Annotated in this window: 53 protein-coding genes (2 of these 53 only partly in view); 40 read left to right on the top strand and 13 right to left on the bottom strand. The window is 67.0% G+C overall.

Going from position 1 to position 56,904, the window contains the following annotated elements; translation table 11 throughout:
• The 5 genes from smc to def all read left to right on the top strand — a co-directional run.
• Positions 1–2,555: the 3' portion of a chromosome segregation protein SMC gene (gene smc, locus ACSQ9A_RS14745; protein ID WP_436304160.1), read on the top strand. The gene continues 961 nt to the left of window position 1, outside the view; the window shows 2,555 of its 3,516 coding nt (coding positions 962–3,516); the start codon falls outside the window, past its left edge; its stop codon occupies positions 2,553–2,555.
• Positions 2,556–2,568: 13 nt separating this feature from the next.
• Positions 2,569–3,669 (top strand): cell division protein ZipA C-terminal FtsZ-binding domain-containing protein, encoded by a 1,101-nt coding sequence (locus ACSQ9A_RS14740; RefSeq protein ID WP_093108756.1) that lies wholly within the window; start codon positions 2,569–2,571, stop codon positions 3,667–3,669.
• 118 nt (positions 3,670–3,787) lie between these two features.
• Positions 3,788–5,866 (top strand): NAD-dependent DNA ligase LigA, encoded by a 2,079-nt coding sequence (gene ligA, locus ACSQ9A_RS14735; RefSeq protein ID WP_436304159.1) that lies wholly within the window; start codon positions 3,788–3,790, stop codon positions 5,864–5,866.
• 101 nt (positions 5,867–5,967) lie between these two features.
• A complete protein-coding gene (locus ACSQ9A_RS14730; protein WP_436304158.1) occupies positions 5,968–6,399 on the top strand; it encodes a hypothetical protein in 432 nt (143 codons plus the stop codon).
• A 34-nt stretch (positions 6,400–6,433) separates the two neighbouring features.
• Positions 6,434–6,973 (top strand): peptide deformylase, encoded by a 540-nt coding sequence (gene def, locus ACSQ9A_RS14725; RefSeq protein ID WP_436304157.1) that lies wholly within the window; start codon positions 6,434–6,436, stop codon positions 6,971–6,973.
• Between the two features lie 8 nt (positions 6,974–6,981).
• On the opposite strand, the gene ACSQ9A_RS14720 is transcribed toward def, so the two are convergent.
• From ACSQ9A_RS14720 to map, 3 genes are all read right to left on the bottom strand, one after another.
• Entirely contained in the window at positions 6,982–7,386 is a 405-nt protein-coding gene (locus ACSQ9A_RS14720; RefSeq protein WP_436304156.1) for a DoxX family protein, read from the bottom strand.
• Positions 7,387–7,476: 90 nt separating this feature from the next.
• Positions 7,477–10,065: a [protein-PII] uridylyltransferase gene (locus ACSQ9A_RS14715; RefSeq protein WP_436304155.1), complete on the bottom strand. Its 2,589-nt coding sequence runs from the start codon at positions 10,063–10,065 to the stop codon at positions 7,477–7,479.
• Between the two features lie 26 nt (positions 10,066–10,091).
• Entirely contained in the window at positions 10,092–10,916 is an 825-nt protein-coding gene (gene map / locus ACSQ9A_RS14710; protein ID WP_093108751.1) for a type I methionyl aminopeptidase, read from the bottom strand.
• Positions 10,917–11,034: 118 nt separating this feature from the next.
• Between map and purL the strand changes: the two genes are divergently transcribed.
• Positions 11,035–15,060 carry a phosphoribosylformylglycinamidine synthase gene (purL, locus tag ACSQ9A_RS14705; protein WP_436306299.1) on the top strand — a complete coding sequence of 1,342 codons (4,026 nt, stop codon included), beginning with the start codon at positions 11,035–11,037 and terminating at the stop codon, positions 15,058–15,060.
• Positions 15,061–15,125: 65 nt separating this feature from the next.
• Here the strand turns inward: purL and ACSQ9A_RS14700 are convergent, their stop codons facing one another.
• From ACSQ9A_RS14700 to ACSQ9A_RS14675, 6 genes are all read right to left on the bottom strand, one after another.
• Positions 15,126–15,908: a peptidylprolyl isomerase gene (locus ACSQ9A_RS14700; protein WP_093108749.1), complete on the bottom strand. Its 783-nt coding sequence runs from the start codon at positions 15,906–15,908 to the stop codon at positions 15,126–15,128.
• Between the two features lie 47 nt (positions 15,909–15,955).
• Complete coding sequence (locus ACSQ9A_RS14695) at positions 15,956–16,219, bottom strand: BolA family protein (protein WP_093108748.1); 264 nt, start codon at positions 16,217–16,219, stop codon at positions 15,956–15,958.
• On the bottom strand, positions 16,216–16,755 hold the full coding sequence (locus ACSQ9A_RS14690; RefSeq protein WP_093108747.1) for a septation protein A: 540 nt from the start codon (positions 16,753–16,755) through the stop codon (positions 16,216–16,218). The genes ACSQ9A_RS14695 and ACSQ9A_RS14690 overlap by 4 nt, the downstream gene beginning before the upstream one ends.
• 15 nt (positions 16,756–16,770) lie before the next feature.
• Positions 16,771–17,187, bottom strand: coding sequence for a peptide-methionine (R)-S-oxide reductase MsrB (gene msrB, locus ACSQ9A_RS14685; protein WP_436304154.1), 417 nt, complete (start codon positions 17,185–17,187; stop codon positions 16,771–16,773).
• On the bottom strand, positions 17,184–18,665 hold the full coding sequence (locus ACSQ9A_RS14680; protein ID WP_436304153.1) for a protein adenylyltransferase SelO: 1,482 nt from the start codon (positions 18,663–18,665) through the stop codon (positions 17,184–17,186). The genes msrB and ACSQ9A_RS14680 overlap by 4 nt, the downstream gene beginning before the upstream one ends.
• A gap of 165 nt (positions 18,666–18,830) precedes the next feature.
• Positions 18,831–19,541 (bottom strand): TetR/AcrR family transcriptional regulator, encoded by a 711-nt coding sequence (locus ACSQ9A_RS14675; RefSeq protein WP_093108744.1) that lies wholly within the window; start codon positions 19,539–19,541, stop codon positions 18,831–18,833.
• 92 nt (positions 19,542–19,633) lie between these two features.
• Between ACSQ9A_RS14675 and ACSQ9A_RS14670 the strand changes: the two genes are divergently transcribed.
• The 18 genes from ACSQ9A_RS14670 (at position 19,634) to ACSQ9A_RS14585 (ending at position 39,901) form a co-directional block, all read left to right on the top strand.
• Positions 19,634–21,277 (top strand): 3-(methylthio)propionyl-CoA ligase, encoded by a 1,644-nt coding sequence (locus ACSQ9A_RS14670; RefSeq protein ID WP_436304152.1) that lies wholly within the window; start codon positions 19,634–19,636, stop codon positions 21,275–21,277.
• A 165-nt stretch (positions 21,278–21,442) separates the two neighbouring features.
• A complete protein-coding gene (locus ACSQ9A_RS14665; protein WP_436304151.1) occupies positions 21,443–22,681 on the top strand; it encodes a branched-chain amino acid ABC transporter substrate-binding protein in 1,239 nt (412 codons plus the stop codon).
• Between the two features lie 98 nt (positions 22,682–22,779).
• Complete coding sequence (locus tag ACSQ9A_RS14660) at positions 22,780–23,727, top strand: branched-chain amino acid ABC transporter permease (RefSeq protein ID WP_093108741.1); 948 nt, start codon at positions 22,780–22,782, stop codon at positions 23,725–23,727.
• Between the two features lie 4 nt (positions 23,728–23,731).
• Entirely contained in the window at positions 23,732–25,093 is a 1,362-nt protein-coding gene (locus ACSQ9A_RS14655; RefSeq protein WP_093108740.1) for a branched-chain amino acid ABC transporter permease, read from the top strand.
• A complete protein-coding gene (locus ACSQ9A_RS14650; protein ID WP_093108739.1) occupies positions 25,090–25,860 on the top strand; it encodes an ABC transporter ATP-binding protein in 771 nt (256 codons plus the stop codon). The genes ACSQ9A_RS14655 and ACSQ9A_RS14650 overlap by 4 nt, the downstream gene beginning before the upstream one ends.
• Before the next feature lie 4 nt (positions 25,861–25,864).
• The gene (locus ACSQ9A_RS14645; RefSeq protein WP_093108738.1) at positions 25,865–26,560 is read left to right on the top strand and encodes an ABC transporter ATP-binding protein; all 696 of its coding nucleotides are present in this window, start codon (positions 25,865–25,867) and stop codon (positions 26,558–26,560) included.
• 145 nt (positions 26,561–26,705) lie between these two features.
• Positions 26,706–28,808 (top strand): 3-hydroxyacyl-CoA dehydrogenase NAD-binding domain-containing protein, encoded by a 2,103-nt coding sequence (locus ACSQ9A_RS14640; protein WP_436304150.1) that lies wholly within the window; start codon positions 26,706–26,708, stop codon positions 28,806–28,808.
• Between the two features lie 20 nt (positions 28,809–28,828).
• On the top strand, positions 28,829–30,301 hold the full coding sequence (locus ACSQ9A_RS14635; RefSeq protein WP_436304149.1) for a M20 family peptidase: 1,473 nt from the start codon (positions 28,829–28,831) through the stop codon (positions 30,299–30,301).
• Between the two features lie 31 nt (positions 30,302–30,332).
• Positions 30,333–31,508: an acetyl-CoA C-acyltransferase gene (locus ACSQ9A_RS14630; protein WP_093108735.1), complete on the top strand. Its 1,176-nt coding sequence runs from the start codon at positions 30,333–30,335 to the stop codon at positions 31,506–31,508.
• 85 nt (positions 31,509–31,593) lie between these two features.
• Complete coding sequence (locus ACSQ9A_RS14625; protein ID WP_436304148.1) at positions 31,594–33,426, top strand: acyl-CoA dehydrogenase; 1,833 nt, start codon at positions 31,594–31,596, stop codon at positions 33,424–33,426.
• Positions 33,426–33,620, top strand: coding sequence for a hypothetical protein (locus ACSQ9A_RS14620; protein ID WP_436304147.1), 195 nt, complete (start codon positions 33,426–33,428; stop codon positions 33,618–33,620). The genes ACSQ9A_RS14625 and ACSQ9A_RS14620 overlap by 1 nt, the downstream gene beginning before the upstream one ends.
• 78 nt (positions 33,621–33,698) lie before the next feature.
• Positions 33,699–33,983 (top strand): Dabb family protein, encoded by a 285-nt coding sequence (locus ACSQ9A_RS14615; RefSeq protein ID WP_436304146.1) that lies wholly within the window; start codon positions 33,699–33,701, stop codon positions 33,981–33,983.
• Positions 33,984–33,999: 16 nt separating this feature from the next.
• A complete protein-coding gene (locus ACSQ9A_RS14610; RefSeq protein WP_436290291.1) occupies positions 34,000–34,794 on the top strand; it encodes an SDR family oxidoreductase in 795 nt (264 codons plus the stop codon).
• Between the two features lies 1 nt (position 34,795).
• Positions 34,796–35,245 carry a PaaI family thioesterase gene (locus ACSQ9A_RS14605; protein ID WP_093108730.1) on the top strand — a complete coding sequence of 150 codons (450 nt, stop codon included), beginning with the start codon at positions 34,796–34,798 and terminating at the stop codon, positions 35,243–35,245.
• A gap of 9 nt (positions 35,246–35,254) precedes the next feature.
• Complete coding sequence (locus tag ACSQ9A_RS14600) at positions 35,255–36,271, top strand: NADP-dependent oxidoreductase (RefSeq protein ID WP_436304145.1); 1,017 nt, start codon at positions 35,255–35,257, stop codon at positions 36,269–36,271.
• A 22-nt stretch (positions 36,272–36,293) separates the two neighbouring features.
• Positions 36,294–37,946: an isovaleryl-CoA dehydrogenase gene (locus ACSQ9A_RS14595; RefSeq protein WP_093108728.1), complete on the top strand. Its 1,653-nt coding sequence runs from the start codon at positions 36,294–36,296 to the stop codon at positions 37,944–37,946.
• Between the two features lie 22 nt (positions 37,947–37,968).
• Complete coding sequence (locus ACSQ9A_RS14590; RefSeq protein WP_436304144.1) at positions 37,969–38,907, top strand: glutathione S-transferase family protein; 939 nt, start codon at positions 37,969–37,971, stop codon at positions 38,905–38,907.
• Between the two features lie 88 nt (positions 38,908–38,995).
• On the top strand, positions 38,996–39,901 hold the full coding sequence (locus tag ACSQ9A_RS14585; RefSeq protein WP_436304143.1) for an SDR family oxidoreductase: 906 nt from the start codon (positions 38,996–38,998) through the stop codon (positions 39,899–39,901).
• A 10-nt stretch (positions 39,902–39,911) separates the two neighbouring features.
• Here the strand turns inward: ACSQ9A_RS14585 and ACSQ9A_RS14580 are convergent, their stop codons facing one another.
• A complete protein-coding gene (locus tag ACSQ9A_RS14580; RefSeq protein WP_436304142.1) occupies positions 39,912–40,295 on the bottom strand; it encodes a DUF427 domain-containing protein in 384 nt (127 codons plus the stop codon).
• A 329-nt stretch (positions 40,296–40,624) separates the two neighbouring features.
• Between ACSQ9A_RS14580 and ACSQ9A_RS14575 the strand changes: the two genes are divergently transcribed.
• On the top strand, positions 40,625–40,984 hold the full coding sequence (locus tag ACSQ9A_RS14575) for a DUF1428 domain-containing protein (protein WP_093108724.1): 360 nt from the start codon (positions 40,625–40,627) through the stop codon (positions 40,982–40,984).
• On the opposite strand, the gene ACSQ9A_RS14570 is transcribed toward ACSQ9A_RS14575, so the two are convergent.
• The gene (locus ACSQ9A_RS14570) at positions 40,962–41,906 is read right to left on the bottom strand and encodes a LysR substrate-binding domain-containing protein (protein ID WP_436304141.1); all 945 of its coding nucleotides are present in this window, start codon (positions 41,904–41,906) and stop codon (positions 40,962–40,964) included. The two genes, ACSQ9A_RS14575 and ACSQ9A_RS14570, sit on opposite strands and share 23 nt — an antisense overlap.
• Before the next feature lie 90 nt (positions 41,907–41,996).
• Between ACSQ9A_RS14570 and ACSQ9A_RS14565 the strand changes: the two genes are divergently transcribed.
• Positions 41,997–42,695: an FMN-dependent NADH-azoreductase gene (locus ACSQ9A_RS14565; RefSeq protein ID WP_436304140.1), complete on the top strand. Its 699-nt coding sequence runs from the start codon at positions 41,997–41,999 to the stop codon at positions 42,693–42,695.
• Complete coding sequence (locus tag ACSQ9A_RS14560; protein WP_436304139.1) at positions 42,692–43,099, top strand: RidA family protein; 408 nt, start codon at positions 42,692–42,694, stop codon at positions 43,097–43,099. Before ACSQ9A_RS14565 ends, ACSQ9A_RS14560 begins: the two co-directional genes overlap by 4 nt.
• 15 nt (positions 43,100–43,114) lie before the next feature.
• Here ACSQ9A_RS14560 and sctR read toward each other — a convergent pair whose 3' ends face one another.
• Positions 43,115–43,774 (bottom strand): type III secretion system export apparatus subunit SctR, encoded by a 660-nt coding sequence (gene sctR / locus ACSQ9A_RS14555; protein ID WP_436304138.1) that lies wholly within the window; start codon positions 43,772–43,774, stop codon positions 43,115–43,117.
• A 10-nt stretch (positions 43,775–43,784) separates the two neighbouring features.
• The gene (gene sctQ / locus ACSQ9A_RS14550) at positions 43,785–44,894 is read right to left on the bottom strand and encodes a type III secretion system cytoplasmic ring protein SctQ (RefSeq protein ID WP_436304137.1); all 1,110 of its coding nucleotides are present in this window, start codon (positions 44,892–44,894) and stop codon (positions 43,785–43,787) included.
• Between the two features lie 299 nt (positions 44,895–45,193).
• Between sctQ and sctV the strand changes: the two genes are divergently transcribed.
• The 13 genes from sctV to ACSQ9A_RS14485 form a co-directional block, all read left to right on the top strand.
• Positions 45,194–47,266 (top strand): type III secretion system export apparatus subunit SctV, encoded by a 2,073-nt coding sequence (gene sctV / locus ACSQ9A_RS14545; RefSeq protein ID WP_436304136.1) that lies wholly within the window; start codon positions 45,194–45,196, stop codon positions 47,264–47,266.
• 45 nt (positions 47,267–47,311) lie between these two features.
• Positions 47,312–47,578: a type III secretion system export apparatus subunit SctS gene (gene sctS / locus ACSQ9A_RS14540; protein ID WP_436304135.1), complete on the top strand. Its 267-nt coding sequence runs from the start codon at positions 47,312–47,314 to the stop codon at positions 47,576–47,578.
• Positions 47,575–49,359 (top strand): type III secretion system outer membrane ring subunit SctC, encoded by a 1,785-nt coding sequence (gene sctC, locus ACSQ9A_RS14535; RefSeq protein WP_436304134.1) that lies wholly within the window; start codon positions 47,575–47,577, stop codon positions 49,357–49,359. Before sctS ends, sctC begins: the two co-directional genes overlap by 4 nt.
• Before the next feature lie 2 nt (positions 49,360–49,361).
• Positions 49,362–50,534, top strand: coding sequence for an FHA domain-containing protein (locus ACSQ9A_RS14530; RefSeq protein ID WP_436304133.1), 1,173 nt, complete (start codon positions 49,362–49,364; stop codon positions 50,532–50,534).
• A 150-nt stretch (positions 50,535–50,684) separates the two neighbouring features.
• On the top strand, positions 50,685–50,888 hold the full coding sequence (locus ACSQ9A_RS14525; RefSeq protein ID WP_436304132.1) for a hypothetical protein: 204 nt from the start codon (positions 50,685–50,687) through the stop codon (positions 50,886–50,888).
• Positions 50,889–50,955: 67 nt separating this feature from the next.
• Positions 50,956–51,372 carry a hypothetical protein gene (locus ACSQ9A_RS14520; RefSeq protein WP_436304131.1) on the top strand — a complete coding sequence of 139 codons (417 nt, stop codon included), beginning with the start codon at positions 50,956–50,958 and terminating at the stop codon, positions 51,370–51,372.
• Entirely contained in the window at positions 51,369–52,145 is a 777-nt protein-coding gene (gene sctJ / locus ACSQ9A_RS14515) for a type III secretion system inner membrane ring lipoprotein SctJ (protein ID WP_436304130.1), read from the top strand. Before ACSQ9A_RS14520 ends, sctJ begins: the two co-directional genes overlap by 4 nt.
• Before the next feature lie 10 nt (positions 52,146–52,155).
• The gene (locus ACSQ9A_RS14510; protein ID WP_436304129.1) at positions 52,156–52,866 is read left to right on the top strand and encodes a type III secretion system protein; all 711 of its coding nucleotides are present in this window, start codon (positions 52,156–52,158) and stop codon (positions 52,864–52,866) included.
• Complete coding sequence (gene sctL, locus ACSQ9A_RS14505) at positions 52,848–53,486, top strand: type III secretion system stator protein SctL (protein ID WP_436304128.1); 639 nt, start codon at positions 52,848–52,850, stop codon at positions 53,484–53,486. Before ACSQ9A_RS14510 ends, sctL begins: the two co-directional genes overlap by 19 nt.
• On the top strand, positions 53,486–54,859 hold the full coding sequence (locus ACSQ9A_RS14500) for a FliI/YscN family ATPase (RefSeq protein WP_436304127.1): 1,374 nt from the start codon (positions 53,486–53,488) through the stop codon (positions 54,857–54,859). Before sctL ends, ACSQ9A_RS14500 begins: the two co-directional genes overlap by 1 nt.
• Positions 54,856–55,341 carry a serine kinase gene (locus ACSQ9A_RS14495; protein WP_436304126.1) on the top strand — a complete coding sequence of 162 codons (486 nt, stop codon included), beginning with the start codon at positions 54,856–54,858 and terminating at the stop codon, positions 55,339–55,341. The genes ACSQ9A_RS14500 and ACSQ9A_RS14495 overlap by 4 nt, the downstream gene beginning before the upstream one ends.
• A gap of 16 nt (positions 55,342–55,357) precedes the next feature.
• Entirely contained in the window at positions 55,358–56,137 is a 780-nt protein-coding gene (sctT, locus tag ACSQ9A_RS14490) for a type III secretion system export apparatus subunit SctT (RefSeq protein WP_436304125.1), read from the top strand.
• 5 nt (positions 56,138–56,142) lie between these two features.
• Positions 56,143–56,904: the 5' portion of an EscU/YscU/HrcU family type III secretion system export apparatus switch protein gene (locus tag ACSQ9A_RS14485; protein ID WP_436304124.1), read on the top strand. It continues 273 nt past the right edge of the window; only the first 762 of its 1,035 coding nucleotides appear in the window; its start codon is at positions 56,143–56,145; its stop codon lies off the right edge, out of view.

Here is a 56,904-nt window from a genome sequence, read left to right as displayed (position 1 = left end):
TGGTCCAGTTGAGCGAGCAGATCGCGCAGTGGAACACGCGCCGCGAAGATGCCGAGGCAGAAATCGAAACCCTGGCCGGGCAGGGCGTGAACGCCGAGGAACAGGCCGAACTGCTGGCGGCGCAGCTCGAGGAACACGACGCACGCATGCCCGGCCTCGAAGAGGCGCAGCAGCGCGCACAGGGTGAAGCCAACGCCCAGCGCGCCAGCGTCGCGCAGGTGCAGCAGCAGATTCAGGTGCTGGCCGCCGACCAGCGCAACATCGAAGAACAAAGCCGCCAGCTCACGCAGCGCGCCGAACGCCTGCGCAGCGACCAGAACGCGCTCGCGGCGCCCGACGAAGCGCGGCTGCACGACCTGCAGGAGCAACTGGCGGCCGCGCAGGAGGCGTCCAGCGAAGCCGACGCGCGCCTGCACGAGCTGCAGGAATCCGTTCCGCAGCTCGACGACGACCGCCGCACCCGCCAGCAGGCCGTCAATACCGAAGGCGCGCGCCATGCCGAACTCTCCGCGCGCCTCGAAGCGCTCAAGGCGCTGCAGGAAAAGGTCAAGACCGACGGCAAGCTCGCACCCTGGCTCGCGAAGCACGGCCTCGAAGGCTTGCAAGGCCTGTGGAGCCGCATCCACATCGAGCAAGGCTGGGAGAACGCGCTCGAAGCGGCGCTGCGTGAGCGTCTCGGCGCGCTCGAAGTCAGCCGGCTCGACATGGTCCGCGCCTTCGGCAGCGATGCGCCGCCGGCCAAGTTGGCCTTCTACAGCCCGCCGGCTGCCGGTGCGCCGCAGGGCCAGAGCGCGCTGCCGCGTCTGTCGGATCTGCTGCGCCTGAGCGATGCGGGCCAGCAGGCCTTGCTGACCGACTGGCTGCATGGCTGCCTGACGGCGCAAACGCTCGAAGAGGCCTTGGCGCAGCGCGACAAGCTGCAGCCCGGTGAGGCGATCTACGTCAGGAGCGGCCACGCGGTCACCGCGCACAGCGTGAGCTTCTATGCCCAGGACTCCGAGCAGGCCGGCCTGCTGGCCCGCCAGCAGGAGATGGAGAACCTCGATCGCCAGCTGCGCGCCCAGACCCTGATCGCCGAAGAGGCGCGCACCGCGCTGGCGCGTGCCGAAGCGGCTTACGGCGATGCGGCTTCGCGGCTCGTCACGGCGCGCCGCGAAGCGGCCGAAACGCAGTCGCGCGCGCACGAGCTCCAGGTCGAAACGCTGCGGCTCTCGCAGCTGGCCGAGCAGACGCGCGCACGCAGCGAGCAGCTTTCCAACGATCTCGGCGAAGTCGAGGCCCAGCTCGAAGACCTGCAGGAAAAGCGCGTGAACGCGGAGGCGCGCTTCGAAGAGCTCGACATGCAGCTGGCCGACAGCCAGGAGCGCCACGCGCAGCTCGACGAGCGCGTGATCGAGGCCGGTCGCGCGCTCACCGCGAGCCGCGAGCAGCACCGCAGCCTGGAGCGCCAGGCGCAGGAAGCGACCTTCGCCCAGCGCACTCTCGAAGCGCGCCGCGCCGAACTCAATCGCGCGATCGAAACCGCGACGCAGCAGACCGTCTCGCTGGCGCAGGAAGACGAGCGCGCGCGCGCCGAATTGGGTCGCTTGTCCGACGCGGCCGCGCAGGCGGGCCTGCAGGACGCGCTGGCGCTCAAGCTCGAACGCGAAACCGCGCTCGGCGCCGCGCGCAGCCAGTACGACGACCTCACCCTCAAACTGCGCGCGAGCGACGAGCGCCGCCTGCAGCTCGAACGCGAGCTCGACCCGCTGCGCCAGCGCATCACCGAGTTCCAGCTGAAGGAGCAGGCCGCGCGGCTCGGCTTCGAGCAGTACCAGCAGCTGCTGACCGATGCTGAGGCCGACCTCGAAGCGATCGCGCTGTCGATCGAAACCGACAAGGTGCGGCTCACCGGCCTGCAAGGCGAAATCGATCGCCTCAACCGCGAGGTGGCTTCGCTCGGCGCAGTCAACCTCGCCGCGCTCGACGAACTCGCGGTGGCCAGCGAACGCAAGACTTTTCTCGACGCGCAGTCGGCCGACCTGAACGAGGCGATCGGCACGCTGGAGGACGCGATCCGCAAGATCGACGCCGAAACGCGCGAACTGCTCGGCGGCACCTTCAAGATCGTCAACGAGCACTTCAGTCGCATGTTCCCGGAGCTCTTCGGCGGCGGCAATGCCAAGCTCATGATGACCGGCGACGAGATCCTCGATTCCGGCGTGCAGGTGATGGCGCAGCCGCCCGGCAAGAAGAACCAGACCATCCACCTGCTCTCGGGCGGCGAGAAGGCGCTCACCGCCATCGCACTGGTGTTCGCGATCTTCCAGCTCAACCCGGCCCCCTTCTGCCTTTTGGACGAAGTGGACGCGCCGCTGGACGACGCCAACACCGAACGCTATGCCAAACTCGTGACCGCCATGAGCCGCGAAACCCAGTTCCTCTTCATCAGCCACAACAAGATCGCGATGGAGATGGCCGAACAACTGATCGGCGTGACCATGCAGGAGCAGGGTGTTTCGCGCATCGTGGCGGTCGACATGGAATCCGCCGTGTCGATGGTCGAAGCAGCCTAGACGTACAGCGTCGATGAGCAGCCTCACCGTCGCCCTTGCGATCCTCGGCGGCCTCGTACTGGCGGCCGTGGTCGGCTACAACACATGGATGTCGCGCCGCAATGCGCCGCGGCAGCCCGATGCGCCGCAGGACAGCGCGCCGCCCGAGACCGCGCCTGCGCCGGTCACGCGCGACGAAGAGCCCGTCCTGCACATCGATCCGCACCAGAAGCTGGGCAGCGAACGCCACGAGCCGCTGTTCGACCCCGACCTGCCGGCGCCCAGTGCGTTGCCGGTGCCGACGGCCGAACGCCGCGGCGGCCTCGATCCGCTGATCGACGTGATCGCGCCGATCTCCCTCGACGGCCTGGCCTCTGGCGACGCGGCGATCGCCGGCATGCCGGCCACGCGGCGCGCCGGCAGCAAGCCGGTCGCGATCGAAGGCCTCAACGAGCACACCGGCGAATGGGAGCCCGCGGCACCCGGCCAGCGCTACGGCGCTTTTCAGGCCGGCGTGCAGCTGGCCAACCGCACCGGTGCGCTCAACGAGATCGAGTACTCCGAATTCGTCGTCAAGGCGCAGGCCTTCGCCGATGCGGTGAACGGCGCGCCCGAGTTTCCGGAGATGCTGGACGAGGTGGCGCGCGCCCGCGAGCTCGACCAGTTCGCGAGTTCGCACGACGCGCAGCTGAGCTTCGTGCTGCGCGCGCTGCACGCGGCCTGGAGCCCGGGCTATGTGCAGCAGAACGCGGCGCGGCTGGGCTTCGTGGCGGGCATCATTCCGGGCCGGATGGTGCTGCCCGCGGGCGAAGTGGGGTTGCCGCCGATCCTCGGCCTGTCCTTCGACACCCAGGCCGCGCTGGCCGACGATCCGGCGCAGTCGGCCATCCGCGAACTCACGCTGAGCCTCGACGTGCCGCAAGTCGACCGCGCCGAGCGGCCCTTCGAACGCATGCGCGAAACCGCCGCCACGCTGGCGCGCGAGATGGACGGCATCGTGACCGACAGCGACGGCCAGCCCTTGCGCGAAGACACCATGGACGTGATCGGCGCCGATCTCCAGCAGCTCTACGACACGCTCGATTCACGCGATCTCTCGGCCGGCTCGCCCCTGGCGCGCCGTTTATTCTCGTGAAGTTGACTATTCTTTCTTCCGCCAGGAATACCGCGGAACCGGCTTTGCCGGGCCGCTGGTATTGCCCCAGGCGAGGGGGTGGGCGGCCACACGAAGTGGGCAAGCCTGGGGGTGAGCTGTGACCACGCGCGAAGACGCGGCTCGCGAAGCCGCTGCACTGGGCGAGCAGCTGCGCCGCCACGCCCACCTCTACTACGTGCTCGACGTGCCCGAGTTGCCGGACGCCGAGTACGACAAGCTGTTCCAGCGCCTGCAGGCACTGGAAGCCGAGCATCCCGAGCTGCGCACGCCCGATTCGCCGACGCAGCGCGTCGGCGGCAAGGTGCTCGAGGGCTTCGCCAAGGTCCGCCACAAGGTGCCGATGCTGTCGATCCGCACCGAGACCGACATCACGCCGGGCGGCGCCAGCGCCTTCGATGCGCGCGTGCGCAAGGAGCTCGGCCTGGCCGAGGACGGGCCGCAGGTCGAGTACGTCTGCGAACTCAAGTTCGACGGGCTGGCCGTCAACCTGCGCTACGAGCAAGGCGTGCTGGTGCAGGCGGCGACGCGCGGTGACGGCGAGATCGGCGAGGACGTCACGCAGAGCATCCGCACGGTGCAGCAGATTCCGCTGCGCCTGCACGGCGATGCCCCGCCGGTGGTGGAGGTGCGCGGCGAGGTCTACATGCGGCGCGATGATTTCGAGGCGCTCAACGAGCGCCAGCGCGAGAAGATCGCCGCCGGCCAGAAGAACGAGAAGGTGTTCGTGAACCCGCGCAATGCCGCGGCCGGCGCCGTGCGCCAGCTGGATCCGGCGATCGCGGCAAGCCGGCCGCTGAGCTTTTTTGCCTATGGTCTCGGCGAGGTCTCTTCGCCCGAGCAGGGCGGGCCCGACTGCGCGACGCAGTTCGACTGGCTGCAGCAGTTCCACGCCTGGGGTTTTCCCATCGGCGCGCAGACGCAGCGCGCCCGCGGCGCCATCGAGCTGATCGCCTTCCACGAGACCATCGCCCGCCAGCGTGACGCGCTGCCCTACGACATCGACGGCGTGGTCTACAAGGTCGACAGCCTCGAGCTGCAGCGGCGGCTCGGCTTCGTCTCGCGCGAGCCGCGCTGGGCCGTCGCGCACAAGTACCCGGCGCAGGAGCAATTGACCGAGGTGCTCGGCATCGAGGTGCAGGTCGGCCGCACCGGCAAGCTCACGCCGGTGGCCAAGCTGGCGCCTGTGTTCGTGGGCGGTGTCACCGTGACGAATGCGACCTTGCACAACGAGGACGAGGCGCGGCGCAAGGACGTGCGGGTGGGCGACACCGTCATCGTGCGGCGCGCCGGCGATGTGATCCCCGAGGTGGTCGGCGTGCTGCCCGAGAGCGCGGCCCGGCCGGCGGAACAGCGCGGGCCCGTGTTCACCATGCCTCGCAAGTGCCCGGTCTGCGGCTCCGACGCGCTGCGCGAGGAGGGCGAGGTCGACTACCGCTGCACCGGCGGCCTCTTCTGCGCTGCGCAGCGCAAGGAGGCGATCCTGCATTTCGCGGCGCGGCGCGCGCTCGACATCGAGGGCCTGGGCGACAAGCTGGTCGAGCAGCTGGTGGACGCCAACCTGATCCGCACGCTGCCCGATCTCTACAAGCTCGGCTTCACCACGCTGGCCGGCCTGGATCGCATGGCCGACAAGTCGGCGAAGAACCTCGTCGATGCGCTGGAGGCGTCGAAGAAGACCACGCTGCCGCGCTTCCTGTTCGGCCTCGGCATCCGGCACATCGGCGAAAGCACGGCCAAGGACCTGGCCAAGCACTTCGGCAAGCTGGATGCGATCATGGACGCGACCGAGGAACAGCTGCTGGAAGTCAACGACGTGGGGCCCGTGGTCGCGAAAAGCCTGCGCACCTTCTTCGACCAGGCGCACAACCGCGAAGTGGTCGAACAGCTGCGCGCCTGCGGCCTGAGCTGGGAAGAGGGCGAGCCGGCCGCGCGCGCGCCCAAGCCTCTCGCGGGCAAGACCTTCGTGATCACTGGCACGCTTCCTACGCTCAGCCGCGACGAAGCGAAGGACAAACTGGAGACGGCCGGCGCCAAGGTGGCCGGGTCCGTCAGCAAGAAGACCGATTACCTCGTCGCCGGCGCGGAGGCCGGCAGCAAGCTCGACAAGGCGCTCGAGCTGGGCGTGGCCGTGATCGACGAGGCGCGAATGCTCGAAATTCTGGAGAATGGCCTGTGACCGGGCCGGGTGCTTTACCGGGCGTTACGCGACTTCATACAAGCGCAGTCAACAAGGCCTACAACCGAACGTTGAACAAGGGTGCCGACCAGGAGTCCATCATGAACAGAATTCGTCTACTCGGAACTTGCCTCGCCCTCGGCGGGGTGGCCCTGCTCGGCGGCTGCGTCGCCTACCCGGCGGGCTCCTACGGGTATTCCGAACCCTACTACGTGGATCCGGGCCCGGCCGTCGTTCAGCCGAACGTGTACATCGACGGCAGCTACTATTCGCGGCCTCGCTATCCCTACTACTATGGCCGTCCCGGCTACTACGACTACGGACCGCGCCACGGCTATGCGCATCCGGTCCCGGTCCCGGTTCCCCGTCCAGGGGTCGGCCCGCGGCCTGGCGCAGGTGCGCGGCCTGATGCGGGTGCGCGGCCCGGCGGCGGCGTGGCCGGCAACATCGTCCCGGTTCCGCCCGGCCGCTCGCCGCGCGAGATCAATCAGATGCTGACCTCGCCGGATTCCCGCAACCAGACGCCGCCCTGAGCTCATTCGCGGCCGCGGTGGCGATAATTGCCTCATGACGGTACGCGAGATTCTCAAGATGGGTGACCCGAGGCTGCTGCGCATCGCGCAGCCGGTTGCCGCATTCGACACCGACGAACTGCACCTGCTGGTGCGCGACATGTTCGAGACCATGCACGCCGTCAACGGCGCCGGCCTCGCGGCGCCGCAGATCGGCGTCGATCAGCAGTTGGTGATCTTCGGCACCGACACCATCAATCCGCGCTACCCGGACGCGCCGATCGTGCCGCGCACGGTGCTCGTCAACCCCGTCATCACGCCGGTCGGCGACGAGGAAGAGGAGGGCTGGGAAGGCTGCCTGTCGGTGCCGGGCCTGCGCGGCGTGGTACCGCGTTTCGCCACCATCCGCTACACCGGCTTCGACCCCTACGGCGATCCCGTCGATCGCACGGTGAGCGGCTTCCACGCCCGCGTGGTGCAGCACGAGGTGGATCACCTGCTGGGCAAGCTCTATCCGATGCGGGTGCGCGATTTCTCGCGCTTCGGCTACACCGAGGTCCTGTTTCCAGGCCTCGATGCGGCCGAGGACGATTGACGTCCGGGTTAGTTGTACTTGCCGCCTGTGCCGCCGATGCTGAAACGGCCGGCGCCCAGGAAGGCGACTGCCAGCGCGCCGAACAGGTACATGCCCTGCAGTTCGAGCGCCCAGCCGCCTTGCTTGTTGAGCAAGCTGAGCTCCTTCATGTGCACCAGCCAGATCGCCACCAGCATGTTGATGACAACGATCCATGCCGCGGGACGCGTGTACAGGCCGATGATCAGCAGCACCGGCGCAACGATCTCGCCGATGTAGATCAGATACGCCAGTGCGCCCGGCAAACCGTGCGAGGCCAGCGTGTTGGACAGGAAGCCTACTCCGCCGTTGATCTTGGCGATGCCGTGGAGCAGGATCAGGATGCCAAGTGCCAGGCGCAGAACGAGTTTGCCGGTGTCGTCGGAACGGATCATGTCGAAGCCTTTCTGTTGTTAAAAAAACAGGGCGATTGTGGTGGATAAATTCGTCCCGGCGCCGCTCGGCGGCGGGTTTGCGCGGCCCGCTCAGGCTGCGAGCGCTTCGAGCAACTCGGTTTCGATCGCGAGTTGCGCCCGCTGTCCCTGCAGTTCCGAGCCGCTGATCAGGAAGGTGTCTTCCACGCGCTCGCCCAAGGTCGTGACCTTGGCCAGCTGCAAGTTCAGGTGATGGCGTGCCAGCACGCGCGCCACCGAATACAAGAGGCCCGCGCGATCGCTGGCCGAGATGCTGAGCAGCCAGCGCTGCGCCTTGTCGTCGGGCAGCAGGCTGATGCGCGGCTTGATCGGGAAGCTGCGCACCCGGCGCGATACGCGGCCCTTGCTCGGCGGGGGCAAGGGGCCGGCCTCGTCGAGCGTCTTGGCCAGGCCGGTCTCCACCATGTTGATCAGGTCGCGATAGTGCTCGGGGATGAAGGTGGTGACAACCTGGAAGGTGTCGAGCCCGTAGCCGTTGGTGGCGGTGTGCACCTTGGCGTCGAGGATGCTGAAGGAAGACTGGTCGAAGTAGCCGCAGATGCGCGCGAACAGGTCCGGCTGGTCGGGGGTGTAGACCACCACCTGCAATCCCTCGCCCACCGGCGAGAGCCGCGCGCGAACGACGGCCGGCGTTTGCGGGTCGACCGGCACGTCCTTGTGCGGCACATGGCGCGACAACTGCATGGTGTGCCAGGCGATCTCGGATGCGTCGTGCCGCATGAAGTAGCCGACGTCGAGCGTCTCCCACAGCGCCTTGTGCGCCTCGAAAGGCTGCGCATGCAGCGCGAGCTGCACCAGCGCCTCGCGCTTGCGCGCCTCGACCTCGGCGCCGGGGTCGGGCATGCGGCCGCCCAGCGCGCGCAGCGTCGAGCGGTAGAGGTCCTCGAGCAGCTTGCCTTTCCAGGCGTTCCACACGCGCGGCGAGGTGCCGCGGATGTCGGCGATGGTGAGCAGGTAGAGGGCGGTCAGGTAGCGTTCGTTGCCGACGCGCTTGGCGAAGTCGCCGATCACCTTCGGATCGCTCAGGTCCTGCTTCTGCGCGACCTGGCTCATCACCAGGTGCTCGGCCACCAGGAATTCGATCAGCTTGGTGTCCTCGCGCGCGATCTCGTGCTGGCGGCAGAAGCGGCGCACGTCGCGCGCGCCCAGCTCCGAATGGTCGCCGCCGCGGCCCTTGGCGATGTCGTGGAACAGGGCCGCGACATACAGGATCCAGGGCTTGTCCCAGCCGGCCGCAAGCTGCGAGCAGAACGGGTATTCGTGCGCATGCTCGACGATGAAGAAGCGCCGCACGTTGCGCAGCACCATCAGGATGTGCTGGTCGACCGTGTAGACGTGGAACAGGTCGTGCTGCATCTGCCCGACGATGCTGCGGAACACGCGCAGGTAGCGCCCCAGCACCGAGGTCTGGTTCATGAGCCTGAACGCGTGCGTGATGCCGCGCGGCTCCAGCAGCATGCGCATGAAGGTCACGTGGTTCACGCGGTCGTTGCGGAACTTGCTGTCCATCACGTGGCGCGCGTTGTAGAGCGCGCGCAGCGTGCGGGCCGAAAGGCCGTTGACGCCGATGGTCTTCTGGTAGAGCAGGAAGGTCTCGAGGATCGCGTGCGGGTCCTTGAGGTACAGGTCGTCGCTCGCCACCTCGATCAGCCCGGCCCGCTCGAAGAAGCGCTCGTTGATCCGCGTCGCCTCTTCGGCCTGCGGCTGCAGCCGCTCGGCGATGTTGAGCAGGAGGATCTGGTTGAGCTGCGTGACCGCCTTGGCCGCCCAGTAGTAGCGGCGCATCAGCGCCTCGCTGGACTTGCGCTGCGACTCGCCGACGTAGCCGAAGGTGGCGGCGACGGCGGTCTGCAGGTCGAACACCAGCCGGTCCTCGCGCCGGTTGGCGGTCACGTGCAGGCGCGCGCGGATCAGGCTCAGGAGCGCCTCGTTGCGCTTGATCTGCTGCACCTCGAAGGCCGTGGCCAGGCCGTTCTTCGCCAAGTCGTCCCAGCGCTTGCCGAAGCCGGCGGCCTTGGTCATCCAGAGGATGGTCTGCAGATCCCGCAGGCCGCCGGGCGATTCCTTGCAATTGGGCTCGAGCGCGTAGGGCGTGTTGTCGAACTTCTGGTGCCGATGCCGCATCTCCTGCGACTTGGCGGCGAAGAAGGCCTGCGGGTCGATGGCGGCGACGAAGCGCTTCCGGAAGCCCGCATACAGCTTCTTGTCGCCGGCGATGAGGCGGGATTCGAGCAGCGAGGTCTGGACCGTGACATCCTTCGCGGCCTCGGCCAGGCACTCGTCGACCGTGCGCACGCTGGAGCCGATCTCGAGCCCGGTGTCCCAGCACTGGCCGATGAAGGCCTCGATCCGCGCCGGCTCGATGGCCATCGCGTGGTCCTGCGGCAGCAGCAGCAGCACGTCGACGTCGGAATAGGGGAACAGCTCGCCCCGGCCGAAGCCGCCGACCGCGACCAGCGCGAACTGGCTGCCGAAGCCGGCATCGGCCCACAGCGCATTGAGCGCCTCGTCGGCCAGGGCGGCCAACTGACGCAGCACGGTGTGGACGCTGCGCGTGGGCGCGCGCGCGCAGCGCAGCTGGTCGAACAGCGCCAGCTTGTGCGTGCGGTAGGCGTCGCGCAACGATGGAATGTCCACCATGGCAGCCCTCAGAGGCCGGGCCGGCGTCAAGCCGCGGCGTTGACGAAAGCAGGAGGCGGCGGGCTGCCGGCCGAGAGCGTGAGCACCTCGTAACCGGTCTCGGTGACCAGCACGGTGTGCTCCCACTGTGCCGACAGCGAGTGGTCGCGCGTGACGATGGTCCAGCCGTCGTACTGGCCGCCGCGGGCGTCTTCCTTGATGTCGCGCTTGCCGGCGTTGATCATCGGTTCGATGGTGAAGGTCATGCCGGGCTTGAGCTCGTCCAGCGTGCCGGGCTTGCCGTAGTGCAGCACCTGCGGCTCTTCATGGAAGCCACGGCCGATGCCGTGGCCGCAGAACTCGCGCACCACCGAGAAACCGTTGCTTTCGGCGAAGCGCTGGATCGCCCAGCCGATGTCGCCCAGGTGCACGCCAGGCTTCACCTTGACGATGCCGTGCCACATCGCGTCGTAGGTGAAGGCGCACAGCCGCTTGGCTGCGATCGAGGCGTCGCCGACCACGAACATGCGGCTGGTGTCGCCGTGCCAGCCGTCCTTGATGACAGTGATGTCGCAGTTGACGATGTCGCCCTTCTTCAGCGGCTTGTCGTTCGGGATGCCATGGCACACCACGTGGTTGACCGAGGTGCAGATGGACTTGGGGTAGGGCACGCTGCTCGCGCCCATGTAGTTCAGCGGGGCCGGAATCCCGCCCTGGACCTGCGTGATGTAGTCGTGCGCGAGCTTGTCGATCTCGTTGGTGGTCACGCCGGGTTTGACGTGCGGGGTCAGGTAGTCCAGCACCTCGGAGGCGAGGCGGCACGCCACGCGCATGCCGGCCACGCCCTCGGCGTCTTTGTAGGTAATGCTCATCCCGGAATTATCCCATTCACCCCGCTAAAATTCAGGGGTGGCGCGGATGGCCCCAGTCAGCGGCCGCCGCCTCCTTCTCTTGATTCTCAAACGCGGCCGCCCGGCCGATCCGACCGTGATGTTGCCCGTGAACCCGCCTTCCCATCCCGTCGCCCCGGTGGTGACCTTCTTCGAGGGCGGCAGCGCACTCAGCGAATTCAGGGCGCGGCAGCTGCTGCCCCGCCTTTCGTCCGTCGAGCCGCGAATCGAAGGCATTTCCGCCCGTTTCGTGCACCTGGTCGTGACGGATGCGGCACTCGAACACGCCGAGCGCGACCGCTTCGCCGCGCTGCTGGGCTATGGCGAGCCCTTCGTGGCGCCTCCCAAGGCCGGGCCGAGCGTCGTCGTCACGCCGCGCCTGGGCACCGTGTCGCCCTGGGCCTCCAAGGCGACCGACATCGCCCACAACTGCGGCCTGGCGCTGCGTCGGGTCGAGCGCGTGACCCAGTACCACCTGGCGCTGAAGGCGCCGCTGCTGGGCAAGGCACCCACGCTGGAAGGCGACAAGCTCGCCGCGGTTGCCGCACTTCTGCACGACCGAATGACCGAATCGGTGCTGGCCGAGCTCGACCAGGCCGCCAGCCTGTTCGCCGAGCTGCCAGCCCAGCCGATGGCGCACGTCGACGTGCAGGCGGGCGGCCGCGCCGCGCTCGTCGCGGCCAACACGCAGTTCGGCCTCGCGCTGGCCGAGGACGAGATCGATTACCTGGTCGAGGCCTTCACCCGGCTCGGCCGCAATCCGAGCGACGTCGAACTCATGATGTTCGCGCAGGCCAACAGCGAGCACTGTCGCCACAAGATCTTCAATGCCGACTTCATCGTCGACGGCGTGGCGCAGCCGCAGAGCCTGTTCTCGATGATTCGCCACACCGAGCGCCAGAACCCGCAGCACACGGTGGTGGCTTACGCCGACAACGCGTCGATCATGGAAGGCACGCAGGTCGAGCGCTTCGTCGCCGGCTCGGCCTCGGGCAGCTATCAGAAGCAAAGCGCCCAGAGCCACGTGTTGATGAAGGTCGAGACGCACAACCATCCGACCGCGATCTCGCCCTTTCCGGGCGCCTCGACCGGCGCCGGCGGCGAGATCCGCGACGAGGGCGCGACAGGCCGCGGCTCCAAGCCCAAGGCCGGGCTGACCGGCTTCACGGTGTCGAAGCTCTGGCCCGAAGAGGGCAGCTACGGCAAGCCGGCGCACATCGCAAGCCCGCTGCAGATCATGACCGAGGGCCCGCTGGGCGGCGCCGCCTTCAACAACGAGTTCGGCCGACCCAACCTCCTGGGCTACTTCCGCGAGTACGAGCAGGCGATCGAGAGCGACGCTGACACCGTGCAGCGCGGCTACCACAAGCCGATCATGATCGCGGGCGGCCTCGGCAGCATCGACGCGACGCAGACGAAGAAGATCCCGTTCCCCGCGGGCTCGCTGCTGATCCAGCTCGGCGGCCCCGGCATGCGCATCGGCATGGGCGGCAGCGCGGCGAGTTCGATGGCTACCGGCGCCAACGCGGCCGAGCTGGACTTCGACTCGGTGCAGCGCGGCAACCCGGAGATCGAACGCCGCGCGCAGGAAGTCATCAACCATTGCTGGCAGCAGGGCGCCGCGAACCCGATCCTCGCGATCCATGATGTGGGCGCGGGCGGCCTGAGCAATGCCTTCCCCGAGCTCACCAACGATGCGGGCCGCGGCGCGCGCTTCGACCTGCATGCGGTGCCGCTCGAGGAGTCGGGCATGGCGCCCAAGGAAATCTGGTGTAACGAGAGCCAGGAGCGCTATGTGCTGGCAATCGCACCGGAATCGCTCGCGCAGTTCCGCGCGTTCTGCGAACGGGAGCGCTGCCCCTTCGCGGTGGTGGGTGTGGCGACGGAAGAAAGGCAGCTGCTGGTCGCCGACGAATCCGTCGAGGCGCAACCCGTCGACATGCCCATGGACGTGCTTCTGGGCAAGCCGCCCAAGATGCTGCGCGACGTCAAGTCGGTCGCGCGCCGCTTCAAACCGCTCGACCTCAACGGTGTCGAGCTGCAGAAGGCCGCCATCGATGTGTTGTCGCACCCCACGGTGGCTTCGAAGCGCTTCCTCGTCACCATCGGCGACCGCACCGTCGGCGGCCTGAGCCACCGCGACCAGATGGTCGGCCCCTGGCAGGTGCCGGTGGCCGACTGCGCCGTGACCCTGGCCGATTACCAGGGCTTCGCCGGCGAGGCCATGAGCATGGGCGAGCGCACGCCGCTCGCGGCCATCGACGCGCCGGCCTCGGGCCGCATGGCGGTCGGGGAGGCCATTACGAACCTGCTGGCCGCGCCGATCGAGCTGTCGCGCGTCAAGCTTTCCGCCAACTGGATGGCGGCCTGCGGCGAGCCCGGGGAGGATGTGGCGCTGTACGAAACCGTCAAGGCGGTGGGCCTCGAACTGTGCCCGGCGCTCGGCGTCTCGATCCCGGTCGGCAAGGATTCGCTGTCGATGCGCACCCAGTGGCAGGACGACGGTGTGCCGAAAAAGGTGACTTCGCCGGTGAGCCTGATCGTGAGCGCCTTCGCCACGCTGGCCGACATGCGCGGCACGCTCACGCCGCAGCTCGACGCCACCGAGCCCGACACCACGCTGGTCTTGATCGACCTCGGCCGCGGCAAGCAGCGCATGGCCGGCAGCATCCTGGCGCAGACGCTGGCGCAGAGCGGCGACACGGTGCCCGATCTCGACGATCCGCAAGACCTGGTCAAGCTGGTGGCGGCCGTGAACGCGCTGCGCGCCGAGGGCAAGATCCTCGCGATGCACGACCGCAGCGACGGCGGCCTGTTCGCCGCGGCCTGCGAGATGGCCTTTGCCGGCCATGTGGGTGTGGCGCTCAACGTCGACCTGCTTGTGACCGAGGGCGACGGCATCAGCGACAGCCGTGCCGAGTACGGTGATGCCAAGAACTGGGCCGGCCAGGTCAGCGCGCGGCGCGAAGAGCTCACGCTCAAGGCGCTCTTCAACGAAGAGCTCGGCATGCTGCTGCAGGTGCGCACCGCCGAGCGCAACGAGGTCATGCAGACCTTGCGTGCGCACGGCCTCAGCGCCCACAGCCACTTCGTCGGCAAGACCCGACCCGCCGCTTCGACCATGGACGCGGGCAAGGGCAAGCTCGAGGTCTGGCGCGATGCCAAGGCCGTCTTCAGCGCCAGCCTGCACGACCTGCACCAGGTGTGGGACGCCGTCAGCTGGAAGATCTGCCGCGAGCGCGACAACCCGGCCTGCGCCGATGCCGAGCATGCGGCCGCCGGCGAGCCGCAGGACCCGGGCGCCCATGTGCTGCTGGCGCCGGGCGCCGAAGAGAACGTGGCCGCGCCCTTCCTGAACCTGGCGCGTCCCAGGGTCGCGATCCTGCGCGAGCAGGGCGTCAACTCGCATGTCGAGATGGCCTACGCCTTCAACGAGGCCGGCTTCGAGTCCTTCGACGTCCACATGACCGACCTGCAGGCGGGCAGGGCAGACCTGGCCGACTTCAAGGGCGTGGTGGCCTGCGGCGGCTTCAGCTACGGCGACACGCTGGGGGCAGGCATCGGCTGGGCGCGCAGCATCACCTTCAACCCGAAGCTGGCCGAGCAGTTCAAGAACTTCTTCGGGCGCGGCGATACTTTCGGCCTCGGCGTGTGCAACGGCTGCCAGATGTTCGCCGAGTTGGCCGACATCATCCCGGGCGCGGAAGCCTGGCCGCGCTTCACCACCAACCAGAGCGAGCGTTTCGAGGCGCGCTTGTCGATGGTCGAGGTGCTCGAATCGCCGAGCCTGTTCTTCGCCGGCATGGCCGGCAGCCGGCTGCCGATCGCGGTCGCGCATGGCGAGGGCTATGCCAACTTCAAGCATCGCGGCGATGCCGCCCGCGCCATCGCCGCGATGCGCTTCGTCGACAACCACGGCCAGCCGACCGAGCGCTACCCCTTCAATCCCAACGGCAGCGCCGGCGGGCTGACCTCGGTGACCACCGCCGACGGCCGCTTCACCGCGCTGATGCCGCATCCGGAACGCGTGTTCCGCAACATCCAGATGAGCTGGACTTCGGGTGACAAGAGTGCGCTGAGCCCCTGGATGCGCATCTGGCGCAATGCCCGTAAATGGGTTGGCTGAGGACGCCGACGCCATGAAAAAAGCGGCCCGCGGGCCGCTTTTTCGTTGGAGCACGCAGGCCGGTGTTACTCGACCTTTGCCTTGGCGCGCAGTTCTTCCTGGTACTTCTGCAAACGCTGCTGCTGCAACTGCTGCACGATCTGCGGCTTGACCTCTTCGATCTTCGGCAGCTGGGCCTGGCGGATGTCGTCGACACGGATGATGTGATAGCCGAACTGCGACTTGACCGGGGCCGAAGTCGTCTCGCCCTTCTTGAGCTTGATCATCGCTTCCGAGAACTCGGGCACGAAGCTCGCCGGCGCGGCCCAGTCGAGGTCGCCGCCGTTGGCGCCCGATCCCGGGTCCTTGCTCTGCTTTTTGGCGATGTCCTCGAACTTCTGGCCCTTCTTGAGGTCGGCCAGGATCTTCTGCGCCTGCTCTTCCTTCTCGACCAGGATGTGGCGGGCCTTGTATTCCTTGCCGCCGTTGGCCGCGACGAACTTGTCGTACTCGGCCTGCACGTCGGCGTCCGACACCGCGTTGGTCTTGCGATAGTTTTCGAACAGCTGGCGGATCAGGATGGCCTGGCGCGCGAGTTCGAGCTGGTTCTTGTAGTCGTCGGTGGCGTCCAGGCCCTGCTTCTGCGCTTCCTGCATGAAGATCTCGCGGGCCACCACTTCTTCGCGCAGCTGGCCCTGCATTTCCGGCGTGACCGGACGGCCGGCGGCCGCGAGTTGCTGGGCCAGCACGTCCATGCGCGCCTTGGGCACCGGCTTGCCGTTGACGATGGCCGCGTTCTGGGCGAATGCGGCGGGAATGGCGCCCAGAAGGGCAGCGGCTGCGACGGCCTGCAGGAGTTGTTTCTTCATAAGGGGAGGGTACTTTTGCCGCCCTGGCGGGCGGGAATCAAAGCGCTTCAAAGCGTCTCGATGGCGATGGCGTGAAGGCCCTGTGCGATGAAAACTTGCAGCGCATCATACACAAGCCGATGGCGCGCCACGCGGGCTTTTCCGGCGAAGAGGGGCGAGGCGATGCGCACGCGGAAATGGGTGCCGTAGCCTTCGGCGCCGGCACCCGCATGGCCGGCATGCGCGGCGCTTTCGTCGATCACCTCGAGCAGCGTGGGTTGCAAGGTGTTACGCAGGCGGGCCTCGAGGTCCGCAGAGGTCGGAAGGCTCATGCCGCAGGCTTGTCGGACTTGAGGTAGGGCGAGATGTAGAGCCCTTGCGCCACCAGGAAAACGATCGGGAAGGCATAGCCCCAGAGCTTGAAATTGACCCAGGCCTCGGTGCTGAAAGACGCGGCCACATAGCCGTTGATCGCGGCCATGAACACGCAGTAGGCGATCCATGCGATGTTGAGCCGGCCCCAGATCTGCGTCGGCAGTTCCAGCTGCGCGCCGAGCAGCATCTTGAGAAAGTTCTTCTTGAAGATCCACAGCGCGACGGCCAGCGCCAGGGCCATCGCGCCGTAGAGCACCGTCGGCTTCCACTTGATGAAGCGGTCGTCGTGCAGGAGCAGCGTGAGCGAGCCGAACAGCAGGATCAGCACCAGCGTGGCCTTCTGCATCGGCGCCAGGCGGCGCTCGTTGAACCAGACGATGCCCGTCTGCAGCACGGTGGCCGCCATCAGCACGCCGGTGGCGGTGTAGATGTCGTAGAGCTTGAACGCGCCGAAGAACAGCAGGATCGGGAAGAAATCGAGAAGCAGTTTCATGTTGTTTCGTCTGCGTCACGCGTCGCGCTTGTGGAAGTCCAGCGAGGCCGAGTTCATGCAGTAGCGCAGGCCGGTTTCGGTGGGGCCGTCGGGAAACACGTGGCCCAGGTGGGCGCCGCAATTGGCGCACACATTTTCGGTGCGAACCATGCCGAGCGAACGGTCGACGATGTTCTTGATGGCGCCCGGCACCGCTTCCTGAGAGAAGCTGGGCCAGCCGCAGCCGGCGTCGAACTTGGTGGCGGATTCGAATAGCTTGGCGCCGCAGCAGATGCAGTGGTAACTGCCGTCTGCCCAGTGCGCCTCGTACTTTCCGGTGAACGGGCGCTCGGTGGCGGCGTGGCGTGTCACCTCGAAGGCGCCGCGCTCGGCGCCTTTTTCGGCCAGGATGGCTTTCCATTCGGCTTCGGTTTTCTGAATGGGCGTGGTCATGATGAGCAGCTGATTTCGATCGTGGAAGCCCAGTCGGGCGGGAAGCCGGCATAGGCCTCGTGGCCGGCATGGTCTTCAAATGGGGTTTCGAGCAGCTTCAGCAAGGTGGCGACGCCCGAGAAGTCTTTTTGCTGCGCCGATTCGATCGCCTGCTGGCCCAGGTGGTTCCGCAGCACGAACTTGGGATTGCTCTTGCGCATCAGGTCGGCGGCCTGCGCCGCCGGCGTCTGCGCATGGCGCTCTGCAAAGGATAGCAGCCAGGTGTCGAAACCGGCGCGATCGAGGAACAGGTCGCGCACCGCCTCGGGGCTGCCGCCGGCCATGTGATCGGACAGGCGGCGCCAGAAGATGGTGTAGTCGACTTTCTCCTGTGCCAGCAGCTTGAGCACGCCTTCGATCAGCGCGCGGTCGGCCGGCGCGGCGTCCATCAGGCCGAGCTTGGCCCGCATGCGCGCCTCGAACGCGTCCGGGAACACCGTCTTGTACGACTCCAGGGCGGCGACCGCGATCTCCTGGTCGCCGATCAGCGGCAGCAGCGCCTGGGCCAGGCAGAACAGGTTCCAGTACGCGACATTGGGCTGCTGGTTGTAGGCATAGCGCCCGGCAGTGTCGCTGTGGTTGCAGATGTGGCGCGGATCGAAGCCGTCGAGGAACTGGAAAGGTCCGTAATCGATGGTGAGCCCGAGGATGCTCAGGTTGTCGGTGTTCATCACGCCATGGCAGAAGCCGACCGCCTGCCACTGGGCCAGGAGCGCCGCCGTGCGCTCGCTCACCGCTTCGAGCAGGGCCGCATAGGCGTTGCCGTTGAAGTGATCGGTCGTGCGGCAGGCGGGGTAGTAGCGGTCGATGACGTAGTCGGCCAACGCGCGCAGTTCCTCGTCGCGCTGGTTGGCCGCGAAATGCTCGAAGTGGCCGAAGCGAATGAAGCTCGGCGACGCGCGCGTCACGACGGCGGCGGTTTCGAGCTCCTCGCGGCGCACGCGCGCATCCGAACCCGTCACGCACAGCGCGCGCGTGCTCGGGATTCCTAGCGCATGCATCGCTTCACTGCAAAGGAATTCGCGGATGCTCGATCGCAGCACGGCGCGGCCGTCGCCCATGCGCGAGTAGGGCGTGCGCCCCGAACCCTTGAGCTGCAACTCGAAGCCGCGCTCGGTTTCACCCAGCATGATGGCGCGGCCGTCGCCCAGCTGGCCGGCCCAGACGCCGAACTGGTGGCCGCTGTAGACGCTGGCGTAGGGGCGCGTGCCGGCGACCGGCACATTGCCGGTGAAGGCGGCCAGGCCTTCGGCCGAACGCAGCCAGGCTTCGTCCAGTCCGAGTTCGCGCGCCAGCGCGGTGCTGCGGCCGACCCAATAGGGTTCGGGCAGCGGAGTGGGGCGGAGCTCGGTGAAGAAGGCAGGGCCCAGTGCGGAAAAGCCCGGGGTCCAGTCGAGGCCCAGGTCGACGATGTCCGCCTCGTCTGCAAGCATGCTCATGTGCGGATTGTCCCGTACCCGCCTAAACCCCTGGCTGCAGGGGCCATCGCGTGGGTGCCGGAAATTGCTGGACAAGTGTCCTGATTGAAACTAAAGTGCCGCCGTGTCCGGAAGCGGCCACCAGCGAAAAACACCTATTGGAGACAAGACGATGATGACGCCTGGTCAAAGCAGGATGAAGGCCATCATCCGCGAGACTTCGGCATGAACGCGCTCGCGGTCGATCTCCTGGGGCGTGATCGTGGACTTGAAGAGCAGCTGGTGAATCATGCCGAGCATGAGCGAAGCATCGATCGCGGCGTTGCGACCGGAGAAACGCCGGATCAGGTTGGCCAGCCGGTTCAAGAGCATGCCCCGATAGGCTTCGATGTGCTGCCTGATCGGCTTGTCCGAACGATAGACGTAGAGGAAGTTCAGCTCGACCGCCACGCCCACCGGGTGCTCGGTCGCCTGGCGAAGAATGAACTCGGCGAGCCGCTGCGACAGCAGCTTGTGCAGCGTGCGGCGCGCGCCCGGCGACAGGGGCCAGGTCGTCGTGCGGCTGGCCATCAGCGCGTCGAGCTCTTCCAGGTGCTTGACGTTGTCGTCGGCCGCCAGAACGGTGAAATGGATGAAAGCCTGCTCCAGCAGGTCCGGCAGGCTCGAGAAGAAGTAGGTGGTGAGCGACTTGGGGACGCCGGCTTCCGCGGCGATGGAGCGATGCGTGATCGAGTAGATGCCTTGCTTGGCGATCGACACCAGCGCCGCATCCAGCAGCAGCTTTTTCGACTGCTCTCCCTTGGTGCTTTTCACGCGCTTGGGTTCGGCAGCAGGCGCTTCGGTGTTCGGGCTCGGATGCCCGGCCTTGCCGGGTCTCGCACTGCGGGTTTCTGTCATTGTGTGATGGGCCGAAGATTGAATGAATCTCGAATCAGGCGGACACCAAAGCCCGCGAAATTTTCGAACTCTATTTGAATAGGAGCTTACAGATGCTGGGTTTGATGCAGGACCAACCGTTGCTGATCTCGTCGCTGATCGAGTTCGCCGAGCGCCACAACGGCGACGCCGAGATCGTCTCGCGGCGCGTCGAAGGCGACATCCACCGCAGCACCTGGCGCCAGATCGCTGCGCGCGCGCGCCGGGTCGCCAACGCGCTGGACCTCGAGCAACTGCTCTTTTCCGACCGCATCGCCACGCTGGCCTGGAACGGCTACCGCCACCTGGAGCTCTACTACGGCGTGAGCGGCAGCGGCCGCGTGCTGCACACCATCAATCCGCGCCTGCATCCCGACCAGATCGCCTGGATCGCGAACCATGCCGAAGACCAGGTCCTGTGCTTCGATCTCACTTTCCTGCCGCTGATCCAGGCCGTGCATGCCAAGTGCACCACCATCAGAAAGTGGATTGCGCTATGTGATGCCGACAAGCTTCCGGCCGACAGCGGCATCCCCAACCTGGTGAGTTACGAGGCCTGGATCGCGCCTCATTCCGACACCTATGCCTGGCCCAGCTTCGACGAGAACTCGGCCTCGAGCATGTGCTACACGAGCGGCACCACCGGCAATCCGAAGGCCGCGCTCTACAGCCACCGCTCCACGATGCTGCATGCTTATGCGGCCGCCTTGCCGGACGTGATGGCGATCTCGGCGCGCGATTCGGTGCTGCCGGTGGTGCCGATGTTCCACGTCAACGCCTGGGGCATTCCGTACTCGGCCGCGCTGGTCGGCGCCAAGCTGGTGTTTCCCGGCCCCGCGCTCGACGGCAAGTCTGTGTTCGAGCTGATCGAATCCGAGAAGGTGAGTTTTGCCGGCGGTGTGCCGACCGTCTGGCAGATGATGCTGGGCCATATGCAGGCCAACGGCCTCAAGTTCTCGACGCTCAAGCGTACCGTGATCGGCGGCTCGGCCTGCCCGCCGGCCATGATCAACGCCTTCCAGCAGCAGTACGGCGTCGAGGTGCTGCATGCCTGGGGCATGACCGAGATGTCGCCGCTGGGCACCTTGTGCACGCTGAAGAACAAGCACCTCACGCAGTCGCCCGAGCAGCAGACGGCCATCCGCATGAAGCAGGGCCGCGCCATCTTCGGCGTCGACATGAAGATCGTCGACGGCGACGGCAAGGATCTGCCCTGGGACGGCAAGACCTCCGGCGATCTGCTGGTCAAGGGGCCGTGGGTGGTCAAGGAGTATTTCAAGGGCGAGGGCGGCGACCCGCTGGTGCCCGACCAGCAGGGGCGCGGCTGGTTCCCTACCGGCGACGTGGCGACCATCGATGCCGACGGCTTCCTTCAGATCACCGACCGCAGCAAGGACGTGATCAAGTCCGGCGGCGAGTGGATCAGTTCGATCGACATCGAGAACATCGCCGTGGCCCATCCGGCGGTCGCGATGGCGGCGTGCATCGGCGTGGCCCACCCGAAATGGGACGAGCGCCCGATCGTGATCGTGGTGAAGAAGCCGGGCGCCGAACTCACGCGCGACGAGCTCTTGGCCTTCTACGGCGGCAAGACGGCAAAGTGGCAGGTTCCCGACGACGTGGTTTTCGTCGACGCCATTCCGATCGGCGCGACCGGCAAGATCCTGAAGACGCGCCTGCGCGAGCAGCTGCGCGACTACAAGCTGCCCGGGTGCTGAAAAGGCGTCGATCCTACCGGCGGGTAGCACCAGCGCAGTGCGTCCTGTCGCATGAGTGATAGAAACCGCCCCCGCCGCGGAACGCTTACGGGCATTCCCTGACGGGCGGGGTCAGAAAGACTTGTAATCTCGTTGCGCATTGCAGCACAGAACAGGAGACATCGAATGAAATACGCTCTGAAGATCGCCAGCGCGGCCATCCTCGCCGCCACCGCCACCGGCGCCCTTGCCCAGAAGGGCGAGACCGTCCGCATCGCGATGATCGAAGGGCTCTCGGGCCCGTTCGCCAACGTCGGCCAGAACCAGCTCAAGAGCTGGCAGCTGGTCGCGGAGAAGCTCAGCGGCGCCAAGAACGCGGCGGGCGTCAAGTTCGAGGTCATCGGCATGGACAGCAAGAGTTCGCCGCAGGAAGCGCTGAACCTCCTGAAGGCAGCCAGCGACCAGGGCTTTCGCTACGTCACGCAGGGCAACGGCTCGAATGTCGCCGTGCCGCTCGCTGATGCCGTCGCCAAGCACAACGAGCGCAATCCCGGCAAGGAGATCATCTACCTGAACTATGCCGCGGTCGACCCGGTGCTCACGAACGAGAAGTGCAGCTTTGCGCATTTCCGGCTCGACGCCGACACGTCGATGAAGATGGCCGCGCTCACCTCCTTCATGAAGGATCAGCCCAAGATCTCGAAGGTCTACCTGATCAACCAGAACTACTCCCATGGCCAGCAGGTCTCGAAGTACTTCAAGGAAGGCATGGCGCGCAACCGGCCCGACGCCAAGATCGTGGGCGACGATCTGCACCCGCTCGGCCAGGTCAAGGACTTCGCACCCTACGTGGCCAAGATCAAGCAGTCGGGCGCCGACACGATCGTCACCGGCAACTGGGGGCAGGACATGACCCTGCTGATCAAGGCGCTGAACGATTCGGGCCTGAAGCTGCCGATCTACGCCTACTACGCCGGCGTGTCCGGCACGCCGACCGCACTGGCTTCGGGCGGCGAACTAGAGGTCTACCAGATCGCCTACAACCACTCGAACTACACCGGCGAGCTGGGCACCTTGATGAGCGAGTTCAAGACCAAGTTCGGCGACGACTTCTACACCTTCTCGATCTACAACGCGATCCTGATGATGGGCGAGGGCATAGCCAAGGCCAAGTCCACCGACCCCATGAAGGTCGCCGGGGCGATGGAAGGATTGAAGTTCAAGGGCTTCAACGGCGAAACCGAGATGCGCAAGACCGACCACCAGCTGCAGCAGGGACTCTGGATCTCCAAGTGGCAGAAGGTCGATGCCAAGTACAAGTACAGCGTGGAGAACACCGGCTACACCTTCGCGCCGGTGAAATACCTCGAGCCCTACATCGCAAGCACGCCGACGTCTTGCGAGATGAAGCGGCCGGCACCGTAATACCGGCACACCAGCGAAACGCCGGTGGGTGATGGAAGTCGCTCACCGGCGCTTTTTTTGACTTCGCCCCTCGCGGCTGCAACGACGACGACGACACCGTGGAATTCTTCGCCATATCCTTGCTGAACGGCCTCAGCTACGGGCTGCTGCTGTTCATGCTGAGCTCGGGCCTGACGCTGATCTTCAGCATGATGGGCGTGCTCAACTTCGCGCACACCAGCTTCTACATGCTGGGTGCTTATTTCGCCTACACCATCTCGGGTGTGCTGGGCTTCTGGACCGCCCTGGTCGTCGCGCCCCTGCTGGTCGGCGTGCTGGGCGCGCTCTTCGAGCGCTACAGCCTGCGGCGCGTTCACAAGTTCGGCCACGTGCCCGAGTTGCTGGTGACTTTCGGTCTGTCCTACCTGATCCTCGAGCTGGTGCAGCTGGTCTGGGGTCGTGCGACGGTGCCGTACGGGCTGCCGGAGCAACTGCAGGGGCCGCTGTTCACCCTGTTCGGGACGCAGTTTCCCAAGTCGAGATCCTTCATCATGCTGCTCGCGCTGCTGATGCTGCTGTCGGTCTGGCTCTTGCTGACCCGCACCCGCATCGGCCTGGTGATCCAGGCTGCGCTCACGCATCCGGAGACGGTGGAAGCGCTGGGCCACAATGTGCCGCGGGTGTTCATGCTCGTGTTCGGCGGAGGCGCGGCGCTGGCTGCGCTGGCCGGCGTGATCGGCGGGAACACCTACGTCACCGAGCCTGCCATGGCCGGGGCGGTCGGGTCGATCGTGTTCGTGGTGGTGGTGGTCGGCGGGATGGGCTCATTGGCTGGGGCCTTCCTCGCATCGCTCCTGATCGGCGTATTGCAGACCTTCGCCGTGGCCATCGACGAGTCCTTGGCGTCCGGGCTGCAGGCCGTGGGCGTCACCGTGACCCCCAGCACCTTCGGGTACGAACTGCTTCAGCTCAGCGTCGCGCAAATCGCTCCGATCCTGCCGTACCTGTTCCTGGTGCTGATCCTGATCTTCCGGCCCAAGGGGCTGCTCGGCAAGCGGGAGGGCTGAAAACATGACGACCCATGCAAGCACTTCCGCGGCGCGTGCCGACGACACGCCGGTGTCCGGCGCCGGTACGCGGAAGACCGCCTACTACCGCTTCAAGCCCTGGAACATCGGGCGCGTGCTGATCTGGACGCTCTTCGCCCTGAGCCTGATCATCGCGCCGCTGGTGTTTCGCAGCAGCCTGGCGCTCACCATGCTGTCGCAGATCGGCTATCTCATCATCATCTGCCTGAGCTACAACATCCTGCTCGGGCAGGGCGGCATGCTGAGCTTCGGCCACGCCGTCTATACGGGGCTGGGCGCCTTCGTCGCGGTGCACGCGATGAATCTCGCCACCAAGGGGGCCATGCCGCTGCCGCTGGTGACGATTCCGCTGGTCGGCGGCGTGGCGGGCGTGCTGTTCGCGATCCTGCTGGGCTATGTGACCACCAAGAAGTCCGGCACCACCTTCGCGATGATCACGCTGGGCATCGGCGAGTTGGTCGCGGCCATGTCGCTGATGTTTCCGGGCTTCTTCGGCGGCGAGGGTGGCGTCACGACCAACCGGGTCTACGGCTCGCCTTTCCTCGGCTTGAGCTTCGGGCCGCAGATCCAGGTGTACTACCTGATCGCGGCGTACTGCTTCGTCTCGACGGCGCTCATGTTCGCGTTCACCGGCACGCCGCTGGGCCGCATGCTCAACGCGGTGCGCGACAACCCCGAGCGCGTCGAGTTCATCGGCTACGACACCCAATGGGTGCGCTACCTGGCCTTCATCATTGCCGGTTTCTTCGCCGGCATCGGCGGCGCGCTGGCGGCCATCAATTTCGAGATCGTCAACGCATCCGACAGCCTGAGCACGATCCGCTCGGGCGGCTACCTCCTGTTTACCTTCCTGGGCGGAGCCACCTTCTTCTTCGGCCCGATCATCGGCGCCGTGTTGCTGGTACTGGCGTCGGTGCTGCTGTCGGAGCTCACCAAGGCCTGGCTGCTGTACCTGGGGCTGGTGTTCCTGTTCATGGTGATGTTCGCGCCGGGCGGCATCGCCAGCCTGATCATGATGAACCTGCGCGTTGCCAAGTTCGGCAAGTTCAAGCGCCTGTGGGGTCTCTACGGCGGCCTGATCCTGACCGGGGCCGTGATGGTGGTCGGCGCGGCGGCGCTGGTCGAGATGATCTATCACGTGCAGCTCAACATGGCGCTGGGCCCGAAGCTCAACTTCATGGGCGTGGAGCTCGACGTCTCCAGCGCGGCCAGCTGGATCGGGGCCGGCGTCGTGCTTGCCGTGGGTGTGTTGCTGGTGGAATGGGTGCGACGCCGCTTCGTGAAGGTCTGGGGCCATATCCAGGAAGAGATCGAGGCCGAGATCAAGCGGAGGGAGCTCGCATGACCCACGCACTCGAATTGAAGGCCTTGCGCAAGAACTTCGGCAAGACCGAGATCATCCGTGGCGTCGACCTGGCGGTAGAAGCCGGCGAGCGCATCGCGATCATCGGCCCCAACGGCGCCGGCAAGTCCACGCTCTTCAACCTCATCAGCGGCCGGCTCGAGCCGACCAGCGGCGAGGTGCTGCTGCATGGCCAGCGCATCGACGGCCACAGGCCCTACGAGATCAACCGCCGCGGCCTTTCGCGCAGCTTCCAGATCACCAACATCTTCCCCAAGCTCAGCGTGTTCGAGAACCTGCGCTGCGGCGTGCTGTGGAGCCTGGGCTACCGCTACACCTTCCTGCGCTTCCTCTCGAAGCTCGACGATGCGAACGAGCGCACCGAGGAGTTGCTGCGCCAGGTGGGACTCGAAAGAAAGCGCGACGTGCATGCGGTGAACCTCACCTATGCCGAACAGCGGGCGCTGGAGATCGGCGTCACCATCGCCGGCGGCGCCAGCGTGATCCTGCTCGACGAGCCCACGGCCGGCATGAGCAAGACCGAGACCGCGCACTTCATCGCGCTGATCAAGCAGGTGACGATCGGCAAGACCCTGCTCACCGTGGAGCACGACATGGGCGTGGTGTTCGGCCTGGCCGACAAGATCGCGGTGGTCGTCTACGGCGAGGTGATCGCCTTCGACACGCCCGCGGCGGTGCGCGCCAATGCGCGCGTGCAGGAGGCGTACCTGGGCTCTTCGGTCGCGGACGCGCAGAGCGGAGGACACTGAAGAAATGCTCAAACTCCAGGACATCCACGCCTACTACGGCAAGAGCCATGTGTTGCATGGCGTTTCATTTGCGGTCGGTCCCGGCGAGATCGTGGCCTTGCTGGGCCGCAACGGCTCGGGCCGCTCGACCACGGCCAAGGCCATCATGGGCCTGGTGCATGCCGAAGGCGGCCTGCACTGGAAGGAAGAGGACATCCTGCGCCGCAAGGCCTACGAGATCGCGCACATGGGCATCGGCTACGTGCCCGAGAACCGCGACATCTTCCCCAAGCTCACGGTACACCAGAACCTGCTGCTCGGGCAGAAGGGCAAGGGGAAGGGCAGCCGCTGGCAGTTCGACGACATGTACGGCATGTTCCCGCGCCTCAAGGAGCGCCAGCACACCGAAGCCGGCGTGCTCTCGGGCGGCGAGCAGCAGATGCTGACGCTGTGCCGCACGCTGATGGGCGACCCCGACCTGATCATCATCGACGAGCCGACCGAGGGCCTCGCGCCCAAGATCGTCGAGCTGGTGGGCCAGTACCTGCGCACGCTCAAGGACAAGGGCATCTCGGTGCTGCTGATCGAGCAGAAGCTGACGATTGCGATGCAGATCTCCGATCGCGCGCTGGTCATGGGCCATGGCAGCATCGTGTTCGACGGCACGCCGGACAGCCTGCGTGCCGATGCCGCGACCCGCAAGGAGTGGCTGGAGGTCTGACCGCCAGCCAACTTGTCTCGGCAGCGACTGATACCCGGTTGCGGGGTCACGCGAAACGCCTAGAATTTCAAACAAAAAAGAACACTCGTGCTTTTTAACGCGAGGCCCCTTTTTTCGATCCTCCCCCATCCCAAAGGAACGCAGCATGACGGCTGAATACAAAGTGCTCGGCGACGTCGCCGTGATCACCCTGACCAACCCCCCGGTCAATGGCCTCGGTTTCTCGACGCGCATCGGCATCACCGACGGCCTCTCGAAAGCGCTCGACGACGCGGCCGTCAAGGCGATCGTGATCACCGGCGCGGGCAAGGCCTTCTCGGGCGGCGCCGACATCAAGGAGTTCGGCACGCCCAAGGCGCTGCAGGAGCCCAATCTGCTGAGCGTGATCCTCGCGCTCGAGGCATCGACCAAGCCGATCGTCGCGGCCATCCATTCGGTCTGCATGGGCGGCGGCCTCGAGCTGGCCCTGGGCTGCCACTACCGCGTGGCCGCACCCGGCACCAGCGTCGCGCTGCCCGAGGTCAAGCTGGGCCTGCTGCCCGGCGCCGGCGGCACGCAGCGCCTGCCGCGCGTGCTGGGCGTGGAGACCGCGCTCAACATGATCGTGAGCGGCGAGGCCGTCAAGAGCGAGCTGCTCGCCTCGCTGCCCGGCCAGAAGCTGTTCGACAAGCTGGCCGCTTCGCCGGAATCGCTGTTCGAGGAAGCGGTCGAGTTCGCCAAGTCGGTGGCCGGCAAGAGCGGCGAGCTGCCGCTGGTGCGCAAGCTGCCGTGCAAGCATCCGCAGGGCGACGCCTACTTCCAGTTCGCGCGCAACATGGTCGGCGGCATGTCGAAGAACTACCCGGCGCCGCTCAAGTGCGTGGATGCGGTGCAGGCCGCCACGCAGATGAAGTTCGACGACGGCATGGCCGAAGAGCGTCGCCTCTTCACCGCGCTGATGTTCACGCCCGAATCGATGGCGCTGCGCCACCTGTTCATGGCCGAGCGCGCGGCTTCGCGCATTCCCGACGTGCCGGAAGACACGTCGCAGCGCACCGTCAAGTCGGTCGGAGTGATCGGCGCCGGCACCATGGGCGGCGGCATCTCGATGAACTTCCTGAACGCGGGCATCCCGGTCAAGATCCTCGAGATGAAGCAGGAGGCGCTCGACCGCGGCATCGCCACCATTCGCAAGAACTACGAAGCGCAGGTCAAGAAGGGCAAGCTCAAGGCCGAGAAGTACGAGGAGCGGATGGCGCTGCTGTCCACCACGCTCGACTACAACGACCTGAAGGACGCCGACCTCGTCATCGAGGCCGTGTTCGAGGAGCTCGGCGTCAAGGAGAAGGTGTTCAAGGAACTGGACCGCGTCGCCAAGGCCGGTGCCATCCTGGCTTCCAACACCTCGACGCTCGACGTCGACAAGATCGCCGCTTTCACCAAGCGCCCGCAGGACGTGGTCGGCATGCACTTCTTCAGCCCGGCCAACGTGATGAAGCTGCTCGAAGTGGTGCGCGGCAAGGAGACGGCCAAGGACGTACTGGCCACCGTGATGGCGATCGCCAAGAAGATCAAGAAAACCGCGGTGGTCTCCGGCGTGTGCGACGGCTTCATCGGCAACCGCATGATCGAGCAGTACTCGCGCCAGGCCGGCTTCCTGCTGGACGAGGGCGCGACGCCGCAGCAGGTCGACCGCGCCATCGAGAAGTTCGGCTTCGCCATGGGCCCGTTCCGCATGGGCGACCTGGCGGGCAACGACATCGGCTGGGCGATCCGCAAGCGCCGCGCCACCGAGCAAGCCGACATGAAGTACAGCAAGACGGCCGACAAGCTTTGCGAGCTGGGCCGCTTCGGCCAGAAGACCGGGGCAGGGTGGTACGACTACCAGGCCGGCAAGCGCGATGCGATCCCGAGCCAGGTCGTGCTCGACCTGATCGAGAAGCACCGCAAGGACGAAGGCATCACGCCGCGCAAGATCTCCGACGAAGAGATCGTGCAGCGCCTGGTCTATGCGCTCGTGAACGAAGGCGCGCACATTCTCGAGGACGGCATCGCCTCCAAGTCGGGCGACATCGACATGGTCTACCTCACCGGCTACGGCTTCCCGGTGTGGCGCGGCGGCCCGATGCACTATGCCAACCAGGTCGGTCTCTACAACGTGGCCGAGGCGATGAAGCGCTTTGCGAAGAACCCGCGCGATGACGCGGGCTTCTGGCAGCCCGCGCCGCTGATCCAGAAGCTGGTGGCCGAAGGCAAGCAGTTCAGCTGAAGCGACGGCGAGGACGGGCTGTGATCAAAAGGACGTTGCTCGTGCTGCTGCTGGCGCTGCTTGTGCTGGCGGTGGTCATCGCGGGCAACACCTGGCGCACGCCCTCGCGGCAGTTGCAGGTGCCGGCGGTACAGAAGGTCGCGGTCGACGCCAAGGCGGCGGCCGAGCGGCTCTCGGGCGCGATCCCGATCCGTACCGTGTCGAGCTTCGAAGGCGCGCAGCAAAGCGGCGAGGAGTTCAGGAAGCTTCACGCCTACCTGGCGCAGCAGTTTCCCAAGCTGCATGCGACGCTGAAGAAGGAAGTCGTCGGCGACAACGCGCTGCTCTACACCTGGACCGGCAGCGACCCCGCTGCCCGGCCGGTTGCGCTGATGGCGCACCAGGACGTGGTGCCGATCGCGCCGGGCACCGAGAAGGCCTGGGAGGTCGAGCCCTTCAGCGGCCAGATCAAGGACGGCTTCGTCTGGGGTCGCGGCACCTGGGACAACAAGGGCAACCTGCTGGCGCAGATGGAAGCCATCGAGATGCTGGTGGCCAGCGGCTTCCAGCCGCGGCAGACGGTGTATCTGGTCGCGGGCGATGACGAGGAGGTCAGCGGCCTGCGTGGCGCGAAGCCGATTGCGGAACTGCTGAAGTCGCGCGGCGTCCGGCTCGAATGGGTGCTCGACGAGGGCCTGCTGGTCACCGAAGGCGTGCTCGCGGGCCTCGACCAGCCGGCCGCCCTGATCGGCCTGGCCGAGAAGGGCTACGGCACCTTCTTCCTCTCGCTCGATACGCCGCCGGGCCACTCGTCGATGCCGCCATCCAGCACGGCCATCGGCAGCATGAGCGCGGCGCTCGCAAAGCTCGAAGCGAACCCGATGCCGGCCGCGATCGGCGGCGTGGCGCGCGAGATGTTCGCGACGCTCGCGCCCGAGATGAAGGGCTTCGGCCGCGTGGCGCTCTCCAACCTCTGGCTCTTCGGCCCGGTGGTGCAGGGCCAGCTCGAGAAAGGCGTGAGCAGCAATGCGATGCTGCGCACCACCACCGCGCTGACCATCGTGCGCGCCGGCAACAAGGACAACGTGCTGCCGGGCCGTGCCGAGGCGGCCGTCAACTTCCGCGTGCTGCCGGGCGACACGCTGGCTTCGGTGGAGGCGCACATCCGCAAGACCGTCGCGAACGATGCGATCACGATCAAGCAGTATCCTGGCAACTCGGAGCCCTCGCCGGTGTCGCCCACCGACAGCGCAGGCTATCGGACCATCGCGCAATCGGTGCGCCAGACCTTTCCCGATGCCATCGTCGCGCCGGGCCTCATGATCGCCGCCACCGATTCGCGCCACTTCGCGATCGTGAGCGACGCGGTCTACCGCTTCTCGCCGGTACGCGCGCGGGGCGAAGATCTGTCGCGCTTCCACGGCACCAACGAGCGCATCTCGATCGCCAACTACGTCGAGATGATCCAGTTCTATCACCAGCTGTTGCGCAACACCGTGCAGCAGCCCCAGTAAGCATCACCCCTCTTTTTCAAAGGACCACACCATGACCAGCGCCGTCATCGTCTCCACCGCCCGCACGCCGCTCGCCAAGAGCTGGAAGGGCGCCTTCAACATGACGCACGGCGCCACGCTCGGCGGCCATGCGGTGCAGCACGCGGTGGCGCGCGCCGGCATCGAGCCTGCCGAAGTCGACGACGTGATCATGGGCTGCGCCAATCCCGAAGGCGCGACCGGCGCCAACATCGCGCGCCAGATCGCGCTGCGCGCCGGATTGCCGATCACCACCGCGGGCATGACCATCAACCGCTTCTGCTCCTCGGGCCTGCAGACCATCGCGACCGCGGCGCAGCGCATCATCGCGGGCGAGGGCGAGGTCTACGTGGCCGGCGGCGTCGAGAGCATTTCGTGCGTGCAGAACGAGATGAACAAGCACATGCTGGCCGACCCCTGGCTGGTGAAGCACAAGCCCGAGATCTACTGGAACATGCTGCAGACCGCCGAGCAGGTCGCCAAGCGCTACGACATCGGCCGCGACGCCATGGACGAGTACGGCGCGGCGAGCCAGCAGAAGGCCACCGCCGCGCTCGAGGCCGGCCTCTTCAAGGCCGAGATCGCGCCGATCACCGTGCTGGCCGGCGTGGCCGACCCGGTGCTGGGCCTGCGTACCAAGGAAGTCACGGTAGAGAACGACGAAGGCATCCGCCCCGGCACCACCAAGGAAGGCATCAGCGGCATCCGTCCGGCGATTCCGGGCGGTGTGATCTCGGCCGGCAACGCCAGCCAGTTCTCCGACGGCGGCGGCGCCTGCGTGGTGGTCGACGAGAAGTACGCCGAGAAGAAGGGCCTGAAGCCGCTCGGCCGCTTCCTCGGCTTCGCGGTCGCGGGCTGCGAGCCCGACGAGATGGGCATCGGCCCGGTGTTCGCGATCCCGAAGGTGCTGAAGCGCCTGGGCCTCAAGGTCGGCGACATCGACCTCTGGGAGCTCAACGAGGCCTTCGCGGTGCAGGTGATCTACTGCCGCGACAAGCTCGGCATCCCGGGCGACCGCCTGAACGTGAACGGGGGCGCCATCGCCGTCGGCCACCCGTATGGCGTGAGCGGCCAGCGCCTGACCGGCCATGCGCTGATCGAAGGCAAGCGCCGCGGCGCCAAGAAGGTGGTCGTCACGATGTGCATCGGCGGCGGCATGGGCGCAGCCGGCGTATTCGAGGTACTCTGAGCCTGCTGCGAGGGCCGAACTGAAGACCGGAGGTGAAGGGCGCAGAGCGTCCTTCGCGCCCGGTTTCCGAATTGAAAGTCACGAAATGAGCCTTCGTCCCACCCTCGACTTCCTGCTCTACGACTGGCTCCACGCCGAGTCGCTCAACGAGCGCGCGCGCTTCGCCGACCACTCGCGCGAAACCTTCGATGCCGTGCTCGACACCTGCGAGCGCATCGCGCGTGAGAAGTACGCGCCGAACAACCGCATCGTCGACACCCAGGAGCCGCACTTCGACGGCGACAAGGTGATCCTGCCGCAGGCCACGCACGATGCGCACAAGGCCTTTGCCGAATCCGGCATGCTGAGCGCCGCGCAGGACTACGAGATCGGCGGCATGCAACTGCCCTACACCGTGCAGGCGGCGGCCAACAGCTTCTTCGCGATGGCCTCGGTCAGCATCGGCTCCGGCATGCTGACCAGCGGCAATGCCAACCTGCTGATGGTTCACGGCACGCCCATGCAGCAATCGGTGTTCGCGAAGAACGAGTTCGCAGGCCGCTGGTCGGGCACCATGTGCCTGTCGGAGCCGCAGGCCGGCTCCAGCCTCAGCGACGTGGCGACGCGTGCCGTGCCCGACGGCGCCGATTTCCGGGACGATCCGCTCGGGCCCCGCTATCGGCTCTTCGGCAACAAGATGTGGATCTCGGCCGGCGACCATGAGCTGACCGAGAACATCGTGCACATCGTGCTGGCCAAGATCCCCGACGAGAAGGGCAAGCTCATCCCGGGCACGCGTGGCATTTCGCTCTTCATCGTGCCGAAGAAGATGGTCGATGCCGAAGGGCAACTCACCGGCGAACGCAACGACGTCGCGCTCGCGGGCCTCAACCACAAGCTGGGCTGGCGCGGCACCACCAACACGCTCCTGAACTTCGGCGAGGGCAAGTTCCCCGTTGGTGGCAAGGCCGGTGCGGTGGGTTACCTCGTCGGCGAGCCCGGCAAAGGCTTGCACTGCATGTTCCACATGATGAACGAGGCGCGCATCGGTGTCGGCACCGCGGCGACCATGCTGGGCATGGCCGGCTACCACGCATCGCTCGACTATGCAAAGAACCGGCCGCAAGGGCGGCCGGCAGGCCCGGCCGGCAAGGACGCGGCCAATCCGCAGGTGCGCATCATCGAGCATGCCGACGTGCGCCGCATGCTGCTCGCACAGAAGGCGTATTGCGAAGGCGCGCTGGCGCTCGAGCTCTATTGCGCGCGCCTGGTCGACGAGCAGAAGACCGGTGACGCGCAGGCCGCCGACGACGCGCGCCTGCTGCTGGAGGTGCTCACGCCGATCGCCAAGAGCTGGCCCAGCGAATGGTGCCTGGAGGCCAACTCGCTCGCGATCCAGGTGCACGGCGGCTACGGCTATACGCGCGACTTTCCGGTGGAGCAGTACTGGCGCGACAACCGCCTGAACATGATCCACGAAGGCACGCACGGCATCCAGGCGGCCGACCTGCTGGGCCGCAAGGTGCTGATGGAAGACGGCCGCGGCCTGCAGCTCTTGGCCGCGCGCATCACCGACACCATCGCGCGTGCGGCCCGCATGCCCTCGCTGGCCGTGCATGCCAAGGCGCTGGCCGAAGCGCTGCAGCGCATCGGCAACGCGACCAAGGCAGCCTGGGCCACCGGCAATCCGCAGGAGGCGCTGGCCAATGCCGTGCCCTACATGCAAGCCTTCGGCCATACGGTGCTGGCCTGGATCTGGCTCGACGTGGCGCAGCACGCGCTCGAACGCGACGCGTCGAAGGCGCTGCCGGCCACGGCCGGGCGTATCGGCGCGACCGACTATTTCTTCAACTACGAACTGCCGAAGATCGGTGCCTGGCTCAATGTGGTCGAACGGCGCGACCCGACCTGCGCAGCCCTGCCCGAGGAGGCTTTCTGATGGCCGTCAAACCCCACGCCACGCTCGAGAAATGGATCTGGATCCTGATCTACGGTGGCCTCTTCATCCTGATCCTCGGCATCGCGACCGGCCGATCGGACGAGACCCTCGGCTGGGTCATGGCCGTCCCAGGCGTGGCCGTGGCCATTGTCGGCGTGGTCCTCATCTACGTTCGCTCCCGCCTGAAGGACTGACATGCCCCCAAGCTCACTTCGTTCGCTGCCCCCCGAGGGGGCGCTCATTGCCCTTCGGGCGGCCGGGCGGGCAATGCCATGATCAAGCACATCGTGATGTGGAAGCTCAAGGACCCGGCCAAGGCCGCGCTGTTCAAGGAGAAGCTCGACAGTTGCCGCGGCCTGGTGCCGGGCATGCGCCAGTTCGAGGTCGCGGTGCGTGCGCCGGGACTCGAAGCCAACTGCGACGTCGTGCTGTGCTCGGCCTTCGACGACAAGGCCGCGCTGCAGTCCTACCTGGAGCATCCGCAGCACGTCGAAGTGTCCGCGGTGCTGGGCACACTGCGCGAAGCCCGCAGCGTCCTCGACTACGAAACCCCCTGAACCCTCGGAGACACCCATGACCGCACGCAGCATCCAGAAACTGTTCGACCTCAGCGGCAAGACCGCGCTCGTCACCGGCGGCTCGCGCGGCCTCGGCCTGCAGATGGCCCATGCGCTCGGAGAGGCCGGCGCCAAGATCATGCTGAGTTCGCGCAAGGCCGATGACCTCGAGCAGGCCGCGGCCGAGTTGCAGGCGGCGGGCATCGACGCCCGCTGGATCGCGGCCGATTGCTCGAAGGAAGAGGACACGCGCCGCCTGGCCGACGAGACGCTGGAACGCCTGGGCGCGGTCGACATCCTGGTCAACAACGCGGGCGCGAGTTGGGGCGCGCCGGCGGAAGACCACCCGGTCGAGGCCTGGGACAAGGTGATGAACCTCAACGTCCGCGGCTACTTCATCCTCGCGCAGCAGATCGCGCGCGGCTACATGATCCCGAAGAAGACTGGCCGCATCATCAACATCGCCTCCATCGCGGGCCTGAACGGCAACCCGCCCGAGATGCAGACCCTGGCCTACAACACCTCGAAGAGCGCCGTGATCGGCTTCACCCACACGCTGGCGGCCGAATGGGGCAAGTACAACATCAACGTCAACGCCATCTGCCCCGGCTTCTTCATGACCAAGATGGCCGCGGGCCTGATCAAGTCCATCGGCGAGGAGAAGATGGCCTCGCATGCGCCGCTGGGCCGCCTCGGCGACGACGAAGACCTGAAGGGCATCACGCTGCTGTACGCGAGCGATGCCGGCAAGCACATCACCGGCCAGTGGCTGGCGATCGACGGCGGCGTGAGCGTGGTGCTCGGAGCTTGAGGTGGACGACATCAACGTCCGCTCCTACACGAGCCAGATCCCGTTTGCACGGCATCTGGGCTTCGAGCTCACGAAGTTCGAGGGCGGCGAGTCCGAGATCCGCTACACGGCGAAGCCCGAGCATCTCAACACCTTCGACGTGACCCACGGCGGCGCCTGCATGACGCTGCTTGACATCACCATGGCCGCGGCCGCGCGCAGCCAGACGCCGGAGATGGGCGTGGTCACGATCGAGATGAAAACCAGCTTCATGCAACCCTCGGTCGGCCCGCTGCATGCGCGCGGCAAGCTGATCCACCGCACCGCGACGCTGGCCTTCACCGAAGCGAAGATCTACGACGAGCAGGAGCGCGTCTGTGCCCATGCCACCGGCACCTTCAAGTACGTGAAGCGGCGCCTTCCCACCGGCCCCGGCAGCGCCAACGCGATGCGTCCGCCGTCCACAGATTAGGAGACTTTCATGCCCATCAACAGACAACAACTGCTCGACAACCGCCCCGATGGCGAAGCCGTCGCTTCCAATTTCAAGCTCGTGAGCACCGAGACGCCGCCGTTGAAAGACAACGAGGTGCTGGTGCGCCACCACTACATGAGCCTCGACCCCTACATGCGCGGCCGCATGAACGACGCCAAGAGCTACGCGCAGCCGCAGCCGCTGGGCCAGGTGATGCAGGGCGGCACGGCGGGCGAGGTGGTCGAGAGCAAGCACCCCAAGTACGCCGTCGGCGACAAGGTGGTCGGCTTCGGCGGCTGGCAGGAGTACAGCGTGGTCGATGCCTCGCAGCCCGGCGCCTTGAGGAAGGTCGACACCGCGTACGTACCGCTCTCGTACTACCTCGGCGCGGTCGGCATGCCCGGCGTCACGGCCTGGTACGGCCTGGTGAAGATCATCAACCCGAAGGCCGGCGAGACGATGGTCGTCACGGCCGCCAGCGGCGCGGTCGGCAGTGCCTTCGGCGCGCTGGCCAAGGCGCGCGGCTGCCGCGTGGTCGGCATCGCGGGCGGTGCGGACAAGTGCAAGTACGTGACCGACGAACTGGGCTTCGACGCCTGCATCGACTACCGGCAGCATCCCGACGTCAAGAGCATGAGCACAGCGCTGAAGGAGGCCTGCCCGAAGGGCATCGATGGCTACTTCGAGAACGTCGGGGGCTACATCTTCGACGCGGTGCTGCTGCGCGCCAATGCCTTCGCGCGCGTCGCGCTGTGCGGCATGATCGCCGGCTACGACGGGCAGCCGCTGCCGCTGGCCAATCCGGCGCTGTTCCTCATCAACCGGATGAAGCTCGAAGGCTTCATCGTCAGCGAGCACATGGAAGTCTGGCCCGAGGCGCTGGCCGAACTGGGCCAGCTGGTCGCCACCGGAAAGCTCAGGCCGCGCGAGTCGATCGCGCAGGGCATCGAGTCGGCGCCCGAGGCCTTCCTCGGTTTGCTCAAGGGCAAGAACTTCGGCAAGCAACTGGTGAAACTGATCTAGGCAAAGTGCAAGGAGGCCGGCGATGAACACGACGCACGAGGTCTTCAACCAGCCGGCCCCGCTGGCCGGCTACAACCTGTTCGAATCCAACCGGCCGCTGCGCGATGCGCTGAAGTTCAACGCATCGCAGCTGCAGCTCGCGCCGCTCGCGCATCTGGGCGGCGTGATCGGCTCGGTCGAGATGCAGACCCATGCGCGGCTCGCGAACACGAACCCGCCGGTGCTGCACACGCACGACCGCTTCGGCCGGCGCATCGACGAGGTGGAGTTTCATCCGAGCTATCACGCGTTGATGAAGGCGGCGGTGGGGGCCGGCCTGCACGGCACACCGTGGACAGGGGAATCCGCATCCCCGCACGTCCAGCGCGCCGCCGGCTTCATGCTCTTCACCGAGCTCGAGCCCTCGGTGCTGTGCCCGATCTCGATGAGCTACGCCGTGACGCCCGCGCTGCGCGGCAACGCGGCCATCTATGCCGACTGGGGGCCGAAGCTCGCGAGCCTCTGGTACGACCCGGTGCTCAGGTCCGCGCTCGACAAGCCCGGCGTGACCATGGGCATGGGCATGACCGAGAAGCAGGGCGGCTCGGACGTGCGCGCCAACACCACGCGGGCGGTTCGCGTCGCCGGTGATGATTGGGGCGAGCGCTACGAGATCACGGGCCACAAGTGGTTCTTCTCGGCACCGATGTGCGATGCCTTCCTGGTGCTCGCACAGGCGCCGGCCGGTCTGTCGTGCTTCTTCATGCCGCGCGTGCTGCCCGACTGGATGGGCGATGACGTGCGCAACGGCATCCGCATCCAGCGTCTGAAGGACAAGCTCGGCAACAAGGCCAACGCCAGCTCCGAGGTCGAGTTCCATGGCGCGAGCGCCTGGCTGGTCGGCGAAGAAGGCCGCGGCATTCCGCAGATCCTCGAGATGGGCACGATGACGCGGCTCGACTGCGCACTCGGCACCAGCGGCCTGATGCGCCAGGCCTTGAGCCTGGCCCTGCATCACACAGCGCAGCGCCAGGCCTTCGGCAAGCCGCTCATCGAACAGCCGCTGATGAAGAACGTGCTGGCCGACCTCGCGCTCGAAAGCGAAGCAGCGACCGCGCTGGCCATCCGCCTCGCGCGCGCCTTCGATCGCCAGCAGGACGAGCACGAGCGCCTGATGGCGCGCCTGCTGACGCCGGTGGCCAAGTTCTGGATCTGCAAGCGCGGCAGCCACTTCGCGCAGGAGGCGATGGAATGCCTCGGCGGCAACGGCTACGTGGAGGAGGGCGGCGAAGGCGTGATGGCGCGCGTCTACCGTGAGATGCCGCTCAACTCGATCTGGGAAGGCGCCGGCAACATCATGGCGCTCGACCTGCTGCGCGGGCTTCGCAAGGGCGATGCGGTCGCGGCATTGGCGCACGAACTCGCGCCGGCGCGCGGTGTCGATGCGGCGCTCGACAGCCTGGCCGATGCGCTGCCCGCGCGCATCGAGGCCATGGCCACCGAAGCCGAGGCGCGCCGGCTCGCGCAGGACGTGGCGCTCGCGGTGCAGGGCGCGCTGCTCGTGCAGACCGCGCCGCAGGCCGTGGTCGGCGCCTTTTGCGCATCGCGCCTGGGCGGCGACTGGGGCCATGCCTTCGGCACGCTCCGCGCCAGCACCGATTTCGATTCCATCATCGCGCGTGCGCGGCCCCAATGACGCGGACATCCAAAGGACCCTCATGGCAGACCTGATCCTCCACCACTACGCGACCTCGCCCTTTTCCGAGAAGCTGCGCCTGATCCTCGGCTACAAGAAGCTGGCCTGGAAGTCGGTGATCATTCCGCAGCTCCTGCCCAAGCCCGACCTGCTCGCGCTCACGGGCGGCTACCGCAAGACGCCGGTGCTGCAGATCGGCGCCGACATCTACTGCGACACCGCGCTGATCTGCGACGTGCTCGAGCACATCTCGCCGCTGCCCTCGATCTATCCCGAGCCCGGCAAGGGCCTGGAGCGCGTCGTTGCCCAATGGGGCGAGACCTCGCTCTTCTGGGCCTCGATGGCCTACAGCTTCAGCGGCAAGGGCGCGGCCGACCTGTTCGGCAAGGCGCCGCCCGAACTGGCCAAGGCCTTCGGCGAGGACCGCAAGGCCATGAGCGTGAACATGGTGCGGCACCGCCCGGGCGATGCCGCGGCGGCCTACAAGTCCTACCTGCGGCGCATGTCCGACATGCTGGACGACACCGACTACCTGCTCGGCGCCTATCCGACGGTCGCCGATTTCGCCTGCTACCACCCGCTGTGGTTCACGCGCAAGCGCACGCCCTCGATGGCCGGCATCCTGCAGTTCACGCCGGCCGTGGGCGACTGGATGGACCGCATGGCCGCGATCGGCCACGGCACGATGGAGACCTTCGATGCCGCGCAGGCCATTGCGGTCGCGGCCGCTTCGACGCCGCACACCCTCTTGTCCGACAGCACCTTCCAGGACGAGCACGGCATTCCGCTCGGGACCCGCGTCACGGTCGCGGGCGAGAGCTTCGGGCCCGAGCCCACCGAAGGCGAACTCATCGCCGCCACCCGCACCCACTACACGCTGCGCCGCACCGACGCGCGTGCCGGGACCGTGCACGTGCACTTCCCGCGCGTCGGTTATGCGTTGAGAAAAGTCGAAGGCTGACGCTCGCAACGGGCACCTTCGCGACTGCATCGTGCAGGTTTCCGTATTTCAATAGCGTCTCCCTCAAGAGACGAAAAGGACACGGGCAATGATTCAGGATTTCAAGGGCACCACCGCAGTTCTCACCGGCGCCGGTTCCGGCTTCGGCCTCGAGTGCGCGCGCATCGGCGCGGCGCGCGGCATGAGTCTCGTGCTGGTCGACGTGCAGCAGGACGCACTCGACCGCGTGCAGGCCGAGATGGAAGCCGCCGGTGCGCAGGTGCTGGCGCGCAAGGTCGACGTCGCCGATGCGCAGCAGATGGAGCAGCTCGCCAAGGATGTGCAGCAGCGCTTCGGTGCGCCGCACTTCATCTTCAACAACGCGGGCGTGGGCGCCGGCGGCCTGGTGTGGGAGAACACCGTGGCCGACTGGGAATGGGTGCTCGGCGTCGACCTCTGGGGCGTGATCCACGGCGTGCGCCTGTTCACGCCGATGATGCTGCAAGCCGCCGCCAGGGACCCTTCGTACCGCGGCCACATCGTCAACACCGCCAGCATGGCCGGCCTGCTGGCGCCGCCCAACATGGGCGTCTACAACGCGGCCAAGGCGGCCGTGGTGAGCCTCACCGAAACGCTCTACCAAGACCTGAAGCTCATCACCGACCAGATCGGCGCCAGTCTCCTGTGCCCTTACTTCGTGCCGACCGGCATCACCAGCAGCGAGCGCAACCGGCCCGATGCACTCGCTGCCGGCGAACTCACCAAGAGCCAGCTGATCGGCCAGGCGATGAGCAACAAGGCCGTCAGCAGCGGCAAGGTGACAGCGGCCGAAGTGGCGCAGATGGTGTTCGATGCCATCAGCGCCAACCAGTTCTACGTGTTCAGCCACCCGAAGGCGCTGGGCAACGTGAAGAGCCGCATGGAGAGCATCGTGTCGATCTCGAATCCGGCCGATCCCTTCCTGGAACGGCCGGAGATCGGCGCCAAGCTGCGCGAACAGCTGCGCGCGGGCTGAGACTCCCCCTTCAACCCTGCGGCGTTTCCTCGATCGCTTCGACGCGGTCGGGATAGAAGGCGAGGTGGTCCTTGATCTGCTCGACGGACGCGTAGGGCTGCTCGTAGGTCCACACGGCGTTCGCCCCTTTCTCACCGGCCGAGGGAATGCTGTAGTAGGCGCAGTCGCCCTTGAAGGGGCAGTAGGTGGCGTGTTCGGTGCGCTCGAGCAGCGACATGTCCACGTCCTTGCGCGGGATGTACTGCACGGCGGGGTAGCTCGCTTCGCGCAGCGTCAAGGCTTCGCGCGTGTCGGCGATCACGCGGCCGGCGGCCTTCACGACCACGCGCGCGGGGTTCGCGGCAATGGTGATCGGATGGTCCGGGCCGGGAATCTTCACGGGTTTTTCCTGCATGTGTCTGTCCTTGGTTGAACGGCGGCGGCCAGGGTATGAGCGATCCGATGACACTTCCGGCCTGTCAAGTGTTCCACTGCTGCTTCTGGAGGCAATCCGGGCGCAGGCCCCGTGGGACAACGATCTAAAAAGTTCCCAGTGCAGTTTTCCACAAGCTTGTCCACGGGCGCGGGGGACATGTCGGGATGCCGAGGAGACCGCGGGATGTTTTCCTACACCTTCTTCCAGGGCATCGGCACAAAGTTGCAGGGACTTGAAACTGGCGTCGAGGCCGGCTTATACTGAACCAACAGGTTCTGTGTTTCATCCCAACCCCAAGGAGATTTCGAATGTCCTATGTCGATGGATACGTCGTTCCCGTTCCCAAAGCAAATATCGAGGCCTATCGCGCGATGGCCACCAAGGCGGGAAAGATCTGGCGCGAGCATGGCGCGCTCGAATACCGCGAATGCGTGGCCGACGATGTGAAGTCCGGTGAAGTCACCTCCTTTCCGCAGGCCGTGAAACTGAAGGACGACGAGACCGTGATCTTTTCGTACATCGTGTTCGAGTCGCGCCAGCACCGCGACGAAGTCAACGCCAAGGTGATGAGCGATCCGCGCCTGGCCGACATGATGGATCCCAAGACCATGCCCTTCGACGGCAAGCGCATGTTCTGGGGCGGCTTCAGCCCGCTGGTCGAACTCTGAGTCCGGCCTGGCCGGCGATCCACTGCCACACCGCGCGGACCGCCGGTTCATGCTCGCGCCCTTCGGCGGCTGCGAGGAAATAGCTGCCGGTAGCGAGTGCGGGCCCGAAGGGCTGCAGCAACGCGCCGCTTCGCAACTCCTCGGCGCAGAGCGTGAGGCTCAGCAAGGCCACGCCATGCCCCGCCAGCGTGGCGAACAGGGCGTGCGTTTCGTCCGAGAACGAGAGGCCTGAGGCAGCGCGCGTCGTGCGCGATTTGCTCGCAGCGATACCGGCCTCCTCGAACCAGCGCGACCACACGGCCGGTGCGCGCGCCTGCGGCTGCCAGTCGCTGTGGATCAACCGGTGCTTCGGCAGATCCTGCACGCGTTTCAAACCCAGGAGCGGACTGCATACCGGCGCATAGCGCTCGGCCATCAGCTCGGCCGTCACCAGGCCCGGCCAGCCGCCGCTGCCGGAGCGGATCGCGAGGTCGGCATCGCCGCGCGCGAGATCGACCAGCAGATCGCTCGCATGCAAGCGCAGCTCGATGCCGGGGCAGGCGGCGCGAAAGGCCGCCATGCGCGGCAGCACCCACTTGGCCGCGAAAGCGGTGTTGGTCGTGAGCGTGACCGTGTCGCTCGCCGAGCGCTCGCGCAGCGCATGCACGCCGGCTTCCAGCATGTCGAAGCCTTCGCGCAGCGCATGGAACAGGCGCAGCCCGGCCGGCGTGAGCGCGAGTTGGCGCGTCAGCCTGCGAAACAGCGGCTGGCCCAGCGTGCTCTCGAGTCCGCGCACCTGGTGGCTGATGGCCGTGGGCGTGACCGAGAGTTCGGCCGCCGCGCGCTGAAAGCTCAGGTGCGCTGCGGCCGCCTCGAAGGCGCGCAGCGAGGACAGCGGCGGCAGCCGGCGGGGTCGCCTCACAGGTGAATGCAGCTCATCCATGCAGGAAGAAATCCTCGTTTGTGCAAAGGGTGGCGTAACCCTAAATTGAATACGCCAATTCATTCATTGCCACGCAGGAAAGACCCTTTCATGACCACGCTTCTGCACATCGATGCCAGTGCTCGGCCCGGCCGCTCCGGCATCGATCCCCATGGTTCCCATACCCGCAGGCTCTCTGCGCGCTTCGTGGCGCGCTGGCATGCGGCGCGGCCTTCGGACCGCATCGACTACCTCGATGTCGGCCAGGCGCCGCCCGCGCATGTCACGGGTCCCTGGATCCACGCTGCGTTCACGCCCGCCACGGCGCGCGAGCCGTGGATGCACGAAGTGCTTGCGGAGAGCGACCGTCTCGTGGACCAGCTCATCGCCGCCGACCTGATCGTGGTCGGCCTGCCGATGTACAACTTCGGCGTCCCGGCGCAGTTCAAGGCCTACATCGACAACATCGTGCGCGTGGGCCGCACCTTCGGCTTCGACCGTGCGCGCGGCGAGGTGCCTTACTGGCCCTTGCTGGCCGATGCAGGCAAGCGCCTGGTGCTGCTGGGCTCGCGCGGCGACTTCGGCTACGGCGAAGGCCAGCGCATCGCGCACCTCAACCACACAGAGGCCAGCGTGCGTTCGGTGTTCGGCTACATCGGCATCCGCGAGGTGCACGAGATCGCCGTCGAGTACGACGAGTTCGGCGGCGAGCGGCTGGCGCAGTCGCTCGGCGAGGCCGATCTCGCGGTCGATCGGCTGGTCGATAAGCTCTCGGCCTCACACCTTCAACTCATGATGGAAAACGCATGACCGCCATTCAGCTCATCAACCCGCCCGGACTCTACGACCCGGCCCCCAACGGCTATTCGCACCTCGCGATCGTCCCGCCCGGAAGCCGGCTCGTGCTCGTTGCAGGGCAGGGCGGCGAAACGGCGGAGGGCAGCTTGCCGCCCGACTACGCATCGCAGGCCCGCCAGGCCCTCGGCAACATGCGCGTGGCGCTCGCTGCGGCCGGCGCCGAGGTCACGCATGTCGCGCGCCTTCTGGTGCTCATCGTCGATCACACCGAAGAGCGGCTTCACGTGTTCGGCGCCGAACTCGACCGTGTCTGGGGCGATGCGCGGAAGCCGGCCTGCACGCTCATTCCGGTGCCGCGGCTGGCGCTCGACGGCATGCTGTTCGAGATCGAGGCGACGGCAGTGGTGCCTGCCTAGGCGGGACGTTCGGCCTCAGCGGTAAGACAGCACCAGCCCGTGCACCAACCGCGTCCAGCCGTCCAGCATCACGAACAGCAGCAGCTTGAAGGGCAGGGAGATGGTGGTCGGCGCGATCATCGACATGCCGAGCGCGAGCAGCACGGTGGCGACGATCAGGTCCACCACCACGAACACCAGGTAGATGATGAAGCCGATCTGGAAGGCCCGCGTCAGCTCGCTGAGCGTAAAGCTGGGCACCAGCACCATGAAGTCGTCGGCCCCGAGCTGCTCGGCCCTGGCCTTGGGCCAGATGTTGGAGGCCGACTTGAGGAAGAACTGCCGCTCGCGCTCGTGCGTGTGCTTCTGCAGGAATTCCTTCACGGGCACCTTGGCTGCATCGATCACCGCCATGATGTCGCCCATGCTTTCGCCCTTGACGCCGAAGCTGCGGTTGCGCAGCGCGTCGCCGATGTCCATGCCGACCGGCGCCATGATGTAGACCGACAGGATGATCGCAATGCCATTGAGCACCATGTTGGGCGGTGTCTGCTGCAGGCCGAGCGCGGTGCGCAGCAGGCCGAAGACGATGACCAGTTTGGTGTAGCTCGTCACCATCAGCGCCGCGAAGGTCGCGAGGCCGAACGCGACCATCACCGCGACGAGTGTGAGGGGCTCCGGTATTCCGCCTTGCATCGTCAGGGCCTTAGACTTCGCCGGGCGCGAACTCCGACACGCGCACGCCCAGGCGGTCGCCCACGGCAACCAGGTAGCCCTTGCCAAGCACGTTGCCGTGCGCAAGGATGCGCACCGGGCTGCGGTTCAGCGGTTGGGCCAGGTCGAAGATGTGCCCGGCGCGGATGCTCTTCAGTTCGCCGAGCGACAGCGACAGGTCGCCGACCTCGAAGCGCAGCGTCACCTCCAGCGCATCGAGCCGGTCGATCGGCAGGTTGACGTTGTCTGCGGTGTTCGCAGGATCGGCGGGCATATCTGGCTTCATGGCGCTGTTTCTCGATTGCTGAACGGTGATGCGCGAGCCTTCGGCCAGGGCGGAGAGGTGCAGCCCCGCGGGGCCTCCCAGCTCGGCGGTGACGACGATCGCGGCACCCGAAGAACTCCATTGCTCGATGCCGACGATGTCGCCGGGGCGAATGCTGCTGATCTCGCGAAGCTGTATCGGCGTGTTGCCGAGACTGAAGCTCACGGGCAGGTGCAAGGCGTCGAAGGCATCGCCGGTGCGCGCGGCATGCCGGAGTCCGGTGGCCGCAGGTACGAGCGCGTCGAGCGTGGCGGCGTCGTCGAACTGCACGAAGCCGCGCAGCATCGCGCCGCCGTCCGACGGCGTGGCGACGAAGAAGGCCGCGCGCTCCGGGTCGCAATGCAGGAGCGGCTGCTCGCGCGTTTCCCGCGCGTCGCGCGCCTCGGCCTCCGATGGCTGCCATTCGAAGTGCAGGCGCAGTGCCTTCTCGAGCGCGTCGACCACCGGATGCAGTGCATCGGCCAGCAGGATGTAGCGCAGGTCGCGCGGCAGCAGGTCGATGCGGCGTTCGCCGAGCAGCACTTGCATGCTCGGCGCATCCATCGCCAGATGCCCGACATGCGCGCCGAGCCGGAAGCTGTAGCGATCGCGCGTCGTGTGGCCGACGGCCGCATCGTGTTGCCACGCGAGCCGGTAGCTCACGCCCCTGGCCGCCACGCCGTGCTGCGGCGCTGCCGCGTAGAGACGGTTGAGCGCACGCACATTCGCTGCATCGGCGCGAGGCAGGATGCGGGCCTCGCCGAGTTCCGTCACCGCTTCAGCAGGCCCGGTCGGCATGCATGCTTTCGTTCGAACAACTGCTGCGTCTTGTCACTGTCCATGGGCCTCGAAGCAATGCGTACACCTCTCGCATCGGGACGGGCAGCTTAGCGAAACGAAGGTATCGCAGGTAGTACGCAAATGCGTAGTGCCGTGCACGCGACAGGTTCTGCATGCCTACGAGAACTCGTGGTTGCTGTGAACAGATGGCGGCGCTTAGAGTGCGCCGCAGCGTGACTTTTTTCACGTTCGCTGCCAGCTTGATGCTAAGCACATCGGCCTACTACGTCTCCAAGAAACCTTAAAGCAAGGACGCAATGGCGAGCCCCTCGCGATCTCTACAGCAGTACCGTGGCGGCGTTCGCGACCTGTTGAGCAACGCCGGCCGCTACAACGATCTGCTGCTCGCGGGCCTGCTCGTGGTGGTGGTCGCGCTGTTCGTGCTGCCGCTGCCGACGCCGCTGCTGGACCTGCTGATCGCAAGCAACCTGGCCATCAGCCTGGTGCTTTTGATCATCGCGATGTATGTGCCCTCGGCGCTGTCGCTGTCGACTTTTCCGTCGCTGCTGCTGTTCACCACGCTGTTTCGCCTCGCGCTCAACATCGCTTCCACCAAGCTGATCCTGCTGCAGGCCAATGCCGGCCACATCATCGACACCTTCGGCAAGCTGATCGTCGGCAACAACGTGGTGGTCGGCGGCGTGGTTTTCCTGATCATCGCGATCGTCCAGTTCATCGTCATCGCCAAGGGCTCGGAGCGTGTGGCCGAAGTGGCGGCACGGTTCGCGCTCGATGCGATGCCGGGCAAGCAGATGAGCATCGACGCCGACGTGCGCGCAGGCGTGCTGTCCTCCGCCAAGGCGCAGAAGCGCCGCCAGCTGCTGGAGCAGGAATGCCAGCTGCACGGCGCGATGGACGGCGCGATGAAGTTCGTCAAGGGCGATGCCATCGCCAGCATCGTGATCGCGCTGGTCAACATCCTCGCAGGCATTGCCATCGGCACGCTGATGCACGACATGACGCTGGGCGGTGCGCTGCAGCGCTACGCCATCCTGACTGTGGGCGACGGCATGGTGTCGCAGATTCCGTCGCTCCTGGTGTCGATCGCGGCCGGCATCGTGATCACGCGCGTGAGCACCGGCGACCGCCGCGACTCGCAGCTCGCGCAGCAGATCGGCGATCAGTTGATGGCCCATCCGCGCGCGCTCATCATCGCCGGCCTCGCGGTGGCGAGTTTTCTCGTCGTGCCCGGTTTTCCGAAGTGGGTGTTCGGCCTGCTGGCCGCCATCCTGCTCGGCCTGGGCTTCGCGATGCGCATGCTGCGCCAGCAGCGCAACACGCCGGGCTGGATCTCGCACGGCGACGGGGTGGCAGCCGAAGAAACCGACACCGACCACGCCATCGCCGCGCCGCTGGCTGTGCGCCTGTCGGCCGGTTTGCGCGCCGCGGTCGATCGCTATGTGCTCGACCAGCACCTGTCGGCAGTCAAGACTTCGGTCGAATCCGACCTCGGGCCGATCTTTCCGCGGCTCCAGCTGAACTATGCGGGCGGCATGGCCGACAACGAGTACCAGGTGCTGGTGCACGACGTCGCGGTGGCCAGGGGCATGCTCAAACCCGGCTGGCTGCTGCTCGATCCGGCGCAGGCCGTCGCGACGCCGCCGGGCGCGGAAGTCGCCGAACCCTTCGGCCCCTTCGCGCGGGTGGTGTGGGCGCCCAACGCGGACCCCGGCATGACGACGTGGACCGGCGCGGAAGTCGTTGCCCAGCACGTGGACCACACCGTGCGCCGCCACGTGAAGGATCTGATCGGCCTGCAGGAGGTGCAGCGCCTGCTGCATTCGGTGCAGCGCGATGCGCCCGAGCTGGCGGCCGAGGTGCTGCGCGTGGCCTCGGCCCAGCGCATCGCCGAGGTGCTGCGACGGCTGCTGCAGGAAGGCATTCCGATTCGCAACCTGCATGCCATCTTCGAGAGCCTGACGATGTGGGCCGCGAAAGAGCAGGACGGCATCGCGCTGACCGAGCTGGTGCGCATCCACCTCGGGCGCTACATCACCAGCCGCTACGTCGGCGCGAACCGCCAGCTCGAGGCGATCCTGTTCGAGTCCAGCCTGCTGGACCGCGTGCAGAACGCCATCGAGCGCTCGCCGCGCGGCAACCTGCTGCTGCTGAGCCCGGCCGTCACGCAGGACATCCGCGAACAGCTGCGCCGCATCCTCGGCTCGACGGCCGACCGCGTGGTGGCGATCGCGTCGTCCGACGTGCGGCGCTACGTCAAGAACCTGATCGAGCCGGTGGCGCCGCAGCTGGCGGTGCTGTCCTATCAGGAGATCGACGACGACGTGGCCCTGCAGCCGGTGGGCTGGATCACCAATCCCCAAGCGCATTGATGAACGACAACAACGACCTCATTTCCGAGGGAACCGAAACGAGCCATGACACCGCAGAACATTCTGGACATCACGCGCGAGGGCCTGCTGCTCGTGCTGTGGATCTCGCTGCCGGTGGTGGTGGTGTCCACGCTGTCGTCGCTCGTCGTGGCGGTGCTGCAGGCGGTGACGCAGGTGCAGGACCAGAGCATCGGCCAGTCGGTGCGCCTGATCGCGGTGATGGTGGCGATCATCGTCACGGCCGGCTGGCTGGGCCGCGACGTGATGCGCTTCGCCGAGCGTGCCTTCCTGTCGCTGACCACGCTGTCGTGACGGCCGCGATGATGATCGTCACGCGCCTTCATCTCGTCCGCCGGCGGGCCTTCATGCTGCTCGGCTGCGCGGTGCTGATGCTGCTTCTCGTGCAGCACACCATGGCTGCCGAGCTCCGCTGGCAGAACAGGCCCTTCCAGATCATCGCCAACGAGAAGCCGTTGAACGACTTCCTGCGCGAGCTGGCGTCGTCGCAGGGGATCACGGCGGTGATCGATCCCAAGGTCGGCGGCGTCATCAGCGGCAAGTTCGACGGGCCGGCGAAGAACATCCTCAACAGCGTCTGTTCGGTCAACGGGCTCACCTGGTACTTCGACGGCGCCTTCCTCTTCGTCGACCTGGCCGCCGATGCGAAGAGCGAGGTGCTGCCGATCGCGGCCGAGAACGCCGGGCGCATCGCCGAGACGCTGGTGCGCCTGCACATCTCCGACGAGCGCTACCCGCTCAGCATCAGCGAGCGCGATGCCAGCGTCTACGTGACCGGCCCGCGACGCTACGTCGAAATGGTGCGCCAGGCCGTGAAGCTCGCGGACCAGAAGAGCGCGATGGCCGAGGGCGCCGAGATCCGGCTGTTCCCGCTCAAGTACGCCTGGGCTTCCGACTTCCGGATCAACCGCTCGGGCAAGGAGACCGTGATCCCCGGCGTGGCCAACGTGCTGCGCAGCCTCTATGGCCGCACCGGCAATCAGTCCTCGGGCGGCGGCTCGGGTGGCCGGGGAACCATCGGGCCCCTCTCGGTCGGGCCGAACCGGCAGATCAAGCTGCGCAGCGGCGAGACCATCAATGCCCCGAAGATCGATATCGCGGGCGCAGGCGCTGGCCCCGGCGGTGACGCGAGCGCTCTCGGCGGCATGGCCAGCCTCGCCGGCAACGAATTGCCGCAGTTCCAGGCCGACACGCGCATGAACGCGGTGCTGGTGCGCGACATGCCCGACAAGATGGCGCAGTACGCGCGGCTGATCGAATCGATGGACACGCGCCCGCGGCTGGTCGAGATCGAGGTGACCATCATGGACATCAGCTCCGACACGCTCAGCAGCCTGGGCATCGACTGGCGCCTGCACGGCCGGCACGCCGACTTGCAGACTGGCCGCGGTGACCGCGGCCCGCTGACCTGGAGCGGCGCGAGCAGCGAGGCCGGCCAGATCGGCAGCGTCGACGCCTCGGGCAATCCGCTCACGCCGCTGGGCGGCATGTTCACCGCCGCCATCGGCAACAGCGCGCGCAACTACCTGCTGGCCCGCGTGACCGCGCTGGCCACCAACGGCAGCGCCAATTTCGTGGCGCGCCCGAAGGTGATGACGCTGGACAACACCGAAGCCGTGCTGGAGAACCTGAGCGAGTTCTACGTGCGCGTGGACGGTTTCCAGGACGCGGGCCTGTTCAGCATCACCGCCGGCACCGCCGTGCGCGTGACGCCGCTGATCATCGACGAGAAGGCCGGACGCGGCGTGATGATGTCGATCGACATCGTCGACGGCGACCTGAGTCCGCAGTCCGTCGACAGGATCCCGATCGTGCGCCGCCGCACCGTCAACACGCAGGCGCTGGTCGACGAGGGCGCGAGCCTGCTGATCGCCGGCTACTCGTCGGAAGAGAAGAGCAATGCCGTCACGGGTGTTCCGCTGCTGAAGGACATCCCGGGCGTCGGCGGTCTCTTCCGGTACACCGACAAGAAGCAGGCCAACATGGAGCGTTTCTACCTGCTGACGCCGCGCCTGGTCACGCCGGGCTCCACGGCCTCGGTGCCGATGCTGCCCTTGCCCGAGCCGGGAGGTTGAGCATGAATGGCGACATTCCGTTCGACAACGAGCAGGCCGAGTCCGTAGCCCCGCAAGGCATGCCGGCGCAGGCGGCCGGCTGGTGCCTGCGCTTCCTGAGCGGCGCGGTGAAGGGACGCACCATCGTGCTCAAGCCCGGCATCAACGTGCTGGGCTCGGGCGGCGAATGCGAGGTGATGCTGCCGGGCGGTGACGTGCTGCCGCGCCACCTGGTGTTCACCGTCGGCGAACTGGTCGTGTCGATGCAGCGCCTGGGCACCGCCTCGGCGCGCCTCAACGGCGAAGAGATGCAGCAGCCGCGCAAGAGCGTGGTGGCCGGCGACATCGTGAGCGTCGGCCAGATCGACTTTCAGCTCGACCGCAGCTATCCCGTCAACGCGCAGGAAGACCGGATGTTCGCGCCGGCCCATGGCGCATTGCCGGAAGGCGATGCCCTGGCGCGACAGGCACCTTCGGGCACGCAGCGCCTGGGCCTGTGGGTGGGCGGCGTGGTGGCGCTGCTGGCCGTGCTCGGCCTCGCCGCGATGTCGCTGGGCGGCGATCGCGGCGCCTTGATGAACGGCAGCAGCGTGAACCTGGCCGAGGTTGAAAAGGCGTTGGCGCCTTTCCCCGAGATCGAGGTGATCGCGGCGCCCGGCGGGCAGTTCGGCGTCAAGGGCTACGTGGAATCGAAACAGCGCCGCCAGACGCTGGAAGCGGCGATGGCGCGCTTCGGCAGCAAGGTCAGCGTCAACGTTCATTCGGCCGAGGACATGGTCGAACAGGCGCGCCGCTATGTCGACGATCCCGGCGTGGCAGTGACCTACACGGGGCAGGGCCGGCTGGTGCTGACCGGCACCGTCGAGGACGCCGCCGTGCGGCAGAAGATCCGCCGCCTCGGCGAAGACCTGCATCCCTCGGTGCTGGTCTCCGACAAGGTGCAGTACCGCGAGCAGCCCAAGGCCGAGACCAAGGGCGACGACATGCGCGCCCAGTGGGAGAGCTGGCAAAGCGTGCTGCCGGCCCGCATGGTGAGCATCACCGACGACGGCGATGGCCTGCGCCACATCCAGCTGTCGAACGGCAACCGCTATTACGAAGGCTCGGTGCTGCGCTCCGGCGCCGAGCTCAAGCGCATCGACGCCGACGGGCTGGTCCTGAGCGGCGGCGTGCCCAACAAGAAACCCGCGCGGTGAAGGACATGCCCAGCCATGCCGCCTTCAACCCGCGTTCCCCGATTTCGTGCGTCGACGCCCACGGCCCGCCGCATGGAATGGCTTCGTTCTCCAGGACGGAGCGCTTTCATCCGCAAGTGAAAAAACCTCAACCATGACAGGAGTTTCCCCATGAGCGCAGTCGACACCTCGATCCAGCAGATGCAGCAAGCCGCGGCCGACCAGGCCAAGCTGATGAGCGTCAGCATGGCTGCGGGCGCCACCATCTCGGGCGCAGCGGCCACGGCCCAGACGGTGAATGGCGCCAACGCCGCCGGCACCGAAGTGGCGAAGTCCACCGGCAACGACATCCGCCAGTCCGCCAAGCAGAACTGACGGGGAGGCCCGCGTGGAGCCACAGGGCTTCGCGCGGCCCCATTTTTCTTTTCGAGGAGAGCAAAACATGACCGATCCCATCGCATCGGCAGCCGTCAGCGCGCCGCCGGAAGTCGCTGCATCCGCCGCGTCCCATCCGGCGCAGCAAGGCGCGAGCCCGTCGCGCTTCGAGCCGGGCGAGACGCGCATGTTCGCCAACATGATGCAGGGCGTGCAGGCACCCGCCGGGACGAGCGCGCCGAGCGCGATCGGCGACGCGGCCAAGTCGCTGGCCGCGCAGCTGTCGGGCAACGTGCGCTCCATGGAGGACATGCGCAAGAGCATGCTCGAGTCCATTGATTTCGCGGACCCCATCAAGACCATGTTCGTGATGACCGATCACGCCATGGAGGCGAACATGATGTTTGCCCGCATGCACATTTCCACCGGGCTGGCCAGCGCCGCGACCAGCCTGTTCGGCGGCCTGCTGAAGAACCAGCAATGAGGCTGCCCCGACGCTCGCGCTGGCTCGCCGCGCTCGTGCTCTTGCTGGCACTGGCGGGCTGCAAGGTCGCGCTCTATTCCAACCTCAAGGAGCAGGAGGCCAACGAGATCGTCGCCGCCCTGTCGACCGAAGGCATCGGCGCGGCCAAGACGAAGCTCGAGGGCAGCAACTGGCAGATCGAGGTGGAGGAAGACCGCCTGAGCCAGGCGCTGGACGTGCTGCGCGTGCAGGGCCTGCCGGCCGAGCGCTATGCCAGCATGGGCGAGGTGTTCCAGAAGCAGGGCCTGGTGTCCACGCCTTCCGAGGAACGCATGCGCTACATCTATGCCATCTCGCAGGAGCTGTCGCAGACCCTGCGCAATGTCGATGGCGTGGTGGCAGCGCGCGTGCACGTGGTCATTCCGGCCAACGATCCGTTGAGCGAGAAGATCAGGCCCTCGTCCGCGGCGGTGTTCATCAAGCACCGTCCCGACGTCGACCTGCGCCTGCTCGCGCCGGCGGTGAAGGACATGGTGGCGCACAGCATCGAAGGGCTCACGCACGACCAGGTGTCGCTGTCGCTGTTCGAGACGCGCCGGATGTCGAACACAGCGCCCGCCGCCAATGCAGGCGTGTCGCCGATGGTGCTCGGCCTGTTCTCGACCCAGACTGCCATGGTGCTGCTGGCCCTGCTGCTGCTGGCCGCCATCTGCCTCATGGCGCTGCCGGCCCTGCTGCGCCGGCAGGGTCAGGACTGGCGCACCTGGGTGCGCCGCCAGGTACTGAAGCGCTGAGCGCACATCCATGCCGGCACCCGCCATCGCACCACCCCCTCCCATCGCCGTGCCGGGACCGATGGACCTGGTGCGCCTGGTGATGCGCTTCAACCTGCATCCCGAGGCCGACCTGCATCCGAGCTGGCTGCCGGCGAACTGGCCGGCGCGGCATCGATCGGTGGCGCGCATGGGGCCGGCCGGCCGCGCCGTGCTGGCCGAGCTGCTGCGGCGCGGGCAGGCGCCGGGCCCGGCGCAGCCCCATGCGGCGGCCGACTACAACTTCGACTCGCGGCTCAAGCGGCTGGCGCTGCTCGATGCCGCCTCGCTGCGCCGCCTCGCGGCCTACCTCGGCTTCTGCGCGCATCTGCCGCTCTTCAAGGTGCGCGGCGGCGCGGGCCTGCAGATCCGTCGCCAGGCGCGCCGCATCGACCGCGATGCCGTCGACTTCGTGCTCGACCGCGTGCCCCAGCTCACCGAGCTGCGCATGGACAGCACCGTGGTCCAGCAGCGGCCCATCGCCACCGGCCGCGTGGTGCTCGACCGCGGCTATCGCCTGCTGCTGGGCGCAGCCGCGGCCGAAGGCGCGGTCGTGCTCCAGCGCCTGAAGCACAAGCTGCCGCGGCGCATCTCCGCCTTCCGCGTGCCGAGCTTCGAGCCGCGCCAGGCCCTGCAACTCAACGAACTGATGCTCTCGTGCATCGTTCCCGAAAGACTGCCGCAATGGGACTGGCTTTTCTGATCACCACCGACAACCTGCAGCTCCTGAGCGAGCGCAAGGTGTTGAAGGAAAGCGAATACGCGGCCTTGCTCGATGCATCGGCCGTGGTCGACACCGCGCGCAAGGAGGCAGCGCGCATCGTCCGGCAGGCCGAAGACGGCGCCGAGGCCAGCCGCCGCAAGGGCTACGAGCAAGGGCTCGCGCAGGCCAGGGCCGAATACGCACGGCAGCTCGTGTCCGAGAGCATGGCCGTCGAACGGCAGCTGCATGCGCTGCGCACGTCGATGGCGCAGATCGTCGTCAAGGCGGTGGGCCAGTTCCTGGCCGAGGCCGATCCGGCCGTGCTGTTCCGCTCGGCCCTGGTCCGCGTCGAGGCGCTGCTGCGCGTGGAGTCCTTCCTCACGGTGCGCGTGGCACCGGCGCAGGAAGCCAACATGCGCGAGACCCTGCACCGGCTGCGCAGCGACGCCAACTGGCACATGGCCGTGACCCTCACGCCCGACCCCGATCTGCCGGCCGGCGCCTGCGTGGTGCAGACCTCGACCGGGGTGCTCGAGATCGGGGTCGACGCGCAGCTGGAGGCTTTTCGCCGCGCGGTCGAGCAGGGCGGCATGCTGGCGCCGTCCGGGAGGGCGCAGTGATGAACCCGCAGCCGACCATGCTGCGCGGCGCCGGCATGTCCGACGCGGCGCTCGGCATCGTGGCCGAGCTCGAGGCGGCGTTCGCGCATGTCACGCCGGTGGCCATGCGCGGCCGCGTCAGCAAGGCGGTGGGCATGCTGATCGATGCCACGGGCATCCAGGCGCACGTGGGCGAGCTGTGCGAACTGGTGACGCCCGGCGAAGCGCCGCTACTCGCCGAGGTGGTGGGCTTTCGCGGCAACACGGCCATTCTCACGCCGCTCGGTTCGATCACCGGCATCTCGGCGCTGACCGAGGTGGTGCCGACGGGGCGCGGCCATGTCTGCCCGGTGGGTGCGCAACTGCTGGGCCGGGTGCTCGACGCGCTGGGCCAGCCGATCGACGAACTCGGTCCACTGGCCGCGCACACGCGGCTGCCCGTGCACCGCGAGCCGGTGAGCCCGCTCGCACGCCGCATGATCGAGGCGCCGCTGGCCACCGGCATCCGCGCCGTCGACACGCTGCTGACGCTGGGCGAAGGCCAGCGCGTCGGCGTGTTCGCGCCGCCCGGCGTGGGCAAGAGCACCTTGCTCGGCATGCTGGCACGCGGCTCGACGGCCGAGGTCAACGTGATCGCGCTGATCGGCGAGCGCGGGCGCGAGGTGAAGGAGTTCATCGAGCACAACCTCGGTGCCGAGGGCCTGGCCAGGACGGTGATGGTGGTCTCCACCTCCGACCGGCCGCCGATGGAACGCATCAAGTCGGCCTATGTGGCGACCACCATCGCCGAGCACTTCCGCGACCAGGGAAAGAAGGTGCTGCTCCTGGTCGATTCGCTCACGCGCTTCGCGCGCGCGCAACGCGAAATCGGCCTGGCCAGCGGCGAGCCACCGACGCGGCGCAGCTACCCGCCCTCGATCTTCTCGATGCTGCCGCAGCTGCTGGAGCGCGCGGGCCAGGGCAAGACCGGCTCCATCACGGCGGTGTATTCGGTGCTGACCGAAGGCGACGAGGAGAACGACCCCATCGCCGAGGAAGCGCGCTCCATTCTCGACGGCCACATCGTGCTGTCGCGCAAGATCGCGGCGGCCAACCGCTATCCGGCCATCGACGTGCTGGCGAGCATCAGCCGCGTGATGCCGCTTGTGGCTTCGCGCGAGCACTGCGCCGCGGCTGCGCACTTTCGCAGCCTGCTGGCCAAGTACCAGGAGATGGAGCTGCTGGTGCAGATCGGCGAGTACAGGCCGGGGAGCGACGCGCTGGCCGACGAGGCCATCCAGGCGCGATCCGCGATGCTCGACTTCCTGTCGCAGCCGCCGAAGACCAGCCAGCCCTTCGAGCGGTCGCTGGCGGCGCTGCTGCGCCATGCACCACGGGTGGGGGGCGCGCGATGAGCATCGACTGGAAGCTCCTGGTCGACGTGCGCGAGCGGCAGAAGACCGTCGCGATGGGTGTGGTCGCACGCGACCGCGCGGCCGCCGAGCAGAGCCAGGCGCAGTTGCAGCAGGCCGAGTCCTGGCAGCAGCAACAGGTGCAGAACAAGGTGCAGCACTGGCAGGCCACGCGGGGCGCGCTGTCGGGCGGCCAGTGCAGCGTGGCGGAGTTCCGGCATGCGGGCGCATGGAGCGGCGCACTCGATGCGCAGATCGCACAGGCCGGCCAGGCCGCGGCGCAGGCCGCTCGGGCGCACACCGAGCGCGAACAGGTGCTCGAGCAAAGCCGCCGTCAGCTGCGCGCCGCCAGCGGCGAACTCGAAAAGGCCCGGCAGATGCAGCAGCGCGCGCGCACCGAGCGCCTGCATGTGCAGGAACTGCGCCTCGAAGACGTCAACGAAGAGAGCGCCGCGCAGGCCTGGGCCATGCGCCGGCCCGCCTAGGGAACACGCAACAGCCATGGACAGCCTCGAACTCGCCAGCATGGAGAAGTTTTTCTCGGCGGTCGTGCTCACGCTACCGCGGCTGTTCGCGATCTTCGCGGTCGTGCCTTTCCTGTCGGGCGGCATGATCACCGGTGTCGTGCGCAACGGCATCCTGCTGATGCTCGCGATCTTCATGTCGCCGGTGGCAGGCGACATGCCTGCCGCGTCGATGGTCACCTGGGTGCTCATCGCCGCCAAGGAGGCCCTGATCGGCGTGATGCTGGGCCTGGGCTTCGGCATCTTCATCTGGGCCATCCAGAGCGTCGGCGACCTGATCGACTTCCAGACCGGCTCCAGCAACGCCTCCTTCTTCGATCCCGTGGCGGGGCACGAGAACGGCCCGACCAGCGAATTCCTGGGCTGGATGGTCATCACGCTCTTCGTGTCGGGCGGCGGCCTGCTCGCGATGCTGGGGGTGATCGTCGACTCCTACCGTCTCTGGCCGGTTGCTTCCTTCTTTCCCAACCTGGGCGCGGTGCTGGAGCAGTTCGCGATCCGCCAGGGCGACACGCTGTTCCTGTGGATCGTGAAGCTGGCCTCGCCCGTCATCGTGGTGCTGCTGCTGGTCGAGCTGGGCGTGGGCCTGGTGGGGCGGGTGGCGCCGCAGCTCAACGTGTTCGTCGTCGCGCAGCCGCTCAAGAGCCTTCTGGCGCACCTGATGATGCTTCTGTTCCTGTTCTTCGTGTACGAGTCGCTGCAGGACTTCCTGCGGCCCGAGAACGGGGTGCTCGACTTCCTCAGGGCGACCCTGTAGCGACGATGGCCGAGAAAGACCAGAAGCCCACCGCCAAGCGCCTGCGCGATGCGCGCAAGCGCGGCGAAGTGGTGTTCAGCACCGACGTGGCCTCGACCGTGGTGTTCATCGTGGTCGTGGTGTCGATGTGGCTGGGCGGCCAGCTCGTCTACAGCCTGTTGCGCGAACTGTGGCTGCATGCGACCAGCACCAGCTTGCTGACGGCGCCCGACGACCGTTTCGTCGAGCTGTTGCTGCACACGGGCGAGACGCTGGTGTGGGGGACGCTGCCGATCATGGCCATCACCGCCGCGGCCGGCATCGTGGGTTCGCTGTTCCAGGTCGGCGGTGTGGCGGCCTGGGAGCGCCTGAAGCCCGACGTGAACCGCATGAATCCGGCCGAGGGCCTGACGCGCATCTTCTCGACGCGCAACCTCATCAACCTGCTGAAGATGTGCACCAAGACCGCGCTGCTCGGCGTGCTGATGTTCGTGGTGGTGCGCGGCTTCGTCGACACGGCGCTCAAGCTGGGGTACGCGCGGCCGGAGGGAATCATGACGGCCTCGGCCCACATGGTGCTGGTCGCCTTCGGCTGGGCGGTGCTGATCTATGCCGTGATGGCCATGGTCGACTACGCGCACGAGCATCACGAGTTCATGAAGAAGCAGCGGATGTCCATCGAGGAGATCCGCCAGGAATACAAGGAGATGGAGGGCGACCCCATCAACCGCTCGCGCCGCCGCACGGCCCACTTCGAGGCGGTGTACGCGAGCCTGAACGACCGGGTG

It is taken from the genome of Variovorax sp. LjRoot290 (genome assembly GCF_964253985.1).
In the GTDB taxonomy this organism is placed as follows: Bacteria; Pseudomonadota; Gammaproteobacteria; order Burkholderiales; family Burkholderiaceae_C; genus Variovorax.
The sequence above is the reverse complement of the archived record's forward strand: the minus strand, read 5'-3'. Positions and strand labels throughout refer to the sequence as shown.

Coding starts and splice junctions, on each gene's coding strand:
- ACSQ9A_RS14580 (WP_436304142.1), bottom strand. CDS start 40,295: ATGCAGGAAAAACCCGTGAAGATTCCCGGCCCGGACCATCCGATCACC.
- ACSQ9A_RS14575 (WP_093108724.1), top strand. CDS start 40,625: ATGTCCTATGTCGATGGATACGTCGTTCCCGTTCCCAAAGCAAATATC.
- ACSQ9A_RS14740 (WP_093108756.1), top strand. CDS start 2,569: ATGAGCAGCCTCACCGTCGCCCTTGCGATCCTCGGCGGCCTCGTACTG.
- ACSQ9A_RS14630 (WP_093108735.1), top strand. CDS start 30,333: ATGACCAGCGCCGTCATCGTCTCCACCGCCCGCACGCCGCTCGCCAAG.
- ACSQ9A_RS14560 (WP_436304139.1), top strand. CDS start 42,692: ATGACCGCCATTCAGCTCATCAACCCGCCCGGACTCTACGACCCGGCC.
- ACSQ9A_RS14610 (WP_436290291.1), top strand. CDS start 34,000: ATGACCGCACGCAGCATCCAGAAACTGTTCGACCTCAGCGGCAAGACC.
- ACSQ9A_RS14730 (WP_436304158.1), top strand. CDS start 5,968: ATGAACAGAATTCGTCTACTCGGAACTTGCCTCGCCCTCGGCGGGGTG.
- sctS (WP_436304135.1), top strand. CDS start 47,312: ATGACACCGCAGAACATTCTGGACATCACGCGCGAGGGCCTGCTGCTC.
- msrB (WP_436304154.1), bottom strand. CDS start 17,187: ATGACCACGCCCATTCAGAAAACCGAAGCCGAATGGAAAGCCATCCTG.
- ACSQ9A_RS14520 (WP_436304131.1), top strand. CDS start 50,956: ATGACCGATCCCATCGCATCGGCAGCCGTCAGCGCGCCGCCGGAAGTC.
- ACSQ9A_RS14675 (WP_093108744.1), bottom strand. CDS start 19,541: ATGACAGAAACCCGCAGTGCGAGACCCGGCAAGGCCGGGCATCCGAGC.
- ACSQ9A_RS14495 (WP_436304126.1), top strand. CDS start 54,856: ATGAGCATCGACTGGAAGCTCCTGGTCGACGTGCGCGAGCGGCAGAAG.
- ACSQ9A_RS14670 (WP_436304152.1), top strand. CDS start 19,634: ATGCTGGGTTTGATGCAGGACCAACCGTTGCTGATCTCGTCGCTGATC.
- sctV (WP_436304136.1), top strand. CDS start 45,194: ATGGCGAGCCCCTCGCGATCTCTACAGCAGTACCGTGGCGGCGTTCGC.
- ACSQ9A_RS14655 (WP_093108740.1), top strand. CDS start 23,732: ATGACGACCCATGCAAGCACTTCCGCGGCGCGTGCCGACGACACGCCG.
- ACSQ9A_RS14565 (WP_436304140.1), top strand. CDS start 41,997: ATGACCACGCTTCTGCACATCGATGCCAGTGCTCGGCCCGGCCGCTCC.
- ACSQ9A_RS14620 (WP_436304147.1), top strand. CDS start 33,426: ATGGCCGTCAAACCCCACGCCACGCTCGAGAAATGGATCTGGATCCTG.
- ACSQ9A_RS14525 (WP_436304132.1), top strand. CDS start 50,685: ATGAGCGCAGTCGACACCTCGATCCAGCAGATGCAGCAAGCCGCGGCC.
- ACSQ9A_RS14690 (WP_093108747.1), bottom strand. CDS start 16,755: ATGAAACTGCTTCTCGATTTCTTCCCGATCCTGCTGTTCTTCGGCGCG.
- ACSQ9A_RS14510 (WP_436304129.1), top strand. CDS start 52,156: ATGCCGGCACCCGCCATCGCACCACCCCCTCCCATCGCCGTGCCGGGA.
- ACSQ9A_RS14645 (WP_093108738.1), top strand. CDS start 25,865: ATGCTCAAACTCCAGGACATCCACGCCTACTACGGCAAGAGCCATGTG.
- sctT (WP_436304125.1), top strand. CDS start 55,358: ATGGACAGCCTCGAACTCGCCAGCATGGAGAAGTTTTTCTCGGCGGTC.
- ACSQ9A_RS14600 (WP_436304145.1), top strand. CDS start 35,255: ATGCCCATCAACAGACAACAACTGCTCGACAACCGCCCCGATGGCGAA.
- ACSQ9A_RS14650 (WP_093108739.1), top strand. CDS start 25,090: ATGACCCACGCACTCGAATTGAAGGCCTTGCGCAAGAACTTCGGCAAG.
- ACSQ9A_RS14595 (WP_093108728.1), top strand. CDS start 36,294: ATGAACACGACGCACGAGGTCTTCAACCAGCCGGCCCCGCTGGCCGGC.
- ACSQ9A_RS14680 (WP_436304153.1), bottom strand. CDS start 18,665: ATGAGCATGCTTGCAGACGAGGCGGACATCGTCGACCTGGGCCTCGAC.
- ACSQ9A_RS14720 (WP_436304156.1), bottom strand. CDS start 7,386: ATGATCCGTTCCGACGACACCGGCAAACTCGTTCTGCGCCTGGCACTT.
- ACSQ9A_RS14665 (WP_436304151.1), top strand. CDS start 21,443: ATGAAATACGCTCTGAAGATCGCCAGCGCGGCCATCCTCGCCGCCACC.
- ACSQ9A_RS14715 (WP_436304155.1), bottom strand. CDS start 10,065: ATGGTGGACATTCCATCGTTGCGCGACGCCTACCGCACGCACAAGCTG.
- ACSQ9A_RS14700 (WP_093108749.1), bottom strand. CDS start 15,908: ATGAAGAAACAACTCCTGCAGGCCGTCGCAGCCGCTGCCCTTCTGGGC.
- sctL (WP_436304128.1), top strand. CDS start 52,848: ATGGGACTGGCTTTTCTGATCACCACCGACAACCTGCAGCTCCTGAGC.
- ACSQ9A_RS14500 (WP_436304127.1), top strand. CDS start 53,486: ATGAACCCGCAGCCGACCATGCTGCGCGGCGCCGGCATGTCCGACGCG.
- def (WP_436304157.1), top strand. CDS start 6,434: ATGACGGTACGCGAGATTCTCAAGATGGGTGACCCGAGGCTGCTGCGC.
- sctR (WP_436304138.1), bottom strand. CDS start 43,774: ATGCAAGGCGGAATACCGGAGCCCCTCACACTCGTCGCGGTGATGGTC.
- ACSQ9A_RS14590 (WP_436304144.1), top strand. CDS start 37,969: ATGGCAGACCTGATCCTCCACCACTACGCGACCTCGCCCTTTTCCGAG.
- sctQ (WP_436304137.1), bottom strand. CDS start 44,894: ATGCCGACCGGGCCTGCTGAAGCGGTGACGGAACTCGGCGAGGCCCGC.
- sctJ (WP_436304130.1), top strand. CDS start 51,369: ATGAGGCTGCCCCGACGCTCGCGCTGGCTCGCCGCGCTCGTGCTCTTG.
- ACSQ9A_RS14570 (WP_436304141.1), bottom strand. CDS start 41,906: ATGGATGAGCTGCATTCACCTGTGAGGCGACCCCGCCGGCTGCCGCCG.
- ACSQ9A_RS14615 (WP_436304146.1), top strand. CDS start 33,699: ATGATCAAGCACATCGTGATGTGGAAGCTCAAGGACCCGGCCAAGGCC.
- ACSQ9A_RS14695 (WP_093108748.1), bottom strand. CDS start 16,219: ATGAGCCTTCCGACCTCTGCGGACCTCGAGGCCCGCCTGCGTAACACC.
- map (WP_093108751.1), bottom strand. CDS start 10,916: ATGAGCATTACCTACAAAGACGCCGAGGGCGTGGCCGGCATGCGCGTG.
- ACSQ9A_RS14640 (WP_436304150.1), top strand. CDS start 26,706: ATGACGGCTGAATACAAAGTGCTCGGCGACGTCGCCGTGATCACCCTG.
- ACSQ9A_RS14530 (WP_436304133.1), top strand. CDS start 49,362: ATGAATGGCGACATTCCGTTCGACAACGAGCAGGCCGAGTCCGTAGCC.
- purL (WP_436306299.1), top strand. CDS start 11,035: ATGTTGCCCGTGAACCCGCCTTCCCATCCCGTCGCCCCGGTGGTGACC.
- ACSQ9A_RS14625 (WP_436304148.1), top strand. CDS start 31,594: ATGAGCCTTCGTCCCACCCTCGACTTCCTGCTCTACGACTGGCTCCAC.
- ACSQ9A_RS14585 (WP_436304143.1), top strand. CDS start 38,996: ATGATTCAGGATTTCAAGGGCACCACCGCAGTTCTCACCGGCGCCGGT.